Annotated in this window: 48 protein-coding genes (2 of these 48 cut by a window edge); 16 read left to right on the top strand and 32 right to left on the bottom strand. The window is 69.0% G+C overall.

Annotated elements, in window-relative coordinates; all coding sequences use genetic code 11:
- Positions 1 to 482, top strand: partial view of a TonB-dependent siderophore receptor gene (locus JR064_RS00740; protein ID WP_241092783.1) — the final stretch only. 1,723 nt of this gene lie to the left of the window's left edge; only the last 482 of its 2,205 coding nucleotides appear in the window; its start codon lies beyond the left edge, outside the window; its stop codon occupies positions 480 to 482.
- A 492-nt stretch (positions 483 to 974) separates the two neighbouring features.
- Here the strand turns inward: JR064_RS00740 and lpxK are convergent, their stop codons facing one another.
- The 8 genes from lpxK to JR064_RS00780 all read right to left on the bottom strand — a co-directional run bounded on the left by lpxK (position 975) and on the right by JR064_RS00780 (position 12,473).
- The gene (gene lpxK, locus JR064_RS00745; RefSeq protein WP_206228488.1) at positions 975 to 2,009 is read right to left on the bottom strand and encodes a tetraacyldisaccharide 4'-kinase; all 1,035 of its coding nucleotides are present in this window, start codon (positions 2,007 to 2,009) and stop codon (positions 975 to 977) included.
- Positions 2,009 to 3,745 (bottom strand): lipid A export permease/ATP-binding protein MsbA, encoded by a 1,737-nt coding sequence (gene msbA, locus JR064_RS00750; RefSeq protein WP_206228716.1) that lies wholly within the window; start codon positions 3,743 to 3,745, stop codon positions 2,009 to 2,011. The genes lpxK and msbA overlap by 1 nt, the downstream gene beginning before the upstream one ends.
- 8 nt (positions 3,746 to 3,753) lie before the next feature.
- On the bottom strand, positions 3,754 to 4,191 hold the full coding sequence (locus JR064_RS00755) for an ExbD/TolR family protein (RefSeq protein ID WP_185813130.1): 438 nt from the start codon (positions 4,189 to 4,191) through the stop codon (positions 3,754 to 3,756).
- Positions 4,192 to 4,195: 4 nt separating this feature from the next.
- Positions 4,196 to 4,873, bottom strand: a complete 678-nt coding sequence (locus tag JR064_RS00760; RefSeq protein ID WP_179564036.1) for a MotA/TolQ/ExbB proton channel family protein — start codon at positions 4,871 to 4,873, stop codon at positions 4,196 to 4,198.
- The gene (locus JR064_RS00765) at positions 4,767 to 7,337 is read right to left on the bottom strand and encodes a DNA internalization-related competence protein ComEC/Rec2 (RefSeq protein WP_241092784.1); all 2,571 of its coding nucleotides are present in this window, start codon (positions 7,335 to 7,337) and stop codon (positions 4,767 to 4,769) included. Before JR064_RS00765 ends, JR064_RS00760 begins: the two co-directional genes overlap by 107 nt.
- Before the next feature lie 477 nt (positions 7,338 to 7,814).
- A complete protein-coding gene (locus JR064_RS00770; protein WP_206228489.1) occupies positions 7,815 to 9,281 on the bottom strand; it encodes a carotenoid oxygenase family protein in 1,467 nt (488 codons plus the stop codon).
- A 65-nt stretch (positions 9,282 to 9,346) separates the two neighbouring features.
- Entirely contained in the window at positions 9,347 to 10,819 is a 1,473-nt protein-coding gene (locus JR064_RS00775; RefSeq protein WP_338123849.1) for an aldehyde dehydrogenase family protein, read from the bottom strand.
- Positions 10,809 to 12,473, bottom strand: coding sequence for an FUSC family protein (locus tag JR064_RS00780; protein ID WP_206228491.1), 1,665 nt, complete (start codon positions 12,471 to 12,473; stop codon positions 10,809 to 10,811). Before JR064_RS00780 ends, JR064_RS00775 begins: the two co-directional genes overlap by 11 nt.
- Before the next feature lie 230 nt (positions 12,474 to 12,703).
- On the opposite strand from JR064_RS00780, the gene JR064_RS00785 reads away from it, so the two are divergent.
- Complete coding sequence (locus JR064_RS00785; protein ID WP_179564029.1) at positions 12,704 to 13,312, top strand: TetR/AcrR family transcriptional regulator; 609 nt, start codon at positions 12,704 to 12,706, stop codon at positions 13,310 to 13,312.
- Positions 13,313 to 13,448: 136 nt separating this feature from the next.
- Entirely contained in the window at positions 13,449 to 14,513 is a 1,065-nt protein-coding gene (locus JR064_RS00790) for an SDR family oxidoreductase (protein ID WP_206228492.1), read from the top strand.
- Between the two features lie 463 nt (positions 14,514 to 14,976).
- On the opposite strand, the gene lolD is transcribed toward JR064_RS00790, so the two are convergent.
- The 9 genes from lolD to JR064_RS00835 form a co-directional block, all read right to left on the bottom strand.
- Entirely contained in the window at positions 14,977 to 15,687 is a 711-nt protein-coding gene (lolD, locus tag JR064_RS00795) for a lipoprotein-releasing ABC transporter ATP-binding protein LolD (RefSeq protein ID WP_191824595.1), read from the bottom strand.
- Between the two features lie 37 nt (positions 15,688 to 15,724).
- A complete protein-coding gene (locus JR064_RS00800; protein WP_206228493.1) occupies positions 15,725 to 16,969 on the bottom strand; it encodes a lipoprotein-releasing ABC transporter permease subunit in 1,245 nt (414 codons plus the stop codon).
- Between the two features lie 23 nt (positions 16,970 to 16,992).
- A complete protein-coding gene (locus JR064_RS00805) occupies positions 16,993 to 17,448 on the bottom strand; it encodes a hypothetical protein (RefSeq protein ID WP_206228494.1) in 456 nt (151 codons plus the stop codon).
- Positions 17,399 to 17,647, bottom strand: a complete 249-nt coding sequence (locus tag JR064_RS00810; RefSeq protein WP_191824597.1) for an FAD assembly factor SdhE — start codon at positions 17,645 to 17,647, stop codon at positions 17,399 to 17,401. The genes JR064_RS00805 and JR064_RS00810 overlap by 50 nt, the downstream gene beginning before the upstream one ends.
- Positions 17,648 to 17,775: 128 nt before the next feature.
- Positions 17,776 to 18,558, bottom strand: coding sequence for a succinate dehydrogenase iron-sulfur subunit (locus JR064_RS00815; protein WP_179564023.1), 783 nt, complete (start codon positions 18,556 to 18,558; stop codon positions 17,776 to 17,778).
- A 104-nt stretch (positions 18,559 to 18,662) separates the two neighbouring features.
- A complete protein-coding gene (gene sdhA, locus JR064_RS00820; protein ID WP_206228495.1) occupies positions 18,663 to 20,453 on the bottom strand; it encodes a succinate dehydrogenase flavoprotein subunit in 1,791 nt (596 codons plus the stop codon).
- Positions 20,454 to 20,482: 29 nt separating this feature from the next.
- The gene (gene sdhD / locus JR064_RS00825) at positions 20,483 to 20,869 is read right to left on the bottom strand and encodes a succinate dehydrogenase, hydrophobic membrane anchor protein (protein ID WP_179564020.1); all 387 of its coding nucleotides are present in this window, start codon (positions 20,867 to 20,869) and stop codon (positions 20,483 to 20,485) included.
- Positions 20,866 to 21,258, bottom strand: coding sequence for a succinate dehydrogenase, cytochrome b556 subunit (gene sdhC, locus JR064_RS00830; protein WP_179564018.1), 393 nt, complete (start codon positions 21,256 to 21,258; stop codon positions 20,866 to 20,868). The genes sdhD and sdhC overlap by 4 nt, the downstream gene beginning before the upstream one ends.
- 60 nt (positions 21,259 to 21,318) lie before the next feature.
- On the bottom strand, positions 21,319 to 21,489 hold the full coding sequence (locus JR064_RS00835; RefSeq protein WP_179564016.1) for a DUF1674 domain-containing protein: 171 nt from the start codon (positions 21,487 to 21,489) through the stop codon (positions 21,319 to 21,321).
- Positions 21,490 to 21,527: 38 nt separating this feature from the next.
- Here JR064_RS00835 and ygfZ point away from each other — a divergent pair, with 38 nt between their 5' ends.
- Positions 21,528 to 22,400, top strand: a complete 873-nt coding sequence (gene ygfZ / locus JR064_RS00840; protein WP_206228496.1) for a CAF17-like 4Fe-4S cluster assembly/insertion protein YgfZ — start codon at positions 21,528 to 21,530, stop codon at positions 22,398 to 22,400.
- A 99-nt stretch (positions 22,401 to 22,499) separates the two neighbouring features.
- Here ygfZ and JR064_RS00845 read toward each other — a convergent pair whose 3' ends face one another.
- On the bottom strand, positions 22,500 to 23,591 hold the full coding sequence (locus JR064_RS00845) for an ABC transporter ATP-binding protein (protein WP_206228497.1): 1,092 nt from the start codon (positions 23,589 to 23,591) through the stop codon (positions 22,500 to 22,502).
- Between the two features lie 411 nt (positions 23,592 to 24,002).
- Between JR064_RS00845 and zwf the strand changes: the two genes are divergently transcribed.
- The 5 genes from zwf to JR064_RS00870 all read left to right on the top strand — a co-directional run bounded on the left by zwf (position 24,003) and on the right by JR064_RS00870 (position 29,982).
- On the top strand, positions 24,003 to 25,466 hold the full coding sequence (gene zwf / locus JR064_RS00850; protein WP_225209771.1) for a glucose-6-phosphate dehydrogenase: 1,464 nt from the start codon (positions 24,003 to 24,005) through the stop codon (positions 25,464 to 25,466).
- The gene (glk, locus tag JR064_RS00855) at positions 25,463 to 26,470 is read left to right on the top strand and encodes a glucokinase (protein WP_179564008.1); all 1,008 of its coding nucleotides are present in this window, start codon (positions 25,463 to 25,465) and stop codon (positions 26,468 to 26,470) included. The genes zwf and glk overlap by 4 nt, the downstream gene beginning before the upstream one ends.
- Complete coding sequence (locus JR064_RS00860; RefSeq protein WP_179564006.1) at positions 26,467 to 27,186, top strand: 6-phosphogluconolactonase; 720 nt, start codon at positions 26,467 to 26,469, stop codon at positions 27,184 to 27,186. Before glk ends, JR064_RS00860 begins: the two co-directional genes overlap by 4 nt.
- Positions 27,187 to 27,310: 124 nt before the next feature.
- On the top strand, positions 27,311 to 29,227 hold the full coding sequence (gene edd, locus JR064_RS00865; protein WP_206228498.1) for a phosphogluconate dehydratase: 1,917 nt from the start codon (positions 27,311 to 27,313) through the stop codon (positions 29,225 to 29,227).
- 98 nt (positions 29,228 to 29,325) lie between these two features.
- Positions 29,326 to 29,982, top strand: a complete 657-nt coding sequence (locus JR064_RS00870; RefSeq protein ID WP_179564002.1) for a bifunctional 4-hydroxy-2-oxoglutarate aldolase/2-dehydro-3-deoxy-phosphogluconate aldolase — start codon at positions 29,326 to 29,328, stop codon at positions 29,980 to 29,982.
- A 125-nt stretch (positions 29,983 to 30,107) separates the two neighbouring features.
- Here JR064_RS00870 and JR064_RS00875 read toward each other — a convergent pair whose 3' ends face one another.
- From JR064_RS00875 to JR064_RS00920, 10 genes are all read right to left on the bottom strand, one after another.
- The gene (locus JR064_RS00875; protein WP_241092785.1) at positions 30,108 to 33,251 is read right to left on the bottom strand and encodes a discoidin domain-containing protein; all 3,144 of its coding nucleotides are present in this window, start codon (positions 33,249 to 33,251) and stop codon (positions 30,108 to 30,110) included.
- 375 nt (positions 33,252 to 33,626) lie between these two features.
- Positions 33,627 to 34,463: a carbohydrate ABC transporter permease gene (locus tag JR064_RS00880; RefSeq protein ID WP_184411024.1), complete on the bottom strand. Its 837-nt coding sequence runs from the start codon at positions 34,461 to 34,463 to the stop codon at positions 33,627 to 33,629.
- Entirely contained in the window at positions 34,460 to 35,341 is an 882-nt protein-coding gene (locus JR064_RS00885) for a carbohydrate ABC transporter permease (protein WP_179563998.1), read from the bottom strand. The genes JR064_RS00880 and JR064_RS00885 overlap by 4 nt, the downstream gene beginning before the upstream one ends.
- Positions 35,338 to 36,651, bottom strand: coding sequence for a sugar ABC transporter substrate-binding protein (locus tag JR064_RS00890; protein WP_425510264.1), 1,314 nt, complete (start codon positions 36,649 to 36,651; stop codon positions 35,338 to 35,340). Before JR064_RS00890 ends, JR064_RS00885 begins: the two co-directional genes overlap by 4 nt.
- A complete protein-coding gene (locus tag JR064_RS00895; RefSeq protein WP_179563996.1) occupies positions 36,648 to 38,270 on the bottom strand; it encodes a glucoamylase family protein in 1,623 nt (540 codons plus the stop codon). Before JR064_RS00895 ends, JR064_RS00890 begins: the two co-directional genes overlap by 4 nt.
- A gap of 106 nt (positions 38,271 to 38,376) precedes the next feature.
- Complete coding sequence (locus JR064_RS00900) at positions 38,377 to 41,352, bottom strand: TonB-dependent receptor (RefSeq protein WP_206228499.1); 2,976 nt, start codon at positions 41,350 to 41,352, stop codon at positions 38,377 to 38,379.
- A 344-nt stretch (positions 41,353 to 41,696) separates the two neighbouring features.
- Positions 41,697 to 44,678: a TonB-dependent receptor gene (locus JR064_RS00905; RefSeq protein WP_206228500.1), complete on the bottom strand. Its 2,982-nt coding sequence runs from the start codon at positions 44,676 to 44,678 to the stop codon at positions 41,697 to 41,699.
- A gap of 118 nt (positions 44,679 to 44,796) precedes the next feature.
- Positions 44,797 to 45,816, bottom strand: coding sequence for a LacI family DNA-binding transcriptional regulator (locus JR064_RS00910; RefSeq protein WP_206228501.1), 1,020 nt, complete (start codon positions 45,814 to 45,816; stop codon positions 44,797 to 44,799).
- A gap of 246 nt (positions 45,817 to 46,062) precedes the next feature.
- On the bottom strand, positions 46,063 to 46,338 hold the full coding sequence (locus JR064_RS00915) for a BolA family protein (protein ID WP_191824831.1): 276 nt from the start codon (positions 46,336 to 46,338) through the stop codon (positions 46,063 to 46,065).
- Between the two features lie 20 nt (positions 46,339 to 46,358).
- Entirely contained in the window at positions 46,359 to 46,658 is a 300-nt protein-coding gene (locus JR064_RS00920) for a YciI family protein (RefSeq protein WP_191824607.1), read from the bottom strand.
- 370 nt (positions 46,659 to 47,028) lie between these two features.
- On the opposite strand from JR064_RS00920, the gene JR064_RS00925 reads away from it, so the two are divergent.
- From JR064_RS00925 to JR064_RS00935, 3 genes are read left to right on the top strand one after another with little or no spacing between them, the layout of a single operon-like run.
- The gene (locus JR064_RS00925) at positions 47,029 to 47,967 is read left to right on the top strand and encodes a segregation and condensation protein A (RefSeq protein WP_179563987.1); all 939 of its coding nucleotides are present in this window, start codon (positions 47,029 to 47,031) and stop codon (positions 47,965 to 47,967) included.
- A 22-nt stretch (positions 47,968 to 47,989) separates the two neighbouring features.
- Positions 47,990 to 49,015, top strand: coding sequence for an SMC-Scp complex subunit ScpB (scpB, locus tag JR064_RS00930; RefSeq protein ID WP_206228502.1), 1,026 nt, complete (start codon positions 47,990 to 47,992; stop codon positions 49,013 to 49,015).
- Entirely contained in the window at positions 49,008 to 50,570 is a 1,563-nt protein-coding gene (locus JR064_RS00935; RefSeq protein WP_179563983.1) for a pseudouridine synthase, read from the top strand. The genes scpB and JR064_RS00935 overlap by 8 nt, the downstream gene beginning before the upstream one ends.
- 438 nt (positions 50,571 to 51,008) lie before the next feature.
- Here JR064_RS00935 and JR064_RS00940 read toward each other — a convergent pair whose 3' ends face one another.
- Positions 51,009 to 51,605, bottom strand: coding sequence for a hypothetical protein (locus tag JR064_RS00940; protein WP_241092786.1), 597 nt, complete (start codon positions 51,603 to 51,605; stop codon positions 51,009 to 51,011).
- 298 nt (positions 51,606 to 51,903) lie between these two features.
- On the opposite strand from JR064_RS00940, the gene JR064_RS00945 reads away from it, so the two are divergent.
- A complete protein-coding gene (locus JR064_RS00945; RefSeq protein ID WP_206228503.1) occupies positions 51,904 to 52,596 on the top strand; it encodes a hypothetical protein in 693 nt (230 codons plus the stop codon).
- 81 nt (positions 52,597 to 52,677) lie between these two features.
- On the opposite strand, the gene JR064_RS00950 is transcribed toward JR064_RS00945, so the two are convergent.
- From JR064_RS00950 to JR064_RS00960, 3 genes are all read right to left on the bottom strand, one after another.
- Positions 52,678 to 53,115 (bottom strand): hypothetical protein, encoded by a 438-nt coding sequence (locus JR064_RS00950; RefSeq protein ID WP_179563979.1) that lies wholly within the window; start codon positions 53,113 to 53,115, stop codon positions 52,678 to 52,680.
- Positions 53,116 to 53,203: 88 nt separating this feature from the next.
- On the bottom strand, positions 53,204 to 54,034 hold the full coding sequence (locus JR064_RS00955) for an amidohydrolase (RefSeq protein ID WP_206228504.1): 831 nt from the start codon (positions 54,032 to 54,034) through the stop codon (positions 53,204 to 53,206).
- Between the two features lie 107 nt (positions 54,035 to 54,141).
- Positions 54,142 to 55,290 carry a pyridoxal phosphate-dependent aminotransferase gene (locus tag JR064_RS00960; RefSeq protein WP_206228505.1) on the bottom strand — a complete coding sequence of 383 codons (1,149 nt, stop codon included), beginning with the start codon at positions 55,288 to 55,290 and terminating at the stop codon, positions 54,142 to 54,144.
- Positions 55,291 to 55,508: 218 nt separating this feature from the next.
- Here JR064_RS00960 and ccmA point away from each other — a divergent pair, with 218 nt between their 5' ends.
- The 3 genes from ccmA to ccmC form a co-directional block, all read left to right on the top strand.
- Complete coding sequence (gene ccmA, locus JR064_RS00965) at positions 55,509 to 56,156, top strand: heme ABC exporter ATP-binding protein CcmA (protein ID WP_047324868.1); 648 nt, start codon at positions 55,509 to 55,511, stop codon at positions 56,154 to 56,156.
- The gene (ccmB, locus tag JR064_RS00970; protein ID WP_206228506.1) at positions 56,153 to 56,848 is read left to right on the top strand and encodes a heme exporter protein CcmB; all 696 of its coding nucleotides are present in this window, start codon (positions 56,153 to 56,155) and stop codon (positions 56,846 to 56,848) included. The genes ccmA and ccmB overlap by 4 nt, the downstream gene beginning before the upstream one ends.
- Positions 56,849 to 56,963: 115 nt before the next feature.
- Positions 56,964 to 57,340: the 5' portion of a heme ABC transporter permease CcmC gene (gene ccmC, locus JR064_RS00975; RefSeq protein WP_206228507.1), read on the top strand. It continues 373 nt past the right edge of the window; the window shows 377 of its 750 coding nt (coding positions 1–377); the start codon lies at positions 56,964 to 56,966; the stop codon falls past the right edge of the window.

The following is a 57,340-nucleotide window of genomic DNA, read 5'->3' on the forward strand; positions in this document are numbered from 1 at the left end:
TCTACATCGGCAACGTGCAGACCTACAAGGCGGTGGACGCGACCTCCACCGGCTACGAGTTCGACCTCGCCGGCCGGCTCGGCGACCACTGGCAGCTCAACGCCGGCTACACCCAGCTGAGCCTCAAGGACGACGCGGGCCGCAACGTGCGCACCTACGTGCCGCGCCGTACCTTCAAGCTCGCCACCACCTACACGGTTCCGCAATGGGAAGCGCTGAAGCTGGGCGCGACGCTGACCTGGCAGGGCGACATCTACCGCGACCAGCAGGCGCTGGACACCAGCGGCAACGAGATCTTCACCCGCCAGGACAGCTATGCGCTGCTCGGGTTGATGGCGCACTACGACTTCACCCCGCAGTTCAGCGCCACGCTCAACGTCTACAACGTCACCGACCGCAAGTACATCAACAGCCTGTACTGGGCGCAGGGCTATTACGGCGCACCGCGCAATACCTCGCTGTCGCTGAACTACAAGTTCTGAGCGGGCGTGAGCGGCGGACATCGCGATGCGGCGATGTCCGCCTTGCCGAACGGCGCTGGCGAGCGCTGCAAGCCGCTCCTCGGCACGCGACCAAGCGCTGGCGCTTCAGCGGCGGAGGCGTGTTCGAGGTCGGCGGCCATCAAGTCGGCCACGGCCTGGAAACGAACAGCAGGCCTGCCTACAGGCGGAACATGCGGCAGCAGTTGCGCACGGCCGCCACGTCAGCGGCCTGCGCGTGGCAGCGATCGCGAATATGACAAGGAACTAGCTGCGCGCACACCTGCGGACAGTCCGTTACTGCGCGCGATCGGGACAGCACTTGCGTCGCATCGCGACACAGCGAGCTGTGGCCCCTATCGAGGTGTGCTCGCGACCGAACCAGCCGCACCCCCGACAGCCGAGGCCGTCGGGCTGGCCGCATGCAACAGGGTCTCGGCGCCCTGCACCGCCACTCTCGTCTCCGCTGACTGCGCCTGAGCGCAGCCAGCGCCGCTATTCGATGGCGTCGCCGCTGCGCCCGCGCAGCTTGTCCAGCCGGTCGAGCAGGCCGATCCAGAACGCGGCCGGCAACTCCGCCACCAACGGCACGCTGAAGCACCAGTCGTTGACCAGCGCCGCGCACTTGACCGCGTCCTTCTCGGTCATCAGCACCGGTAATTCGCTGCCGAACGACAGGTCGGCGGCGCGGTAGCGGTGATGGTCGGGAAACGCGTGCGGCACCACGCCGATGCCATGCGCGCGCAGCATGTCGAAGAAGCGCTGCGGATGGGCGATGCCGGCGACGGCGTGCACGCGCTGCCCGGCGAAGCTGCGCAAGGCGCGCGCGCGGCCGCCCTGCAGCGGTTGCGCGCTGTCGATGCGCAGGCGCATCGCCCATTCGCCGAAACCGGCCTGGACTTCGCCGACATCGCTGGCCTGGCCCAGGTTGATGACCCGGAAATCGCATTCGCGGCCGCGCGCCACCGGCTCGCGCAGCGGCCCGGCCGGCAACAGGCGGCCGTTGCCGTAGCGGCGGTGGCCGTCGACCACTTCGATCTCGATGTCGCGCTGCAGCCGGTAGTGCTGCAGGCCGTCGTCGCAGACCACGATGTCGCAGCCGGCCTGCAGCAACGCGCGCGCCGCGGCGACGCGGTCGCGGTCCACCCGCACCGGCGCGCCGGTCTTGTGCGCGATCAGCACCGGCTCGTCGCCGCCCAGTTCCGGCGTGGTCCCCGGTTCGATCCAGCGCGCGACCTGGTCCTGGCTGCGGCCGTAGCCGCGGGTGGCCACGCCCGGCGTCCAGCCGGCGTCCCGCAGCTTGCGCACCAGGGCGATGGTCAGCGGGGTCTTGCCGGTGCCGCCGGCGGTGAGGTTACCGACCACGACCACCGGCACCGCGATGCTGTAGCGCTTGCGCCAGCCGCGCCGGTACAGCGCGCGGCGCAGGCCGATCGCCGCCGCGTACAGCGGAGTCAGCAACTGCGCGTACAGCGGCGGGGTGCCCTGGCCATACCAGTAGCCAGGCGTGTGTGGCCCGCGACCGCTCATCAGGGCTGCCTTTCGCGGAACTGCATGCTGTGCAGGTGAGCGTACAGGCCGCCCTGGGCGAGCAGCGCGTGGTGGGTGCCGCGCTCGACGATGCGGCCGTGGTCCATCACCAGCACCTGGTCGGCATGCTCGATGGTGGACAGGCGGTGCGCGATGACCAGCGTGGTGCGCTCGGGCATCAGCCGGTGCAGCGCGTCCTGCACCAGGCGCTCGGATTCGTTGTCCAGCGCGGCGGTGGCTTCGTCCAGGATCAGGATCGGCGCGTCGCGCAGGATCGCGCGGGCGATCGCCAGGCGCTGGCGCTGACCGCCGGACAGCAGCGCGCCGTTCTCGCCGACCGGGGTGCGCAGCTGCAGCGGCAGCCGCTCGATGAACTCCCAGGCATTGGCGGCCTCGGCCGCGGCGCGGATCTGCGCGTCGCTGGCCTGCGTGCCGTAGGCGATGTTGGCGGCGATGGTGTCGTCGAACAGCATCACCCGCTGCCCGACCAGGGCGATCTGCCGGCGCAGGTCGTGCAGGCGGTAGTCGTGCAGCGGCACCCCGTCCAGGGTGATGCTGCCGCCGCTGGGCTCGTAGAAGCGCGGCACCAGCCGCACCAGGCTGGTCTTGCCGCTGCCGGAGCGGCCGACGATGGCGGTGACCGTGCCCGGCCTGGCGGTGAAGCTGATGTCGTCCAGCGCCAGTCCGCTGTCCTGGCGGTAGCGCAGCATCACCTTGTCGAACGCCAGTTCGCCGCGCACGCGCTGCACCGACACGCTGCCGCTGTCGCGTTCCTCCGGCGTGTCCAGGATCGAGAACAGACGTTCGGCCGCGGCCACGCCGCGCGAGATCGAGGTCTGCACGCTGGTCAGCCGGCGCAGCGACGGGATGATCGCCATCATCGAGGTCATCAGCGCGATGAACTGGCCCGGGTTCAGACGCCCGGCCAGCGCCTCGCGGGTGGAGACCCAGACGATCGCCGCCAGCGCCACCGCGGCCAGGAACTGGACCATGCTCGAGGCCAGCGCGCGGGTGGTCTCGACCTTCATGTTCAGGCCCAGCATGCGGTTGGCCAGCACCGCGTAACGCGAGATCTCCAGCGACTGGGTGCCATGCAACTTCACTTCCTGCTGCGCGCTCAGCGATTGCTCGGCACTCTGCGCCATCGAGCCCATGCCGTCCTGGATGCCGCGGCTGATCTTGCGGTAGCGCTTGCCGACGTAGGAGACGATGACCCCGATCAACGGCGCCACCACCAGCAGCGCCAGGGTGACCTTGACGCTCATCTGCAGCATCACCACCAGCATGTAGAAGATGGTCAGGGTGTCGGCGACGATGGTCTTCAACGCGTCGGCGGCGGCCTGGGTGACCTGCTCGGTATCGAAGTTCAGCCGGCTGACCATCACCGGCGTGGCCTCCACGTCGAAGTGCGAGGACGGCAGGTGCAGGTACTTGGCCAGCACCTGCTCGCGCAGGTCGCGTACCACGCTGCGCCCGGTGCGCGCCATACAGTAGTCGCCGACGAAGGTGGCGAAGCTGCGCATCACGAACAGGCCCAGGATCGCCAGCGGCAGCAGCACCGCCATGCGCGGCTCCGGATTGACGAAGCCGCGATTGACCAACGGGTCCATCAGCCGGGTGAAGAAGTAGCCGGCGGTGGCTTCCACCACCATCGCCACCAGCGCGGCGGCCAGCATCACCCAATAGGCGCGGGTATATCCGAGCAGCCGACGGTAGATCGGCCAGACCGGTGCCATTTTGCCGCTCACCGCTTGACTTCCGGCGCGTTGACTTCCGGCGCGGTGGCGATGGCGATGCGGCGGAAGCCGAGCTGGCCCAGCGCGTCCTGCGCGGTGACCACGGCCTGGTAGGGAGTGCGCGCATCGGCGCGCAGCAGCACCGGCTGCTCGCGGTCGTCGCCGGCGACCTGGGCGATGCTGCGCTTGACCGACTCCACGTCGGTGCGCAGCACTTCCTGGTCGTTGATGAAATAGTGCCCGTCGGCGTTGACCAGCACGCTCAGCGCACGCGGCGGCGCCGGGTTGTGCTGGTCGCTGGCGTTGGGCAGTTGCAGCTGCAGCGTGGAACGGGCGTCGAAGGTGGTGGTCACTACGAAGAAGATGATCAGGACAAGGATGACGTCGATCAGGGGCACCAGGTCGATATGCGGCTCGTCCTGGCCGCGGTCGTCGCGGATCCGCACCGGCTCAGCCCTTGGCCGGCGCAGCGGCGCCGCCGCGCGCAGCCGGACGCGGCGCGGCCGGCGTCGCCGCACCCGCACGGCCGTGGCCGTCGAGGACGTCGCTCAGGGCGGTGGCTTCGCGCTCCATCTCGATGATGTAGCCGGCGATGCGGCTCTTGAAATAGCGGTGGAAGACCAGCGCCGGCACCGCGATGATCATGCCGGTGGCGGTGCACACCAGCGCCTTGCCGATCCCGCCGGCGAGCTGGTTCACGTCGCCGACGCCGTGGTCGAGGATGCCCAGGAACATCTGGATCATGCCGACCACGGTGCCGAGCAGGCCGAGCAGCGGCCCGGCCGAGGCCACCGTGCCCAACGCGTTCAGGAACCGCTCCATGCGATGCACGACGTGGCGGCCGGTGTCCTCGATGCGTTCGCGGACGATCTCGCGCGGCCGGCTGCGCACGTCCAGCCCGGCGGCGAGCAGCTCGCCCAGCGGCGAATTGCGCCGCAGCGACTCGATGTGGGTCGGGTCGAGTTTGCCGCGCGTGGCCCAGTTGCGCACTTCCTGGCCCAGCCCCGGCGGCAGCACTTCGCTACGGCGCAGGCTCCAGAACCGCTCCAGGACGATCGCCAGCGCGACCACGCCCAACAGCAGCAACGGCACCATCGGCCAGCCACCGGCCTTGACCAGTTCCCACACGTTGCAACCCTCCGGCACGTTCGGCCGTTCGTTCACTGGCCGATAGGATAGCAGCCGCCCGCGCCCGCTCCGCGGCATCCCACAGCCGCGCCCGCCACGGCCGCCGTTCGCGCAGCTGCAGGCCGGCGTGTCCCAGCCACACGCGCAGCGCGCCGCCGTGCGGGGTGGTGGCGACCTCGGCGCCGGACGCCTGCCAGCGCGCCACCACCGCCGCCCGCGGATGGCCGAAGCGGTTGCCCTCGCCGGCCGAGATCAGCACCAGCCGCGCGCCGGTGGCGGCGACGAAGGCCGCCTGCGAGGAATGCGCACTGCCGTGATGCGGCGCCAGCACCACGTCGGCGCGCAGGTCCTGCGGCGCCTGGCGCAGCAGCCGGCGCTCGATCACATCGCCGATATCGCCGGTCAGCAGCATCGCGCCATGCACGGTTTCCACCCGCAGCACGCAGCTGGACTCGTTGTCGAGATAGGGAAAGCCGGGCGCCGGATGCAGGAAGCGGAAACGCACGCCATCCCACTCCCAGGCGGTGCCGGCCAGGCACGGCCGGTCGACCCGTACCGGCGCGCCGGCCGGCGCCTCGGCCAGGCCGACCGGCAGCGCCGCGCGCACCGCCTCGAAGCCGCCGGCGTGGTCGTTGTCGCCATGGCTGATCACGGCCCGGTCCAGGCGCGCCACGCCGAGCGCGTGCAGCGTCGGCACCACCGCGCGCTCGCCGGCATCGTAGCCGTCCTTGATCGCCGGGCCGGCGTCGTACAGCACCTGATGCCGTACGGTACGCACCAGCACCGACAGGCCCTGGCCGACGTCGATCATCACCAGTTCCACTTCGCCCGCCGCCGGCCGCTCCAGCGGCGGCCAGAACAGCGGCAGCCACAGCAGCGCCGCCAGCGGCTTGCCCGGCACCGCGCGCGGCAACAGCAGCCAGAACGCGCCGAACAGCGCCAGCGGCAGCGCCCAGTCGCGCGCCTCCGGCAGCCACCACAGCGCGAAGCGGCTTTCGCCCAGCGCGGTGAACAGCGGCCAGCTCAGATCGAAGCACGCCGCCGCCGCGCGCCATGCCCACACCCCGGCGCCGGCGTGCACCGCCTCCAACGCGCTGCCGAGCAGCGCCAGCGGCACCACCACCAGGCTCCACCACGGGATCGCCAGCAGGTTGGCGAGCGGCCCGGCCGCCGAGGCCTGGCCGAACAGCATCGTGCTCAACGGCAGCAGGCCCAGCGTGGCCACGCCCTGCGCCGACAGGAATTCGCGCAGTTTGTCGCGCCAGCCGCTGCCCGCGACCGGCATGCACCAGGCCAGCCAGGCCACGCCGAGGAAGCTCAGCCAGAAGCCGGCGGACAGCACCGCCAGCGGGTCGAACGCGAGCATGACGATCGCCGCCAGCGCCAGCGCATCGACCACGCGTACCGGGCGCCGCCACAGCCGCGCCGCCACGACCACCGCGATCATCAACGCGGTGCGCACGGTGGGCAGCGCCATCCCCGACAGCACGGTGTAGCCGCCGGCACCGAGCACCGCCAGCAGCGCGGCGGCCTGGCGGCGCGGCCAATGCCGCCCCAGCCGCGGCCATAGGCGCCACAGGCCGCCGCCGAACAGCGCGAACGCGCCGGCGACCAGGCCGACATGGAAGCCGGAGATGGCGATCAGGTGGGTCAGGCCGGCGGCACGCAGGATGCGCCAGTCGCGATCGTCCAGCATGCGCGTGTCGCCGAGCGCCAGTGCCTGCACATAGCGCGCCGACGCATTCGGCACCGCTGCCGCGATCCGCGCCGCCAGGCGCTCGCGCCAGGCATCGATGCCGTGCCCCGGCGCCAGTTCGACAGCCGCGTGCGGCGCGGTCACATAGCCGCTGGCGCTGCTCCGCTGCGCCAGCGCATACGCCTCGGCATCGAAACCGCCGGGATTGCTGAGCCCGCGCGGCGCGCGCAGGCGCACGCTCAGACGCCAGCGGGCGCCGGCATGCAGCGCCGTGCGCGGCCCAGGCGCGTGCGCACCGAAGTCGTCGTACCAGGCCAGTTGCAACAAACGCCCGCGCAACGGCGCCGGCTGCGCGGGATCGGCGTCCACCCGGAACATGAACCGCGTGCGCCGCACCTCGGCCTGCGGCAGCTCCACCACCTGCCCCTGCAGCGTCGCCACGCGCTTCTCCCAGTCGGCGGGCAGTTGCCGCGCCAGCACCATGCCGGCGATCAGCCCCAACCAGCCGCAGCCCACGGCGAAGGCGCCCAGCCATCGCCAGCGCGGCATGCCGACGCAGACCGCGATGCCGCCGAGCAGCAGCGCCAGCGACAACGGCCACGGCGCCAACCGCGGCAGCCACAAGGCGCCCAGCACGCCGGCGGCGAGGCTGGCGGCGACGGCAATGCCGAACGGGGCGACCGCAATGCCGTGCCACGGCGCAGACGTCGGCGCGGACGCCGGCGCCACGCGCTCATGGCCACTCGCGGATATGCGGCATTGCTGCATACGATCGCCACTCCTTGGCGGGGCACTAACGTGCGGATGGAAATGCGACGGCCCGGTTCGCGACCGGTGGCGACCAGCACGACGGAAACCGCATCGCCAGCGTCGCGCGCCGATCGACCGACCGCTATCGGCCAAGTCCAGGGCAGTGCGTAGGAATTCGCCTCAGCCGCCGCATCGGTCGGTGGCTGGGCCGCATCCCCTGCCCGACCGCAACGCGGCGGGCGAGGCGCACCGACATCGCTGCCGCGGCGAGGCAGGCCGGAACGCTCGACATCCCCGCCAAGTGGCCGCAGTGCCGTCGCTACGCACCCGCATCCGCGCCAGCGTCCCGATCGTCGTTGCGGCGGCACGCAGCAGCGCCAGGCGAGCGCAGCTACGGCGACCGTGCCGGGGGCACGCACGCGATCTCGCCCGGACCCGGCACGCCCGGCGACGCGGCCTGCGTCGACGCCTGCCGCGCGCGGCCCGGCAGTGCGATCAGACCGGCGCTGGCGCCAACGCCCTGGCCGGCGTCCAGTTGCCGTGCAACGACATGCGCATCCGCAACGGCACCTTGATGCGCGCCACCGGGCCATCGGCCATGCGCAGCGAATCGAACACCAGCAACTCGGTATCCTCGCCGTGCAGGTCGTTCAGCAGCGCGAGCACATAGCCGTCGCCTTCCGCCGCGTCGGCCGAACGCGGCACGAAGACCGGCTCCTGGAAGCATTGCGCATCGCCCGGATACCAGGCTTCGCTGGTGCCGGCCACCACATCGACATGCGCCAGCTGGTTGAAGAACTGGAACGGCGGCGCGCCGAGCGAGGCGTCGAACGGCAGCGTCGGATCGAACGCCAGCACGAAGCCATGCCGATACGGCTTGCCGCTGTAGCGTTCGTCGCAGCGCGGGAACTCGCACGGGAATTCGGTCAGCGCCACCGGCTCGATCGCGCCGCCCTGGGCGCTGAGGTCGAACGTCCAGCGCATCAGCTGCGAGCGCAGCGTCTCCGGCGACGGCACCGACCCATCGGCCTGCGGGAAGAAGTAGAAGACGTTGCCCGACGTCACCGGCATGTCCAGATAGAGCTTGTCGCCCTCTTCGTAGGCGTTGAGGGTATGGCCCTGGAAACCGTCCTTGGGGCCGGTGAACCAGCGCACGTCCTCGGCACCGCCGCCGCGCGGCAGCACGCCGAACAACTGCGGCAGATCCGGTTGCCACTGGAAATGCTGCCCGCCCTGGCGCATACGCTGCACATCCACGGTCAGCGGAATGAGCGGGAACACGACATGGTGTTCGGTGACCGCGAAGTCGTGGATCATCGCCGCGTACGGCGCCTCAAACCAGACTTCCTGCTTCAGCTTGCCCTGGGCGTCGAGCTCGAAATAGGCGATGTCCGGCGTGCCGTCGCCCTTGGCCTCATAGGCGAAGCACAGCAGGTCGCCGTTGTCGGGATCGACCTTGGGATGGGCGGTGAAGGTGGCCGAGGTGATCTGCCCGCCAAAGTCCCAGACCCCGCGCGTCTGCAGCGTGTGCGGATCGAGCGCGTAAGGCAGCGCGTCTTCCTTCATCGCCAGCAGCACGCCGCCATGGAACAGCACGGTGGTATTGGCAGTGGTGTTGTTGGCGGCGGCCAGCGCATCGTTGGTGTGCACGTTGCGATAGACGCCGTTGAGCGAACGCCCTTCGCGGCGCTGCGCCAGCAGGCGGTCGGTCTGCACATAGCGGCGGCGCAGGCTGACCCGGCCAGCTTCGAAACGGAACGCGCTGACCAGGCCGTCGCCGTTGAAGAAGATGTCCTTGCCCAGCATCGGCGGGTACTGCGAATCGGGCGAGACCTGGAAGAAGACGCCGTCGATCGCGGCCGGCACCTCACCTTCGATCTGCAAGTCGACCACATCGGCTTCGACGCGGCTGGGCTTGTACAGCCCGGTGAATTCGGGGATTTGCGGAAACAGCATGCTCATGGTGTTGTCCTTTTGCTGGGTAGGGCCTGGCGCGGGGTGAGCCAGCGGGATCGCCGGCGGATGGGTCAGAACGGAGCGGCGTACGCTTGGTGCTGCACGCTGATCCAGTGGTCGGTGGTGAACTCGTCGATGATCCAGTCGCTGTTGAAGCGGCCGATGCCGCTGTTCTTCTCGCCGCCGAACATCGCCGACGGGTCGTCGTTCGGGCTGATGTCGTTGATGTGGGTCATGCCGGCCTCGATCCGCTGCGCGAAGCGCAGACCGCGCGCCGCGTCGCCGGTGAACACCGCGCTGGACAGGCCGAACTCGGTGGCGTTGGCCATGCGCAGCGCGTCCTCCTCGTCGGCGGCGCGGATCAGCGGCGCGATCGGGCAGAACTGTTCGGTCTGCGCCAGCGCCGAGTCGTTGGCGACATCGACGAACACCTGCGGCGGCAGCACCTGCCCGATCGGCGCGCCGCCCAGCACCTGGCGCTGCCCCTCGGCCTGCGCGGCGGCCAGGCGCTGGGTCGCCGCCTGCAGTTGGCGGGCGTTGATCAGCGGGCCGATCACCGTGTCCGCCAGGTTGGGATCGCCCACCTTCAGCCCGCGCGCGCGCTCGACGAAGGCCTCCACGAAACGGTCGTACAGCGGCGCCTGCACGATGATGCGATTGCTGCTCATGCAGATCTGGCCCTGGTGCAGGAAACGGCCGACGATCGCGCCGGTCACCGCCCGCTCCAGGTCGGCATCGTCCAGGACCACGCACGGCGCGTTGCCGCCCAGCTCCAGGCCGACGCGCTTGAGCCGCGGCCCGCTGACGGCGAGCTCGCCGATGCGCCGCCCGACCCGGGTGGAGCCGGTGAAGGAGATGAATTTCGGAATCGGATGCAAGGTGAAGGCATCGCCGATCTCGCCGACCTGGCCGACGACGACGTTGAACAGCCCGGGCGGCAGCCCCGCCTCCTCGTAGATGCGCGCCAGCAGCAGTCCACCGGTCACCGGCGTGTCCTCGGCCGGCTTGAGCACCACGCCATTGCCCAGCGCCAGCGCCGGGGCGACGGAACGGCTGGACAGGTGCAGCGGCCAGTTCCACGGGCTGATCACGCCGACCACGCCGAGCGGGCTGCGGTACACGCGGCTCTCCTTGCCGGCGATGTCCACCGGCAGGATGCGGCCGGCCACGCGGCTGGGCATGGTCGCGGCGGCCAGCGCGTCGGCGCGCAGCGCGCCCCATTCCATCTCGGCCTTCAGACGGGTGCTGCCGGATTCGGCGATCAGCCAATCGACGATCTCGGCATGGCGGCGCTCGATGACCTCGGCGGCGCGCAGGAACACCGCGGCACGTTCGCGCGGCAAGGCGCGGGCCCAGTCGCGTTGCACCGCCGCGGCGGAACGGTAGGCCGCGTCCAGGTCGGCCCGCGACGCATTGGCGATCTCGGTCAGCAGCGACTGGTCGTAGGGATTGCGGTCCTGCAGCAGCGTGCCGGCGCTGCCGGGGCGCCACTGGCCGGCGATGTACTGCCCGGTGAAGTCGTTCGGGTATCGGCTATCGCTCACGGTGGTTGTCCTTGGTGGAGGTGGGCACGCGTTCGGCATGCGCGGCGGTTGCGGCGCGGCCGGTTGTGGAAGGCGGCATCGCGGCTTCGGCGAGCGAACGGCTGGTCAGCCGCCGGCGCGCCCACGCCAGGCACTGCAGCGTGTCGGCGGTCGCTTGCCGCGGATCGCTGCAGGCCAGCAACCGGACCTGCGCAGCGCGCAAGCGGCGGTGCGCACGCAGTGCCGCCGCCGCATCGGGCGCCCGCTCCAGGCGTGAGGTCAGGCGCGCGATGCGCCGCAGCAGCAGGCGGCGCCGTGCCGCCGGCGTGGCCGGCAGGATCAGCCAGTAGGTCGCGACCGCCAGCAGCACGCCGACGACGATCGCCGCCGCCTGGTGCAGCGCCACCGCGGCCGGCACCGGCGGCGAGCCGGGCTGGGCCACGAGCAGGAAGGTCAGGGTCAGATCGATCGCCATCCTGGCCGTGCGCGGTCGCTGCATCAGCCAGGCGCCCAGCAGCAGGAACGGCGCGGTGCACAGCAGCACCAGTAGCAGGCCCTCGGCATGCGGCAGCGCCAGCAGGCGCGCGCCGGCACCGAGGAGCGCGCCGGACAGCGAACCGAGCAGCACCTGCAGCAGCGCCTGGTTGCCCTGGTCGCTGCTGGAAAAAAGCGAGGCGAACAGCGCAGCGGTCATCGCCATCATCGCGCCCATCTGCCAGCCCGTGCCCCACCACAACGCGGCGGCGATGGCCAGCGCGACCACCGGGCGCAAGGCCGCGCGCGACATCGCGGCGACATCGATGTCCCATGCCAGGCCAGATGGAAGCGAGGCCGCGGGTCCGTGCAGCGCCTGTCGCAGTTCGTCGAGCGTCGCGGCCAGCGCCGGCTGTCCGGCCGATGCGGCGTGCGCGGCAAGCAGGACGAGCCGATCGTCGGCCTTGTGCGGCATCGCCGGCAGCTCGGAAACGGTGGCCGCTGGCGGCTGCAGCGTCAGCGCGATCAGCTCCAGCAACGGGCCGGCGATGCGCCGCACCCGCAGCGCGACGCGACGCCCGCTCAGCGAACCGGCCGCGTCGCTCTCGATGTCCCGATCGAGCGCCTGGATCTGCGCGATGGCGGCCACGGCCGGCGCCGGTGCGGCGCCGCGCAGCTGCGCCTCCACCCTGCACAGGCAACGCTGCAGAACCGCCTCCAGGCGCACCGCCACGTGCTCGCCGCGCGCCGCTGCTGCCCCATGCAGCGATACCAGGCTTACACAGACGATCCCGAGCACGGTGCAGACCACGCGGTCCAGTGCCAGCCCCGCGTCGAACGCGCCATCGCCGAGGCCGAACAGCGCCACGATCGCCGCGGTATAGCCGGCCAGCACGAAACCGTAGTTGCGGAAATGGCGAAACAGGCTGCCGACGCCCGCGCACAGCGCCAGCCACACGGCGATCGCCGCAAGCAACAGGGCCGGAACGCCACCGAGCGTGTGCAGGATCAAGGCGCCGACGATGGCCCCAAGCGCCGTTCCGACGAACCGTGCCACACCGCGTTCCAACAACAGCCCGCGGGTGGGCTGGGCGACCAGCCAGACCGTCATCGCCGCCCACCACGGATGCTGGATGCCCAGGCCCGCGGCGATCGCCAGCGCCAGCAACGCCGCAAGCGTCGTGCGCAATGCCCACGCCATCGGGCCATCCATGCCCAGGCCAGGTATCTGTCGCGAAACGAGCATCGGATTGGCCACGGGCCCTTCTTAACTGAACTAATTCGTACAGTTATCCGCCCAGGAAAGGGTCACGTCAACATTTCTTTACGATGTCGTTCAGTTATCGGCTATGTTATCGGCGAAGACTGCACCGGCCGCCAAGCGCGCCACGGCCTTCTTCCCTTCCGGATATCGACGAGACCCGCTGCACGATGCGCAAGAAAACCGAAGTCCGCCGCCTGAGCTTCGCCAATGCCGCCGGCAAGCTGTTCATCGAACGCGGCTTCGGCGCGGTGACCATGGAGGCGATCGCGGCGGAAGCCGGCGCCTCCAAGGTCACGCTGTATGGCTACTTCGCGAGCAAGGACGCCTTGTTCGAAGCGTTCGTGGTGGAAGCCGGCCGCGGCGGTCTCGCCGCGCTCGAGGCGTCGAAACAGGACACCGATCTGCAGCAGAGCCTGCTGCATCTGGGCACGGCCTACCTGGAGCTGGTGATGCGCCCGGATGTCGTCGCGCTCAACCGGCTGATCATCGGCGAAGCCGGACGCCAGCCGCAGCTGAGCCGCATCTTCTACGAGAACGGCCCCAAGCAGACCCTGCTCACGATCTGCGACGTACTGGAAAGCCTGATGGAGCGCGGCCTGCTGCGCCGCGCCGCGCCGCGGCAGACCGGCCTGTACTTCAAGTCGCTGTGCGAAGCGGGGATGCTGGAACGGCAGCTGTGGGGACTGGACCCGCCGCCCGATGCCGAGAGCCGCCAGGCCGCCGTGCTGAGCGCCATCGAGGCGTTCCTGCCTGCGTATCGTCCCGCATCGTCGTAACCGAAGTCCGCACCGCACCGGAGCAGCAAGACCCACGTCTCTTCTCGCGACTGCGACGCGCAGGTACCGACGACTTCGCCGCATGTTCATCGGCCTGCGGCTAGCGTGTGCCTTTTATGGCGAAGGAATTCTGCGCATGCGCAAGGGCACCGCACTGGTGGTCGGGGTCACCGGTATCTCCGGCTACAACCTGGCGAACGTTCTCGTTGCCGAAGGCTGGACCGTCTATGGGCTGGCGCGCCGCCCGGTCGCGCAGGAAGGCGTGATTCCGGTCGCGGCCGATCTGCTCGACCGCGACGCGACCATCGCCGCGCTGCGCGGGTTGCCGATCACCCATGTGTTCTTCTGCACCTGGACGCGGCGCGACACCGAGCAGGAAAACGTCGCCGCCAACGGCGCGATGCTGCGCCACCTGTGCGAGGGCCTGGACAGCGCAGCGCTGCAGCACATGGCGCTGGTCACCGGCACCAAGCACTACCTGGGGTCGTTCGAGCACTACGGCAGCGGCAAGGCGGAGACGCCGTTCCGCGAGAGCGAGCCGCGCCAGCCCGGCGAGAATTTCTACTACACGCTGGAGGACCTGCTGTTCGACGCCGCCGCGCGCCATGGCTTCGGCTGGAGCGTGCACCGCTCGCACACCATGATCGGCCAGGCCAACGGCAGCAATGCGATGAACATGGGCGTGACCCTGGCGGTGTACGCGACGCTGTGCAGGCACAGCGGGCAACCGTTCGTGTTTCCCGGTTCGCGCGCGCAATGGGACAGCCTCACCGACCTCACCGACGCCGGCCTGCTCGGCCGCCAACTGGCCTGGGCCGCGACCAGTCCGTCTGCGCGCAACCAGGCGTTCAACACGGTCAACGGCGACGTGTTCCGCTGGCGCTGGATGTGGGGCGAGATCGCCGCGTTCTTCGGCCTGGAGGCGGCACCGTATCCGGATGCGCCGATGCCGCTGCAGCCGCGCCTGCAGCACACCGCACCGGCGCAGTGGCGCGAGATCGCCGAACGCCATGGGCTGGTACAGGCGGACGTGGACCAGTTGGCGTCGTGGTGGCACACCGATGCCGACCTCGGCCGTGAGATCGAGTGCGTCAACGACATGACCAAGAGCCGCGATCTGGGCTTCCTCGGCTATTACGACAGCCGCGCGTCGTTCCTGGAGCTGTTCGCGCGGCTGCGCGCGCAGCGGGTGATTCCCTGACGGTCGCAGCATCGGCGGGATAGCCGCCGCCGCTGTGAGAGCGGCGGTGCGGGATTGCCGAATTGATGGACGCTTGAGCGGTCTTCATGCGGTTGGTCGCCCCTGTTGCGGGAGCGACTCCACATGCCTCGGCCCATCAGCCCATCGGTTCCGCGACCGGACAGACGCCGACTTCGCTCGTCGCGGCTGAAGCCGCTCCTACAGTGGCTTGCGGGCGACCGGCTGGGTGCACTGTGGGAGGGACTTCAGTCCCGACTGTTTCCGAAGCCGGATAGCAGGATGGCTTCGTTTGTCGCGGCTGAAGCCGCTCCTACAGGAAGCTCGCGGGCGACTCGCCGGGTGCACTGTAGGAGCGGCTTCAGCCGCGACAGATCGCCGAAACCGCCATGCTCCCGGGATGCATGGGTCGTGAGCGACGGGCCGCGGCCATGCCGGCGCGCCTTCCACGCCGGCATGCCTGCCGCTACACGTCGGCAGGCGCCAGTTCGCGCAGCTTGCCCTGGTGCAGTTCCAGCACGCGGTCGAGCTTGCGCGCCAGGCTGCGGTCGTGGGTGACCAGGGCCAGGCTGGTGCCGTGCGCGCGGTTGAGGTCGAGCATCAGCGCGAACACGTTGGCCGCGGTCTTGTCGTCGAGGTTGCCGGTCGGTTCGTCGCCGAGCACGCAGGCCGGGCGGTTGACCAGCGCGCGCGCCACCGCCGCACGCTGGCGCTCGCCGCCGGACAGCTCGCCGGGCTTGTGCTCCAGGCGGTGACCCAGGCCCACCGATTCCAGCAGCGCACGTGCGCGCGCGTCGGCGTCCTTGACCGCGGCGCCGCCCAGCAGCACCGGCATCATCACGTTCTCCAGCGCGGTGAATTCCGGCAGCAGGTGATGGAACTGGTAGACGAAGCCGAGCGAGCGGTTGCGCAGCTGGCCGCGCGCCGCGTCCGACAGCGCCGACATGCGCTGCCCGGCCACATACACCTCGCCGGCAGTGGGGACGTCCAGGCCGCCGAGCAGGTGCAGCAGCGTGCTCTTGCCGGCGCCGGACGCGCCGACGATGGCCACGGTCTCGCCCGGCGCCACCGCCAGGTCCAGCCCGTCGAACACCGGCGTGCGCATCTTGCCCTCGGCGTAGGTCTTGCCCAAGCCCTCGGCGCGGATCGCCGCCTCCGCTCGCTGTGGCTTTTGCATATCCGAATCCCCAATCCCCAATCCCGACTCCCGGCCCTCATTCATAACGCAGCGCCTCCGCCGGTTGCGTGCGCGCGGCGCGCCAGGCCGGATACAGCGTGGCCAGGAAGCTCATCAGCAGCGCGACGATGGTGATCACCACCACGTCGTGCGGCTGCATGTCGGTGGGCAGGCCGGTGATGTAGTACACGTCCTCCGGCAGCAGCTTGATGTTGAACAGCGCCTCGATGCCGGCCAGGATCCGCTCCAGGTTCAAGGTCAGCAGGATGCCGCCGATCACCCCGGCGATGGTGCCGAACACGCCGATCAGCGTGCCCTGCACCATGAACACCTGCATCACCCCGCCCGGGCTCAGCCCCAGCGTGCGCAGGATGGCGATGTCGGCCTGCTTGTCGGTGACCAGCATCACCTGCGAGGACACCAGGTTGAACGCACCCATCGCGATGATCAGCGACAGCAGGATGCCCATCACCGTCTTTTCCATCTTCAGCGACTGGTACAGGTTGGCGTTCTCGCGGGTCCAGTCGCTGACCATGTACGGGCCGTGCAGGTTCAGCGCCAGGTCGCGCGCCACCTCCCAGGCCAGGTCCATGTTGTGCAGCTTCAGGCGCACGCCGGTGACGCCGTCGCCCATGCGCAGCACGCGCTGCATGTCCGGCATGCTGGTCACCGCCAGGCCGCGGTCGATCTCGTTGTAGCCGGCTTCGAAGATGCCGCTGACGGTGAAGCGCTTGTAGCGTGGCACCATGCCCATCGGGCTGGCCTGCGGTTCGCCGAGCATCACCACCACCTTGTCGCCGACGCCCACGCCCAGCCACAGCGCCAGTTCCTGGCCGAGCAGGATGTTGTAGGAGCCGGGGGTGAGGCTGTCGATCGAGCCCTGCTTCATCTTCTGCGCCAGCACCGAGACCTTGGCCTCTTCGCTGGGCAGGATGCCGCGCACGATCGCCGGCTGGTTGCGCTGCCCGGTGAGCAGCGCCTCCTCTTCCACGTACGGCGCGGCGCCGGCCACGCGCGGATCGCGGGTCGCCACGTCCACCGCATGCTGCCAGTCCTCCATCGGCGCGCCTTGCGCGCTGACCGTGGCATGCGCGGCCATCTGCAGCAGGCGGTCGCGGATCTCTTTCTGGAAGCCGCTCATCACCGCCAGCGTGGTGATCAGCACGGTCACGCCCAGGGCGATGCCGAGGATCGAGGCCATCGAGATGAAAGAGATGAAATTGTTGCGGCGCTTGGCGCGCAGATAGCGCAGGCCGATGGCCACGGGTAAGGGTTTGAACATGCGCAGCCACCATCCAGGGAGCGCTATGGTGCCATCTGCGGCGGCGCAGACGAAGCGGCACGGGCCTGAGCGGCCAGACGCAGTTCACGTCGTGCCGGCGGCGGCAGCGTATCCGGCCACCAGGCCAGGCGCCCGACCCGGCCATCCACGTCGCGCCAGCGCACGAAGGCCAGCGGCCCGCGCCAGTCCACCTGCAGCGCCGCCAGCGGCTGGCCGTCGAGGCTTGCCGCGGCGCTGCCCTGCGGCGGGATCAGCAGCGCGCGCGGCGCGCGCCGGGCTTCGCGCCGCAGCAGCAGTGCCGCATACAGCGCGGCCAGCGCCGCCGCCGGCCAGGCGCAACTGCGCGGCATGTCCGAACCCAGGATCGACAGCGGCGCCAGCACGCTCAGCAGCGCCAGCGCCGCCAGCAGCCAGCGCGAGGGACGCCACTCAAGCCGGCATGGCGCGGATGGTGGCGATGAGATCGGCGGCGCGTGCATCGGGACAAGCCTCGTAGCCCATGAACCAGCGCCACAACTTATCGTCCTCGCAGTCGAGCAGGTATAGGAAAACCCCGCGCTCGGCTTCGGATGCCTGCGCCCAGCGCCGGTCCAGGTAGCGCCCGAACAGCTGGTCCAGTTCGCGCATGCCGCGCCGGCAGCGCCAGCGCAGCTTCTTCAGTTCGGTGGCTTCGTCCATCGCATCGCACCCTTGTCTGCTGGCGGGCGCCTTGCCGGCGACCGTCGAAAACGCGCGCGGCACCGAACCCGAAAGCCGGTGCCGCGCAGTCGAACGGGCCCGCCGTCCGTGGTTGGAACGCTAGCCGATCAGGCGCGGCGCGCCATCATCAGCTTCTTGATCTCGGCGATCGCCAGCGCCGGGTTCAGCCCCTTCGGGCAGGTCCGCGCGCAGTTCATGATGGTGTGGCAGCGGTACAGCTTGAACGGATCTTCCAGATCGTCCAGGCGCGCACCGGTGTCCTCGTCGCGCGAGTCGATGATCCAGCGGTAGGCCTGCAGCAGGATCGCCGGGCCCAGGTAGCGCTCGCCGTTCCACCAGTAGCTCGGGCAGCTGGTCGAGCAGCACGCGCACAGGATGCATTCGTACAGGCCGTCGAGCTTCTTGCGGTCTTCCGGCGACTGCAGCCGCTCGCGGTCCGGCGGCGGCGGGGTCTGGGTGCGGATCCACGGCTTGATCGACGCGTACTGCGCGTAGAAGTGGGTCAGGTCCGGCACCAGATCCTTGATCACGCTCATGTGCGGCAGCGGATAGATCGGCACTTCGGCCTTGTCGCAGTCGGCGATCGCCTTGGTGCAGGCCAGCGTGTTGGTGCCGTCGATGTTCATCGCGCACGACCCGCAGATACCCTCGCGGCAGGAACGGCGGAAGGTCAGGGTCGGATCGATCTCGTTCTTGATCTTGATCAGCGCGTCCAGGACCATCGGGCCGCACGCGTCCAGATCCACCTCGTAGGTGTCGGTGCGCGGGTTGCTGTCGTCGTCCGGATTCCAACGGTAGACCTTGAAGGTACGAGCATTCTTCGCGCCGGTGGCGGGAAAGTGCTTGCCCTTGCCGATCTTGGAATTCTTGGGGAGGGTGAACTCTGCCATGGCTTTTAAAATCCGGGATTGGGGATTAGGGATTGGGGATAGGTTGAGAGCAGGAAACGATGTGCTTCGAATCCCGAATCACCAATCCCCAATCCCGGCTTTGGTCAGTAGACGCGCGGTTTCGGCGGCACCACGTCGACGTCCTTGCTGAGCGTGTACATGTGCACCGGGCGGTAGTCGAAGCTGCACTGGCCCTTGTCGTCGACGGTGACCAGGGTGTGCTTCTGCCAGTTGACGTCGTCGCGGTCCGGGAAATCCTCGTGCGCATGCGCGCCGCGGCTTTCCTTGCGTTGCTCGGCCGAGTTGATCGTCGCCACCGCGTTGAGCAGCAGGTTGTTCAGCTCGTAGGTCTCGATCAGGTCCGAATTCCACACCAGCGAGCGGTCGGAGACCTTCACGTCCTCGAACGTGGCGTAGATCTCGGCCATCTTGTCAACGCCTTCCTTGAGCGTCTTGCTGGTGCGGAACACCGCCGCGTCGGACTGCATGGTGCGCTGCATCTTGTCGCGGATCACCGAGGTCGGCGTGCCGCCATTGGAATTGCGCAGCTTGTCGAGCAGGCCCAGCGCCTTGTCGCAGGAATCGCTGGCCAGGGTCTTGTGCGGCGCGCCGGTCTTGATCGTCTCGGCGCAGCGGTTGGCCACCGCACGCCCGAACACCACCAGGTCCAGCAGCGAGTTGGAACCCAGGCGGTTGGCGCCGTGCACCGACACGCAGGCCGCTTCGCCGATCGCGTACAGGCCGGGCACCACCGCATCGGGGTTGTCGCCGTCCTTGCGCACCACTTCGCCGTGGTAGTTGGTCGGGATGCCGCCCATGTTGTAGTGCACGGTCGGGATCACCGGGATCGGCTGCTTGGCCACATCGACGCCGGCGAAGATGTGCGCGCTCTCGGCGATGCCGGGCAGCTTCTCGTTGATCACTTCCGGGCCGAGGTGGGTCAGGTCGAGCAGGATGTGGTCCTTGTGCTCGCCGACGCCGCGGCCTTCGCGGATCTCGATGGTCATCGAACGCGACACCACGTCGCGCGAGGCCAGATCCTTGTAGTGCGGCGCGTAGCGCTCCATGAAGCGCTCGCCGTTGCTGTTGCGCAGGATGCCGCCTTCGCCGCGCACGCCCTCGGTGATCAGGCAGCCGGCACCGTAGATGCCGGTGGGGTGGAACTGCACGAACTCCATGTCCTGCATCGGCAGGCCGGCGCGCATCACCAGGCCGCCGCCGTCGCCGGTGCAGGTATGCGCGGAGGTGGCGCTGAAGTAGGCGCGGCCGTAGCCGCCGGTGGCCAGCACCACGCCATGGGCGCGGAACAGGTGCAGCGAGCCTTCGGCCATGTCCAGCGCGAGCACGCCGCGGCACACGCCTTCCTCGTCGAAGATCAGGTCGAGCGCGAAGTATTCGATCATGAAGCGCGCGTTGTGCGCCAGCGACTGTTGGTACAGCGTGTGCAGCATGGCGTGACCGGTACGGTCGGCGGCGGCGCAGGTGCGCTGCGCGGACGGGCCTTCGCCGTACTTGGTGGTCATGCCGCCGAACGGACGCTGGTAGATCTTGCCGTCCTCGGTGCGGCTGAACGGCACGCCGTAGTGCTCCAGCTCGATGATCGCCGGGATCGCCTCGCGGCACATGTACTCGATCGCGTCCTGGTCGCCCAGCCAGTCCGAGCCCTTGATGGTGTCGTAGAAGTGGTAGCGCCAGTCGTCTTCGCCCATGTTGCCGAGCGCGGCGGAGATGCCGCCCTGCGCGGCCACGGTGTGCGAACGGGTCGGGAAGACCTTGGTCAGGCAGACCGTCTGCAGGCCCTTGGCGGCCAGGCCGAAGGTGGCGCGCAGGCCGGCGCCGCCGGCGCCGACCACGACCATGTCGTACTTGTGTTCGGTGATCTTGTAAGCGGACATCTAGTTTGAATTCCTGTTCCGGGCGCCGATCAGGCGCTGCCCAGCGCGATGCGGGCGACCGCGAATACACCGACGATCGCACCGAGCACGGCGACGAACTTCACCGTGGTCTGCAGCGCCAGGGCCAGCAGCGAGTTGTGCACATAGTCTTCGAGGATCACCTGCAGGCCGATCTGCGCATGCCAGAACATCGCGACCAGGAAGCCGACCAGCAGCACCGCGTTCCACGGCTTGGCCACCGCCTCGGTGGCAGTGACGTAGTCGGCGCCGAGCAGGCTCAGCACGAACACCAGGAACCAGATGGTGAGGCCGACCAGCGCGGTGGCGGTGAGCCGCTGCAGCACGAAGTGCTCGGTGCCGGACTTGGCGGCACCCAGGCCGCGCACGTTCTTCAACGGGGTGCGATATCGGCTCATGCGGCGGCTCCGGTCAGCACGTAGGCCCAGATCAGCGCGACGATCACCAGGCTGCCGATCACCGACAGCCAGCTGTTGCGCACGAAGGCGGGGATGCTGAAGCCGTGGCCGAAGTCCTGCACGATGTGGCGCAGGCCGTTGCACAGGTGGTAGGCGAAGGCCCAGCTCCAAGCGAACAGGAACAGCTGGCCGTACCAGGCGCCGGCCATGCCGCGGAAGCAGTTCCAGGAGGCCGGGCCGAGCATCAGCACCAACAGCGCGGCCGCAATGATCAGGGCACCGACCGACAGGATGATGCCAGTGGCTCGATGCAGGATCGAGGTCACCATCTGGATCTGCCAGCGATAGACCTGCAGGTGGGGGGAAAGAGGACGTTCGCGGGTCGCCATTCGCTGGGCTCGTTGTCTCGGCTGGGCGGCGTGCTTAAGGCCGCGTTGGCTCAAAGCTGCTCAAAAATCGATGCAGCGTCCGTTTTTCTCCCAGTCGCCGTAGCGCGTCGGCTCGAGGCCGCCGCGACCGCCGATTTCCCGCGGCGCAGGCGTCGCTTCCGGAGTGTTCTCCTCGGCGGGTCGCTGCGTTTCGGGATCGGGCTCGGGTGTGGGGGTTGGTTGGCCTATCATGCGGGTCTCACAACAGCGTAATTTTAGTCCTCCCCCTCGTGCCTGACAACCTGAATCTCACTTCCGCCGGTTTTTCCGCGCTCCCAGACCTGCAATACGTGGCGTTGAGCGGCGCGGATGCAGTCGCTTTCGCCCAGGCGCAGTTCGCCAACGACGTGCAGGCGCTGCGCAACGGCCACTGGCAATGGAACGCCTGGCTGAGCGCCAAGGGCCGGGTGATCGCGCTGTTCGCGCTGCTGCGCCGCGCCGACGACGCCTTGCTGGTGCTGCTGCCGGACGGCGGCGCGGCGGACCTGGCCACGGCGCTGAACCGTTTCGTGTTCCGGCGCAAGGTGCGCATCGCCGCGCACGACGATCTGCACGCATACGCGCGCCTGGCGGCGCCCGCGCATGCGCAAGGCGCGGTGCTGGCCGAGCGTGGCGACGGGGCGATCGAACTGGACATGGGCGGCGACGGACTGCCGCGCACGCTGCTGCTGGTGCCGGCCACGCAAGCCACGCAGGACGTGGCTGACCCCAGCTTCGCCGCCGCCTGGCGCCAGGCCGATCTGCGCCTGGGCCTGGCCCGGCTCGATCCCGGCCAGCGCGAGCAATGGACCCCGCAACAGCTGGCGCTGGACCGGCTGCACGCGTTCAGCGTGAAGAAGGGCTGCTATCCGGGCCAGGAGATCGTCGCCCGCACCCATTTCCTGGGCAAGGCCAAGCGCGCGCTGCAATTGCTAGAGGCGGACGGCACGGCCGAGGTCGGCGCGCAGGTGCTGCGCGACGGACAACCGCTGGGCAGCGTGGTCAGCGTCGCCGGCACGCTGGCGCTGGCGGTGCTGCCGCTGGAGGAGGTGGCGCCGACCGGCCTGTCCATCGGCGCGCATCCGGCGCACTGGCAGCCGCTGCGCGACGGCCTGGCACGCTGAGCGAGCCTCGCAGCCCGCTGTCCTGCCCTCCTCGTCAGCGGGCTGCGTCGGCGCGGCGGCGCGCTGACAGAACTCGCCGCCGCCGGCCGGCGCGACGCCTCAGGCCGGCGACAGGCGCTCGCCGCTCTCCGGATCGAAGAAGTGCAGCGCCTCGCCGCGCACCGCCACGCGCAGGGGCTCGCCCAGGCCGGGCAGCGCGCGCGGCGCCACCCGCATCACCAGCGGCTGGCTGCCGTAGCTGAGGTTGACGAAGATCTCGTTGCCGACCGGCTCGATCACCTCGACCGTGGCCTCGAACCCACCCTGCCCGTCCTCGCTGGGCTGCAGGTGCTCGGGGCGCACGCCGATCGCGATCGGCCGGCCCAGCCATTGCGGCGCGACATGCGCGCCTTGCAGCGGGACGCGGCTGCCGTCGGCCAGCTGCAGCTGCTGCAGGCCGCCCTCTTCGAGCAGTTGGCCCTGCAGCACGTTCATCGCCGGGCTGCCGAGGAAGCCGGCCACGAACAGGTTGGCCGGGCGGTCGTACAGCGCCATCGGCGTGTCGATCTGCTGGATCAGCCCGTCCTTGAGCACCACGATGCGCTGGCCCAGGGTCATCGCCTCGACCTGGTCGTGGGTCACGTAGATCATCGTGGTGCCGAGCTTGCGGTGCAACTGCGCGATCTCGGTGCGCACCGAGTGGCGCAGCTTGGCGTCCAGGTTCGACAGCGGCTCGTCGAGCAGGAACACCGCCGGCTCGCGCACCAGCGCGCGGCCCAGCGCCACGCGCTGGCGCTGGCCGCCGGACATCGCGCGCGGCAGCTTGTCCAGCATCGGGGTCAGGCCCAGGGTGTCGGCGGCGGCGGCGACGCGGCGCGCGATGACATCCTTGGTCTCGCCGCGCAGCTTCAGCCCGAACGCCAGGTTCTCGGCCACGGTCATGTGCGGGTACAGCGCGTAGCTCTGGAACACCATCGCGATGTCGCGATCCTTCGGCGCCACGTCGTTGACCACGCGCTCGCCGATGCGCAGCTCGCCGCCGCTGATCTCCTCCAGCCCCGCGATCATGCGCAGCAGGGTGGATTTGCCGCAGCCCGAGGGCCCGACCAGCACCATCAGTTCGCCGTCGGCCACTTCGAAGCTGGCCCCGTGCACGGCGACCTGGCCGTTGTCGTAGACCTTGCGGATGTTGTCCAGTTGTACTTTCGCCATGGTGCGGTATCCGGTTTCCGGCAGAAGGGACGGGCTGCCGCCGGTCCCTCCCGAAGGCAGTGCATACGAATGCGGTTCGCATCGTGCCAGCGACACAGGCAACAATGGGATCGCAATGCGGTATTCTGCCATGTAACCGTTTTCACGGGGCAACATCGACGCCTGGGAGGGCTTGCGATGCGAACCGCCAGCCGCCGCTGTCCGGGCGCGCCGAGCGCCGGCTCTGATGCTTGAGGCATTAGACAGGTATGCTCAGAGGTCTGGCAGTCGTATTCATCTCCCGGATCGTGCGGTCCCGCCTGGCGGTCGTCATCGCTATGCCCCCCGCGCGAGCTGCAGGACGGATACAGGCCGCTTCCGCCGCTTGCTTACCAACGCCACGTCACTACTAGCCCCCAGGTGATCGACGAAATGTCACCCGAAACCGAAAACCGGTCGATGCACGATACGTTCCTGCTGTTTGGCGCCACCGGCGATCTGGCCCAGCGCTACCTGTTCCCGTCGCTGCTGCGCATGCTCGACGACGGCTTCCTGCCGGAAGACTTCCGCATCCGCGCGCTGGCGCTGTCGCCGCACGACACCGCCAAGTTCCACGAGATCCTCAAGCCGCGGCTGCAGGCGGCGATGCCGCAGGTCAGCGAGGCGGTGATCCAGTCGCTGCTGGATCGCACCGACTACCGCTCGGTGGACCTGCGCAATGCCGAGTCGGTGGCCGACGCGGTGCGCGAGCTGGCCTCGCGCAAGTGCGTCAGCTACCTGGCGATCCCGCCGGGGCTGTACATCAGCACCTGCCAGGGCCTGGCCCTGGGCGGGGCGCTGGCCGCGCCGAACCGGCTGATGCTGGAGAAGCCGATCGGCCACGACTCGGCCAGCGCGCGCGAGATCCTGCAGGCGATCGGCGCGCTGATCGACGAGGACCGCGTGTTCCGCCTGGACCACTACCTGGGCAAGGCGGCGGTGCAGAACCTGATCGCGCTGCGCTTCGGCAACACGCTGCTGGAGGCGGTGTGGAACCGCAACTACATCGAGTCGGTGGAGATCCTGGTCGCCGAGAGCGAGGGCGTGGACGGCCGCGACGCCTACTACGCGCGTTCCGGCGCGCTGCGCGACATGGTCCAGAGCCATATCCTGCAGCTGCTGTGCCTGGTGGCGATGGAGCCGCCGGCCTCGCTGGAGGCGGACCGCATCCGCGACGAGAAGGTCAAGGTGCTGCGTGCGCTGCGTCCGCTGCAGGCCGCGCACGCCGCGCGCGACAGCGTGCGCGGGCGCTACACCGCCGGCACCATCAACGGCCAGCAGGCGCAGGCCTATCAGCCGCCGGAAGGCAGCGACGTGGAGACCTTCGTCGGCGTCACCGCCTACATCGACAACTGGCGCTGGGCCGGGGTGCCGTTCCGGCTGTGCACCGGCAAGCGCCTGGCCGAACGCACCACGCGCATCGTGGTCACGCTCAAGCCGGTCACCCACTGGCTGTTCGAGCGCCCCGACGCGAAGCACGTGGCGCCGAACCGGCTGACCTTCCAGCTGCAGCCGCAGGAGAACATCGAACTGGGCCTGATGAGCAGCCTGGCCGGTCCGGAATGGGGTGCGCTGGAACTGCAGCCGCTGGAACTGGAACTGTCGGTGCCGACCGGCCTGCATCGCCGCATCGCCTACGAGCGGCTGATGCTGGACGCGCTCAACGGCAACCACGCGCTGTTCGTGCGCGACGACGAAGTGCGCGCGGCCTGGGCCTGGATCGACAGCGTCAGCGACGCCTGGGCGCAGGCGCAATTGCCGCTGCTGCCCTACCCGGCCGGCAGCTGGGGGCCGCAGGAGGCCGAACGCTACGTCTCCGCCGACGACGCCAGCGCCGTGCAGCGGGACGCGTCATGAGCGCGCCGCTGCGGCCGGTGCTGGTCGCCGACATCGGCGGCACCAACGCGCGCTTCGCGCTCGCCGACCTCGACGCGTCCACGCCGTTGCTCGACGACAGCACCCAGACCTATGCGGTGGTGGAGTTCCCGTCGCTGGGCGACGCGGCGCGCCACTACCTGCAGCAGACCGGCGTGGACGCGCGCAGCGGCGTGTTCGCCGTGGCCGGGCGGGTGGACGGCGACGAGGCGCGGATCACCAACCACCCGTGGGTGATCTCGCGCTCGCGCACCTGCGCCATGCTCGGCTTCGACGAGCTGCACCTGATCAACGACTTCGCCGCGCAGGCGATGGCGATCAGCCTGCTGCAGCCGCAGGACGTGGTCCAGGTCGGCGGCGCGGCGTGGCAGCCGGCGCCGGTCGCCACGCCACGCAACTACGCGGTGATCGGCCCCGGCACCGGCCTGGGCGTCGGCGGCCTGCTGACCCGCGGCGGCCGTTGCATCCCGCTGGAGACCGAGGGCGGCCACGTCAGTTTCCCGCCGGGCACGCCCGAGGAGATCCGCATCCTGGAGCTGCTGTCGCAGCAGTTCGGCCGCGTCTCCAACGAACGCCTGATCTGCGGCCCCGGCCTGGTCAACATCCATCGCGCGCTCAGCGAGATCGCCGGCGACAATCCCGGTCCGCTGCAGCCGGAGGACATCACCGCCCGCGCCGCGCAGGGCGACTACCGCGCGATGCGCACCATCGACGTGTTCTGCGCGGTGTTCGGCGCCATCGCCGGCGACCTGGTGCTGGTACAGGGCGCCTGGGACGGCGTGTTCCTGACCGGCGGCCTGGTGCCGAAGATGCTCGACGCGCTGCAGCACTCCGGCTTCCGCCAGCGCTTCGAGCACAAGGGCCGCTTTTCGTCGATCATGGCGCGGGTACCGTCGCTGGCGGTGATCCACCCCCGTCCCGGCCTGCTCGGCGCCGCCGCCTACGCGGTCGATGCCGAGCGGCAATCCCCAGGAGTCGTTACATGAGCCCCACGTTGTCCGATCGCATCACCCTGATCCGCTACGACGATCCCGACGAATGGATCGACGCGGCGGCGGCAGAGATCGGCGACGCGCTGCGCGCGGACATCGAGCTGCGCGGCAACGCGCGGCTGCTGCTGTCCGGCGGCACCACCCCGGCGCCGGTGTACCAGGCGCTGGCCGAGTTGCCGCTGGACTGGACCAAGCTGGAAGTAGGCCTGGTCGACGAGCGCTGGCTGTCGCCGCAGGACAGCGACAGCAATGCCTACCTGGTCCGGCAGAGTTTCCTGGAACGTGCCGAAGGCGCGCGCTTCGAGCCGCTGGTGCGGGTCGGCAAGCCGCTGCAGGATTGCGTGCACGCCGCCAACCTGCACGCGCAGCATGCGCCGGCCGCGTGCATGGCGGTGCTCGGCATGGGCGGCGACGGCCACACCGCGTCGCTGTTCCCCGGCGCCACCGACCTGAACAAGGCGCTGGCCAATCCCCTGCCCTACGCCGCGCTGGACGCCACCGGTTGCCCCGGCGCGAACACCTGGCCGCTGCGCATCACCCTGACCCCGGCCGGATTGGCGCCGATCGGCCAGCGCATGCTGCTGCTGCGCGGCAAGCAGAAGCTCGACGTGCTCGAGCGCGCGCTGGCCGGCAGCGATCCGCACGAATTCCCGATCCGCGTCGCCTTCGACACGCCTGGTGCGCGCTTGCGCGTGCATTGGTGTGAGTGAGGCCGGGATTGGGGAGTCGGGATTGGGGATTCGGAACAGCCGCGCGCTGCCGCCTTCCCGGTTTGTTCGAGTTCCCCGTTCCGTCATGCGGTCACTCCCCCACACTTCATAGCCACTTCTGCCAATGAGCCTGCATCCGAAAATCCACGCGATCACCGAACGCATCCGCGCACGCAGCGTACCGTCGCGGCGCGCCTACCTGGCCGGCATCGATGCCGCATTGCGCGACGGCCCGTTCCGCAGCCGCCTGAGCTGCGGCAACCTGGCGCACGGCTTCGCCGCCTGCGGCCCGACCGACAAGAGCCGGCTGGAAGGCGGGATCACCCCGAACCTGGGCATCGTCACCGCCTACAACGACATGCTGTCGGCGCACCAGCCGTTCGAGCACTACCCGGAGATCATCCGCAGCACCGCGCGTGCGCTGGGCGCCACCGCGCAGGTCGCCGGCGGCGTGCCGGCGATGTGCGACGGCGTGACCCAGGGCCGTCCCGGCATGGAGCTGTCGCTGTTCTCGCGCGACGTGATCGCGCAGGCCACCGCGATCGGCCTCAGCCACGACATGTTCGACACCACCCTCTACCTGGGCGTGTGCGACAAGATCGTGCCCGGCCTGCTGATCGGTGCGCTGGCGTTCGGCCACCTGCCGGCGGTGTTCGTGCCGGCCGGGCCGATGACCCCGGGCATTCCCAACAAGCAGAAGGCCGAGGTGCGCGAGCGCTACGCCGCCGGCCAGGCCACCCGCGAGGAACTGCTGGCCGCCGAATCGGCGTCCTACCACGCGCCCGGCACCTGCACCTTCTACGGCACCGCCAATTCCAACCAGGTGTTGCTGGAAGCGATGGGCGTGCAGTTGCCCGGCGCCTCGTTCGTCAATCCGGGCACGCCGCTGCGCGACGCGCTGACCCAGCAGGCCACCGAGCGCGCGCTGCGCATCACCGCGCTGGGTAGCGATTTCCGCCCGCTCGGCCGGCTGATCGACGAACGCGCGATCGTCAACGCCGCGGTCGCGCTGATGTCCACCGGCGGCTCCACCAACCACACCATCCACTGGCTGGCGGTGGCGCGCGCGGCCGGCATCGTGCTGACCTGGGACGACCTGGACGAACTGTCGCAGATCGTGCCGCTGCTGACCCGCGTGTATCCCAACGGCGAGGCCGACGTGAACCATTTCGCCGCGGCCGGCGGCGTGGGGTTCGTGTTCCGCGAGCTGATGGACGCGGGGCTGATGCACGACGACCTGGCCACCATCGTGCCCGGCGGCATGCGCGCCTACGGCGACGAGCCGTGCGTGCAGAACGGCGCGCTGGCCTACGTGCCGAGCCCGGCCAAGAGCGCCGACGAAAGCGTGGTGCGCCCGGCCTCCAATCCGTTCGAAGCGCAGGGCGGATTGCGCCTGCTGCGCGGCAATCTCGGCCGCTCGCTGATCAAGCTGTCGGCGGTGAAGCCGGAATTCCGCACCATCGAGGCGCCGGCGGTGGTCATCGATGCGCCGCAGGCCTTGAACAAGCTGCACGCCGCCGGCGTGCTGCCGCACGACTTCGTGGTGGTGCTGCGCTACCAGGGCCCGCGCGCGAACGGCATGCCGGAACTGCATTCGCTGGCGCCGCTGCTGGGCCTGCTGCAGAACCAGGGCCGGCGCGTGGCGCTGGTCACCGACGGGCGCCTGTCCGGCGCCTCGGGCAAGTTCCCGGCGGCGATCCACGTGACGCCGGAAGCGGCGCGCGGCGGCCCGATCGCGCGCGTGCGCGAAGGCGACATCGTGCGCCTGGACGGCGAAGCCGGCACCCTGGAAGTGCTGGTGGATGCCGCCGAATGGGCGGCGCGTGCGCTGGCGCCGAACACCGCGCCGGCTGCGCACGACCTCGGCCGCAACCTGTTCGCGATCAACCGCCGCGTGGTCGGTCCCGCCGACCAGGGCGCGATGTCGATCTCCTGCGGCCCGCCGGCCGCCGACGGCGACGACTGGAACTACGACGCCGAGTACGACCTGGGCCGCAGCAGCGAGGCCGCCGACGCGCCGCACGAGGCGAAGGACGCGTAAGCCTTGCGGCCCGACCGGCGCCACCGGCGCCACGCCATCCCCGCGTCGGCCGCCTGCGGCCGATGCACTCCCGCCATCTTCGCGACTACGAGATTGCCATGACGATTGCCGAACACCAGAACACCGCCGAACAGCTCCTGCGCGCCGCCGGCATCCTGCCGGTGGTGACCGTGCACAGCCTGGACGAGGCGCGCCGCGTCTCCGCCGCGCTGCTCGAAGGCGGCCTGCCCGCGATCGAGCTGACCCTGCGCACGCCGGTGGCGATGGACGCGCTGGCGATGCTCAAGCGCGAACTGCCGGACATCAAGATCGGCGCCGGCACGGTGCTCACCGAAACCCAGCTGCAGCAGGCGATCGACGCCGGCGCCGATTTCATCGTCACCCCGGGCACGCCGCCGGCGCTGGCCGACGCGCTGGCGCGGGCGCCGCTGCCGGTGGTACCGGGCGCGGCCACCCCGACCGAACTGCTGGCGCTGATGGCGCGCGGCTTCCGCGTCTGCAAGCTGTTCCCGGCCACCGCGGTCGGCGGCCTGGCGATGCTCAAGGGCCTGGCCGGTCCGCTGGCGGACCTGAAGCTGTGCCCCACCGGCGGCATCGGCGAAAGCACCGCGGCCGAGTACCTGGCGCAGCCGAACGTGGTCTGCATCGGCGGCTCGTGGATGGTGCCGAAGGACTGGCTGGCCAACGGCGAGTGGGACAAGGTGCGCGAGAGCGCGGCGAAGGCGGCGGCCATTGTCCGCGGGATTCGGGATTAGGGATTCGCTAAAGCCCGGCTCCCCGCGATCGGGAAACGAACAAAAAAAGCGCCGGCATGCCGGCGCTTTTTTTGCTTTTGCTTTTGCTGTTACGACTCCCGAATCCCGACTCCCGAATCCCGGCCTCACCGCACCTCGATCTGCACATCCGCCGGCAAAGAACGGATCCGCAGCTCGCCATTTTCCCACTGCGCCGGCTCGCCATTGACCAGGGTGCGCCCGGGCTCGCCCGGATACGGCCACGGCAGCACCAGGCCGCCGCTGGGCACGCGCAGGCCGCCGCCGATGCCCAGGGTCAGGCGGTTCTTCTGCCGGCGCAGCTGGTAGCTCAATTCGCCCTGCGGGGTGCGCAGGTCCTGGATCGCGATGCCCTTGCCGTCGAACCAGGCCGCCGGCACGCCGGCCGCCAGCACCAGGCTGTCGTCGATGTCGCGCGCGTAGGCGAACATGTCCAGCGTCGAGCGCACGAAGTCCGACGCCACCCAGGCATGCGGCAGGTCGCCGACGAAGAACGGCTTGCGCGGCGTGCGCGAGACCACTTCGGCCCACTGGTTCCACGGCTGCGGCGCGCGGTCCTTGAAGAAGAACTGGGTCGCGTCCCAGGCCCGCTCGCGCCAGCCCAGGCGCACGAACGCGGCGACGTTGCGCCATTCGTACGGGGTGTAATCCTTCCACTCGCGCTTGCCGTCGCGGCGGCTGGCGAACTCGCCCCAATAGCGCTCGAAGGTGTTGCCCAGCAGCTGCGGCGGCAGCCGGCCCTGCTCCCCGCCCGGCGCCAGCGCGATGGTCGTGGAGGTCGGATCGAAATCGCCCAGCTCGGCCGAACCGGGCAGGAAATCGATGTGGTGCTGCTGCGTGGCGGTCTGCAGCGAGGCGTACAGGTCCTGGCGGAATTCGTCGCGCGCGGCGGCGAAGCGTGCCGCATCGTCGACGCGGCCGAGCTCGGCGGCGATCTCCACCGTGTCCTTGTAGCCGCGCAGCGCCCAGAAGTTGTCCCAGTACGAATGCATCGGCTTGGCCGAATAGCCTTCGTGGCTGATCGACACCGGCATCATCCCGTAGAACGCCGGATTGCGCGCCCGGTTCTCCTCGGTGCGCTCGCTGAGCCGCAGCTGTTCCATGTACTCGTACGCGGCCAGCACGTGCGGCCACATCTTTTCCAGGAACGCGCGGTCGCCGCTGTAGCGGTAGTAGTCGGCGACGCCGAAGATCAGTTCGCCATGGCTGTCGTTCTCCGGCACCGGATCGCTGCCGCGGTCGTCCACGCAGCACGGCACCATGCCGTTGGCGAACTGGTACGGCGCGTACCACTCCAGGTACTCGCGCGCCACGTCGGCGCGGCCCAGGCGCAGCAGGCCTTCGGAAATCATCGCGCCGTCGCGGATCCAGCTGCGCGAATACGAGCGTGTGCCCGGCTGCAGGCGTGGCCCGATCCGCGAGATCAGCATGTGCGCCAGCGCGGTGCGCAAGGTGTCGGCCAGCGCCTTGCCCTCGGCCGGGACGCTCAGCTGCACCCGGTCCAGTTTCTCGCGCCACTGCTCGGCCACCAGCTGTTGCGCACGCGCCGCATCGAACCCGGACGGCAGCGCCTGCGCGCCGGTCTGCGGGATCAGCAAGGCCACTTCGCGCACTTCGCCCGGGGCCAGGCGCCCGCGGTACAGCAGCGCGCCCGAGGCCAGGCCGTCGGCGTCGGACGCCTGCTGCGGCAGCGCGGCGCTGTCGGCGGCCAGGCGCTCGATGTCGATGCCGGCGTCGAACGCCGTGGCGTAGGCCGCGTCGGGCTTCTGCACCGCGAACACGCGCGGCTCGCCGTTGACCTGCACCTGGCCGCCGTCGAACGCCAGCAGATGGATCGGGCTGACCCCGCCGACGGTGTTGAGGAACTGGCTGGGCGGGTTCACCTGGAACGGCCGCACCGCCAGCGCCAGGGTGTAGTCGTGCGGCTTCTTGCTCGGGTTGCTGAGCCGGTAGCGCGCCACCAGCTGCGCCTGCTCCGGCGTGCCCTGCACGAAGGCGGTGATGCGCAGGCCGGCGTTGTCGTGGCTCCAGTCCACGCTGGGGATCGGCAGGTAGTCGTCCTGCAGGCTCTGCGCGGTCTTCACGTCGGCCCAGCTCAGGCGCTTGCCGTCCAGCAGCAGGAACGGCTCGATGCTGAAGCCGCCCTTGCCCACTTCGATCGCGCCGTCCTCGCCGACCAGGCCCTGCTCGCGGCCGCCGTCCAGGCCGACGATGGTCCAGTACGGCTGCTCGCCGCTGAAGCCGCGCGGGAACCAGCCGCGGGTGGAATCGGCCGCTACCGACTTGACGAAGTCGTTCGGGGTCGCGGCGAAGGCCAGCGGCTGCAGCGCGATGTCGGCGATGCCGTAGCGGAAGCTGGGGCCGTCCTCCAGGTCGATGCGCACGTAGCGCGCCTCGGTTTCGGGCATCGGCAACCAGTCGGTGCCGCCGTTGCCGGCGGTGACGGTGCGCAGCTCGCGCCAGCTGCGGCCGTCGGCCGAGCCCTGCAGCTTGTAGCGCGAGGCATACACGCCCGGCGCCCATTGCACCTTGGCGCCGCCGAACTCGCGCACCTTGCCCAGGTCGAGCATGATCGTCTGGGTCTTGGCGTTGCCGCTGTACCACACCGTGTCGGGCTTGCCGTCGGCGATGCGCTGCTCCAGCGCCGGCGCGGTGTCGGCGCTGACCTTCACCGTCAGCGGCGAGGTGTCCTGCGGCGGCAGCGGCGTCAGCGTCAGCTGGTCGAAGCACACCGTGCCCTTGCCGCCGACCTGGTTGTAGATGGTGAACTCGACCTGCGCGCTGTGCTTGAGTTCCTTGTCCGGACTCGGTCCCCAGGCCTTGTCGATCTGCCGCTTCTTGAAGCTGACCGTGCTCCACTGCTTGGGGAAGTCGTAGCGCGGCCGGTTGACCCACCACACGTTGTCGCCGCTGGCGTCGACCAGCTTGAACTGCAGGTCGTTGCTCGGCGAATCGCCGCGCAGCTGGAATGCGAGCTGGTAGTTGTCCGGATAATCGATCGGGATCGCGCGGCGGATCCCGGCGTAGCCGGAAACGCCGTTGAAGTCGTAGTCCAGGCAGATCGCCTTGGCGCGGCCGCCGCTGGCGGCCTGCACCAGCCGGGTCGAGGCGGTGACCTGGTTGGAGACGACGATCTGCCAGTTGTCGAGATTGTTGAAGCTGTCCAGCGCTACCGGCGCGGTCGGCACCGCGGCAAAGGCCTGCGCCGCCGCCAGGCCCAGGATGGCCATCGTCCACCGTCTGCTCGTCATCGCCGCTCCCGTCATGAACCTCGTCCCCGTTGTGTCGTTGGCTTTTTGGCAGGAGGGGCTTCAGCCCCGACGCATGACCGGTAAGGCGTCGGGGCTGAAGCCCCTCCTACAGGTGCGCGTCCACCATGACCTGCGAGTCGCACGCCCCGCACCAGTGCATACGCCATGCCGTCCCTGGCGAAGCATACCGGCTTCGGACAACCCGGCCTGACCATCGCGGCCAGGCGTTCGGCGCAACGCGCGCCAGTGGCGCTCCATGATCGGCAGAACCGCTGCCATCCATGGCGTAACACTCGCACTCCAGAACGTCCGGCCCGGCCATCCATGGCCGGGCGTTCGGGAACGCGCGAGCCAGTGGCTCGCAAGCGCGTTCCCTCACCCCTTCACGCTACCCAGCAACAAGCCTTGGATGTAGTAGCGCTGCAGCGCCAGGAACAGCGCCAGCACCGGGATCACCGTCACCACCGCGCCGGCCATCATCATCTCCACGTCCATGATGTGTTCGCGCGACAGCGCCGCCAGCGCCACCGGCAAGGTGTAGTGCTCCTGGTCGGTCAGCACGATCAACGGCCACATGAAGTCGTTCCACGCGGCCATGAAGGTGAAGATGGTCAGCGTCACCAGCACCGGCTTGAGCATCGGCAGCACGATCTGGAAGAAGATGCGCAGCTCGCCGGCGCCGTCGATGCGCGCGGCCTCCAGCAACTCGTCCGGGATCGAGCGCGCGTACTGGCGCACCAGGAAGATGCCGAACACCGTCGCCAGCGCCGGCACCACCACTCCGCCGAAGTTGTTGACCAGGTGCAACTGCTTCATCAGCAGGAACAGCGGCAGCATCGCCACCTGCGCCGGAATCACCAGCGCCGCCAGCAGGATCTGGAAGATCCGCTCCTTGCCGACGAAGCGCAGCTTGGCGAAGGCGTAGCCGGCCATGGTGTTGATCAGCAGCGAGCCGAAGGTGATGGCGCACGACACCAGCAGGCTGTTGGCGAAGTTGCGCGCCATGCCGGTCCGCGAGAACAGCTCGCCGTAGTTGGCCAGGGTCGGGCCGGTCGGCAGCATCGGCGGCGGGAAGCGGCTCGCCTGCCCCGCCGGCATGAACGACACCGACACCATCCACAGCAGCGGCGCCAGGCTGACCAGCGCCAGCACCAGCAGCCCGCCGTTGACCAGCAGCGTGTTCCAGCGCGACGCGCCGATTTCGCGGCTCATACCAGGTCCTTCTTGCGGCCGAAGCGCAGCATCACGGAGGTCACTCCCAGGATGATCAGGAACAGCAGGAACGCCACCGCCGACGCGCGGCCGAGGTTCCACCACTTGAAGCCTTCCTCGAACATGAAGTACAGCACGCTGACCGTGCTTTGCAGCGGGTCGCCGCGGGTCATCACGTAGGGTTCGGCGAACAGCTGGAAATAGCCGGACACGGTGATCACCCCGACCACCAGCAGCACCGGACCCAGCATCGGCAGGGTGATGTGCAGGAACTGCCGCCACTTCGACGCGCCGTCGATGCGCGCGGCTTCGTACAGGTCCTGCGGGATGCCCTGCAGGCCGGCGAGGAAGATCACCATGTTGTAGCCGAAGTTCTTCCACACCGCGAACAGCATGATCGTCGGCATCGCCCAGTGCGGGTCGCCGAGCCAGTCGATCGGGCCGATGCCCAGATGGCTCAGTCCGTAGTTGACCAGGCCGTAGCTGGTGTGGAACAGGTAGCGCCAGATCACCGCCACCGCCACCAGCGTGGTCACCACCGGCGCGAACAGCGCGGTGCGGAACAGCGGCTTGAACCGCGCCACCGGCGCATTGAGCAGCAACGCCGCGCCCAGCGAGGCACCGATCGACAACGGCACGCCGACGATGACGAAGTAGGTGGTGTTCCACAGCGACTTCCAGAACATCTGCGTCTGCAGCAACTCGATGTAGTTGCCGAAGCCGACGAAGCGCAGGTGGTTGCTGTCGGCCAGCGCGTACAGGTCGAAGTCGGTGACGCTCAGCGCCAGCGCCGACAGCACCGGCAGGCCGAAGAACACGCCGATCACGATCAGCGCCGGCCCGGCGAACAGCCAGCCGGCCAGGGAACCGCGCTTCATGGCGCCGCTCCCGCAGCCGCTGCGGCCGCTGCCTGCGGATGCTGCTGCTGGTAGATCCAGCGCCGCTTCTCCAGGATTTCGTCCACGCGCTTGTCCAGGTCCTGCACCGCCTTCTCCTGGCTTTCGCCGCCGCGCACCACGCGCTCGGTGACCAGCCGCATTTCCTGCACGATGCGCTCCCACTCCAGCACCTTCGGCGCCGGCTTGACCCGCTCCAGCTGGTCGCGGAACGCGTGCGCCAGCGGATCGTTGGCCAGCGACGGGTATTCCCAGGTGCTGCGCCGCGGCGGCATGTCGCCGATCAGCGCATGGAACCGCGCCTGGGTCTGCGGCCGCGACAGGAACTCGATCAGCTTCCACGCCGCGTCCTTCTGCTGCGACTTGCGGAAGATCACCAGGCTGGTGCCGCCGGCGATGCCGGCGCCCGGGCCGCTCGGGCCCGGCAGCGGCATGGTGCCCCACTGCCCTTTCAGCGCCGCCGGCTCCAGCTTGCGGAACTCGCGGATATTCCACGGCCCGGAGATGTAGAACGCGTAGAAGCCGTTGAAGAATTCGTCCCACACGTTGGAGATCTGGGTCTCGGACATCTTCGGCGCCCAGCCCTGTTCGAACATGTTGGCGTAGAAGCCCAGCGCCTTGCGGAAACCGGGGCTGCGGAAGTTGCCGTAGTTGTTGTGGTCGCGCAGCAGCGGATCGTCCAGCTGCAGGCCCAGCGACAGCTGTTGCTCGAATTCGTTGATCGGCATCAGGATCGCGTAGCGCTTCGGCCCCACGTGCTTCTTCACCGCCGCCATGGCCTGCTCCCACTCGGCCCAGGTCTGCGGCAGCTTGTCCACGCCGGCCTCTTTCAGCATGTCCTTGCGGTAGAACAGCAGGCGCGTATCCACGTACCACGGCACCCCGTACAGCTGGCCGTCGATGACGCTGGTGTCCCAGATGCCGGCGAAGTAGTCCTTCGGATCGACAATCTTGGACTTGTCCACGTAGGGCTGCAGCGGCTGCAGCGTGTCCAGCGCGGCGAATTCGGGGATCCAGGTGTTGCCGAGCTGGCACACGTCCGGTAACCCGTCGGCGGCGAACGCGGTCAGCAGCTTTTCGTGCGCGGCGGTCCACGGGATGTTCTGGATGTCCACGTGGATGCCGGGATTCTCCTTCTCGAACTCGGGGATCAGCTCGGCCACCACCTCGGCCTCGCGGCCCATCGCCCAGAACCGCACCACCTCGCCCTGCGGCGCGCGCGCGCAACCGCACACGGCCAGCACCAGCATGCCCAGCGTCACGTACCGGCGCATCGTCCGCACGGCGCTCATTGCGGATTCTGCGGCTGGCGCTGCGCAGGATTGGGCTGCGCTTCGGCGGACGCGGCGCGCGACTCGGCGATGCCCAGCGCCCGGGCCGTGGCCGCCTGCTCGTCCTTCTTCGGCAACGGCTGGGTCTCGCCCTCCGGGGTCAGCCAGCCACCGCTGAAGCCGGCGCGCTCCAGGCCGGTCCGCAGGTACTTGTTCTTCTTCATCACGTTCCAGACAAACTCGTTGCGGTAGTTGGCGATCATGGTGACGATCGCGCCCTGGTCGATGCCGATGTAGTCGCCGGCGACCCAGCCGCGGTTGGGCAGCATGCGCCCGGTCTTGAGCGGGATATCGTAGTTGAAGCTGGGATTGAACGAATCCAGGAAGCCGTAGCTGGAATAGATGTAGTCGCCGAATCGCTTGTGCATCTCCTGGGTCGCCGGGATCACCACTTCCGGCGCGAACACGATCGAGGACACCGCCGCGGTCGGCGCGATGGTGCCGTCGTCGAAGGCTTCGAACAATCCGGCGCCGCGGGTGCGGTAGTGGAAGAACTGGCGCTGTTCGCCGCGGTAGTCCTGTGTGGTGTTCTGCGGGCCGTCGCTGGCGGTCAGGCCCCACACGTTCTCGCCGTACTCCTTCCACTTCATCGGATTGTCGATGGCGTACTCGCGCTGCGCGAGCGTGGCGCGGCGGCTGTTGAGGAAGTAGTCGATGCCGTGCTCGCGCATGTACTGGTCCTGGATGTCGCGGAAGTCGATCCAGACGTGGTTGTACTGGTGCGCGAACAACGGCCCGAACGCCAGGTATTCCTGGCCGTAGTACACGCCCCAGTCCTTGTTGTAGGTGCGGGTCCACTCCAGCCACGCATCGGGCTCCACCGGATGGGTCGGCGAGCCGAGCGCCAGCAGGTAGACCATCATGCCTTCGTTGTAGCCCATCCAGTCGTGCTGGATGAAGCCGCGCTCGGGGTACCAGCCCATCGTGATCAGCGGCGTGCGCTGCTGCATCCACTTCCAGTCCACGCGGCGGTACAGCGTGTCGGCGATCTGGCGGATCTCCTTCTCGTCGGCGCTGTCGCCTTCGTAGTAGGACTGCGCGAACAGCACGCCCATCATCAGCAGCGCGGTGTCCACGCTCGACAGCTCCACCCACTGGTCGTAGCGCAGGCCTTTCTGCATGTCCAGGAAGTGGTAGTAGAAGCCCTTGTAGCCGGCGCGGCCGGTGCGCTGCGGACCGACCGGCACGTCGCGCAGGAAGCGCAGCGTGGTCAGGGTGCGTTGCACCGCCTGCTCGCGGCTGATCCAGCCGTTCTCGTAACCGATCGGATAGACGGTGAGCGCAAACCCGATCGAGGCGATGCTGGCGAACGGGCGCGACGGGTAGCGGTCGACCGCCAGGCCGTTCTGCTCGTTGGTGGTGTCCCAGAAGAACTGGAAGGTGCGCCGTTCGATGTCGTCGAACAGCGGCGGCAACTCGGGTTTGACCAGCTTGGGGGGAAGTTCCGCTTCGATCAGGATCACTTTTACCGGCTTCTTGTCCGCTACGGAGGGCTCCTCGGTTTTCTTGCAGGATGCCAGCAGCGCTGCCGCCGCCAGCAGCAGGACCAATGGTGAGCGTGCGACGCTGCCCAGTTTCATGCCTTCGACACCCCTGTGAAATCGTTTACATGCATGTGCGAAATTATCCTACTTCCCGCCTCGCCGCGACCACCCTAAACGTTCCGGGGTGGCCGCGGCAAAGCCTTTACCAATCCAGGCCCAGCGACAGCTTCGCGGTACGGGTCGCGTACTGGTCGTAGCCGGTATAGGTCCCGCTGTCCCAATCGACGCTGTACGAGTCGTAGTTCTTCCAGTTGAAGACGTTCAGCACATCCAGGCGCATCTTCAGCTTGACGTTGGACCCGGTGTCCCACACCTTCTGCGCCGCCAGGTCCAGCTGCTTGATGCCCAGCGTGGTGTCGGGATGGAACTGGCGGATGCGGCACTGCCCGTCCGACGGGCAATAGGTGGTGTAGTAGTACTCCGGCGTGGACAGCGTCAGCTTGCCGGAGAACGTGGTGTCCCAGGGACCGTCGGCGACGCCGCTGATCACCAGGCGGTGCCGCGCCACGCCGCCGGAGGTGAACCAGCCGTAGCCGGAGAGCGTCGGGTAGTCCAGCGCATAGTGCTCGCCGAACTGCCGGTTCTCCTTGGCGTTGCTGTAGGTGTAGGCGAAGTTCACGCTCCACGGCGACTCGGACGTGTACGGCTTCTCCAGGCTCAGCAGCAGCGAGTTGTTGCGCGTCTCCAGACCGTTCATGCCCAGGATCAGCGACCCGTAGCCCGGCACGCCATAGTCCCACGGCGAGCCGGAGATGGTGCCTGCCTCGAAGAAGCTGCCGTCCGGACGCCGGTTGCCCAGCAGGAACACCAGGCCGTCCTTGGACACGATGCGCTGCAGGGTCACCGAACTGTTCCAGCCGTAGCCCAGCATCTGGAACGTGTCGCGGATGCCGAGGCTGAACTGGTCCGAATATGGCACCTTCAGGTTGTTGGCCAGCAGGTCGACCTCGCGGCCGGCCGCCGAGTTGTTCGCCACCAGCCCGTCGAGCGTGGACTGCTGCAGCAGCGAATCGTCCCACTCCAGGCAATTGTTGACGCCGACCGTGCACGGATGCGCGGCGGTGTTGACCGAATAGCCGTAGCTGCCGTAGGTAGCCTTGGTCTGCTCCAGCGCCAGGTAGTCGAACAGATTGCGGTCGTAGGAGCGCCCGGCGCCGCCGAACAGCACGTGCTTCTGGTCGCCGCTCAGGTCGTAGGAGAAGCCCAGGCGCGGCTGCCAGGCATCCTTGAACGCATGCCGGTTGCTGCCGTCGCTGATGTAGTTGGAGATGTCGATCCCGCCCAGCGCCAGCGTCTGCGCATAGGTCTGGCCAGTCGGCGCGTTCGGATCCTGGCTGTAGATGGCCGCCACCACATCCGGATCGGTCACATAGTTCAGGTAGCTCGGCGTCTTTTCGTAGTCCCAGCGCAGGCCCAGGTTCAGGGTCAGCCGGTCGTTGACCTCCCAGTCGTCCTGGAAATAGAGGCCGAACTGCTTGTTCTTGGACGTCAGCGTGCCCTGGCTGGTGCCGGTGAGGCCGGAGGCGAAGCTGATGTAGTACGGCACCGAGGTGCTGTCGTTGATGTCGTAGTAGTACTGCGGGTTGTACGGCTGCTGCTCGAGCGTGGTCAGTTCGACCTGCTTGTACTTCACGCCCATCTTGAGGGTGTGGCCCTCCCAGCCGGAGAAGGTCAGGTCATCCTGGAAGGAGTGGCCCGTCTGTCCCTTGTGCTGGTAGCCGCCCGAGCCGGCGCCGGTGGCCAGGATCACGTTGCCGGTGTTGCCCGCGCCGTCGGTCAGCACATAGCCGTCGCCGAAGTTCTTCGGTTCCAGCGACCAGAACGACTTCTCGTAGGTCAGGTGCGCATCGTTGAGCCAGTCGCCCATGGTCAGCTGCCAGCGCAGGTCCACCCGGGTTTCGTCCACCTGGTTTTCGGTGGCATAGGACTCGGTGTTCTGCGCGCCGACGTTGCCCAGGCCGGTTTCCTCGCGGCGCTTGGCGGTCAATTCGAGCAGGTTGTTGTCGTCGATCGACCAGTCGATCTTGCCGAAGTACAGGTCCTCGTGGAACGGCACGGTGCTGTTGCGCACCGCCGACTGCACCGACGCGGGCAGTTCGGACACGGTGTAGCCCTGGCCCGGATACACGTCCTGCGGCGCGGAGTAGTCCTTGCCTTCGTAGGTCACGAAGAAATGCGCCACGTCCTTGACGATCGGGCCGCCGAACGAGAAGCCGTACTGCTCGTCCTTGGAACGGTCCTTGCTGCCTTGCGCCTTCTCGCTCTCGCGGGCCGCACGCCAATCGGAATTGCTGTAGTCCCAGAAGAAGCTGCCATGGAAATCGTTGCCGCCGGACTTGGTCACCGCCGACACGGCCGCGCTGCTGAGCTGGTCGTACTCGGCCTTGTAGTTGGAGGTGATGACCTTGTATTCGCCGATCGCCAGCTGCGGGAACGGATTGCCGCGGCTGGAGTCCTGACCGGTGATGCCGCCGGCCAACACGTAGTTCTTCTGGCCGACGCCATCGATGAACACATTGATGTTGTTCGCGCTCTGCGCGCCGGACTGCAGCTTGGTCGAGCCGTCGCTGGGGCTGGTCTCGAACACCATGCCGGGCACGGTATCGGCGAAGGCCAGGAAGTTGCGCGAGCTCTGCGGCAAGGCCTCGATCTGGCGCGTGGTGACGTAGGTGGCCACCTCGGAGGTCTTGGTTTCCACCGCCAGCGGTGCGGTGACCTGCACCGTGTCCAGGGTGGTGGCGCCGCCGCCAGCGGCAGTGCCGGCGCCACCGGCAGCGAGATTCAGCGTCGCCGCCTGGCCGACCTGCACGGTGATGGTCTGGCTGCTGGTGCTGTCGCCCGCCTGCACGTCGACCCGGTAGGTGCCCGGCGGCAAGCCCGCGACCGAATAGCTGCCGGACGCCGTGGTCTGGACGCTGCGGCTGAAGCCGGTCGCCAGGTTGGTCGCGGTCACTTTCGCGCTGCCGGCAGCGGCCGAATCGGCCGTCACCTGGCCGCGAATGGTGGCCGCGGTGCTCTGCGCGAGCGCCGGCGCGGCGGCAAGCAGCAAACAGCCGGCCAGGGCGCAGGCAAGTGCGCTGCGTTGCGGCCGGCACGTCGATTGGATGGAAATTTTCATGAAACCCTCCCGGGGTTGTTCATGTTCTGGTTGCAGGGAAGAGCGAATTGGCCGAATGCAAGAAAGAAAAATCCAACAAGTGACGCATCATCAGCAGCGACACGGGCAGCGACGACGTTGCGCGGCCCATGCTTTTCCAACGTTCCCACCGGCACTACCCACCACGCGCGGCAAGGTCGCACTCGGATCGCCGAACGCGGGTTCGCGCTGCGGCGGCACCGTTCCTGCGACAACGCGCTGTTTCGACCTCGTGCGCGCCCCGGCAATCGCTTGCATCCACACTTGCAACATGTCCCTGCAACCGCCGCGGCCCCCGAACGGTGTCGGGAGCCGCGGCCGCTGCATCACCAGTTCAGGCCGAACGACAGCTTGAACGTGCGCATCGGCGACGCCAACACGCCGTTCGCGGTGCCGTACGACGTGTTGAGGTCGTCGTAGGTCCCGGTGTCGGTGTTGTAGTCGGCGTAGTTGGTCCAGTTGAACAGGTTGATGACGTCGGCGCGAACGTTGAACTTGATGCCCGCGCCGGTATCCCATTCCTTGTTCGCCGCCAGGCTGAATTCCTTGTAGCCCAGCGTGGCATCCGGCTTGTACTGGATGATATAGCACTGGTCGTTGCCGGCCAGGCAGTTGGTGCCGTAACGCGGCGTCTGGCTGGCCAGCGACAGCTTGCCCGACAGGGTGATGGCGTACGGCAACTCGTAGATGCCGGTCACCACCAGGCGATTCTTCGGGATGCCGCCGGCCTCGCGCCAGCCGTAGCCGGCCATCGACGCCTGGTCCAGCGCGTAGTGCTCGCCGTACTGGCGGTTTTCCTTAGCGTCGGAGAAGGTGTAGGCCACGGTCAGGCCCCAGCCCGACTCCTTGTCGTACGGCTTGTCCAGCTTCAGCGCCAGCTGGTTGTTGCGCGTTTCCAGGCCGTTGGTGCCCAGCACGATCGCGCTGTAGCCGCTCGGCGAATCGGTCGGCACGCCGGAGGTGGTCCCCGGCAGGAAGAACGAGCCGTCGGCCCGGCGGTTGCCGCGCAGGAACACGAAGCCGTCCTTGCTCACGATCCGGCTCAGGGTCACGTCCGTGTACCAGTCGTTGCCCCACAGATGCACCATGTTGCGCATGCCGAGGCTGAACTGGTCGGAATACGGCACCTTGATGTTGTTGTCGATCAGGTAGATCTCGCGACCGCCGCCGCCGGTGTTGCTCGACGCCAGCCCGTCCAGGCCGGCCTGGGTGGCGTAGCTCTCGTTCCAGGGCACGCACGGGTCGCCCAGGCACGGGGTCGCCACGCCATTGTTGTTGACGCTGTTGAAGTAGTAGCTGTACGACTTGAAGCTGTTGTTGAGCTGCTCCAGCGCCAGGTAGTCGAAGATGTTGCGGTCGTAGGCACGGCCGGCGCCGCCGTAGATCACGTGCGCCTGGTCGCCGAACAGGTCGTAGGAGAAGCCCAGCCGCGGCTGCCAGGCGTCCTTGAACGCCTTGCGGTTGTGGCCGTTGCTGATGTAGTTGGAGATGTCGTAGTTGGCGTTGTCCAGGTTGCTCCAGTTCTGCAGCGCGCTGGCGACGTCGGCCGGGGTCACGAAGTCGAGGAACGAGGGGGTCTTCTCGTAGTCGTAGCGCACGCCCAGGTTGAGCGTCAGGTGCTCGTTGACTTCCCAGTCGTCCTGCAGATAGATGCCGTACTGCTTGTTCTTGGACACCACCGAACCGCCGCTGGTATCGCCCCAGCGCACCCTGTACGGCGTGTCGGTATCGGTCAGGATGTTGTAGTAATACTGCGGATTGGCCGGATTGATCTGGGTCGAATCCAGCTCGATGTCCTTGTACTTGAAGCCCATCTTGACCGTGTGGCTGCCGTGCCAGTCCATGCTGTTCAAGGTCAGGTCGTCCTGCAGGGTCCAGCCTTCCTGCCCCTTGTTCTGATAGCTGCTGCCGGCGCCGGCGGTGAGGATGGTGGTCTCGTTGCCGGCCTGCGGCACGTACGACAGCACGTAGCCGTTGCCGTTGGTCAGCGGATTCTGGGTCCAGTACGCGCTCTCGTAGCTCAGGTTCAAGTCGTTGAGGAACGCGGCGCCGGTGTACTGCCAGCGAAGGTTGGCGCGCTTCTCTTCCTGGCCGTTGCTGCTGCCGTGCTGGTAGGTGGTGGTCTCGCCGATGTCCGACAGCTCGTCTTCCTTGCGGTACTTGCCGCTCAGCTCGAACAGGCTGTTGTCGCCGATGGTCCAGTCGATCTTGCCGAAATACAGGTCTTCCTTGAACGGGGTGCTGTAGGTGGTGACCAGCGGCTGCAGTTCGCTCGGCAGCTGATCGACGCGGTCGGCATAGATGCCGCCCGGGATCACCGTATTGGGCGTGGTGTATTCCTTGGCCTCGTAGGCGATGAAGAAATGCGCGCGATCCTTCAGGATCGGGCCGCTGAACGTCGCCCCGTACTGGGTTTCGGAGAAATCGTCGCGCTTGCCGGCTTCGCGTTCCAGCGGACTCTCGGCGCGCCAGTCGTCGTTGGTGGTGTCCCAGAAGAAGCTGCCGTGGAAATCGTTGCCGCCGGACTTGGTCGAGGCGACGATCGCCGCGCTGCTGACCTGGTCGAACTCGGCCTTGTAGTTGGAGGTGATGACCTTGTACTCGCCGATCGCCGACTGCGGGAACGGATTGCCGCGGCTGGAGTCCTGGCCGCTGACGCCGCCGGTCAGCACGTAGTTCTTCTGGCTGATGCCGTCGATGTAGACGTTGGTGCCGTTGGCCGAGGTCGCGCCGGAGCGCACCGTGGTGTTGCCCTTGGCGTCGCGCTGGAACTGCACGCTCGGCACGCTGTCGGCCAGTTCGAGGAAGTTGCGCGTGGCCTGCGGCAGCTTCTCGATCTGCACGTTGGAGATGTAGGTGGCGTTCTCGGAGGTGCGGGTCTCCACCAGCACCGGCGGCGCGGTGACCTGCACCGCGTCGAGCGTGGTGGCGCCTTCGGCGCCGGCGCTGGCGGCCGGTGCGGCGCCGCCGAGGTTCAGCGTCGCGGTCTGGCCGACCTGCACGGTGACGTTCTGCGAGGTGGTCTGGCCATTGGCGGTCAGGTCGATGCGGTACGAACCCGGCGGCAGGCCGCCGACCGCATAGCTGCCGTTGTTGACCTGCACGGTGCGCGACAGACCGGTCGCCAGGTTGGTCGCGGTGACCTGCGCTTGCGCCGACGGCGCCGACTCCAGCGCGACCTGCCCACGGATCGTGGCGGCGGTGCTCTGCGCGAACGCCGGTGCGGCGCTCAGCAGCAGGCAGCTGGCCAGCGCACAGGTGAGAAGCTTGCGCGCAGGCCTAGCCGCGGTCTGATTACGTTGATGCATGAAAACCCTCCAGGTTGGTTCTTAGTTGTTGTAGCGACTGCGTAAACAAGGAAAAAAGTGCAGCAAGTGAAGCGTTGAAAACAGCATGGCGACAGCGGCGTCGGCGACGTTGCTCCTCCTATTTCTTCGTGACGTTGCGACTGGAATCGCGCACGACGAGCAGCGGCGTCAGCGTCTGCCGCAGCCCCTCGTCGCTTCCCGGTTGATCGATCAACTGCAACAGGCGCCGCATCGCCTGCTCGCCGAGGCCGGCGATACTCACCTGCATGGTGGTGAGAGACGGGTGAACGAAGCGCGCCAGCGGGATGTCGTCGAAGCCGGCCAGCGCGATGTCGTCGGGCACGCGCACGCCGGCCTGGGCGAAGGCGTACAGGCAGCCGAGCGCGGTCATGTCGTTGGCGGCGAACACCGCATCGGGCAGCGTGCCCGACTGCAGCATCGCCTGCCCGGCACGATGGCCCGAGGCTTCGTCGAACTGTCCGGGAAACTCCTGGCCCTGCGCCTGGCCCGGATGCGCGGCGATCGCGTCGCGGAACCCACGCAGGCGTTCGCGCGCATCGAAGTTCAGGTCCGGGCCGCCGACGAAGGCGATGCGGCGATGACCCATCGCCAGCAGGTGCTCGGTCATCGCCATCGCGCCGGCATGGTCGTCGATGCTCAGTACCGGATACTCGGCGCCGGGCAGATAGGTGTTGATCAGCACCGTCGGCAGCGCCTGCGGCAGGTTGTCGGTGAGAAAGCCGGGGCGCTCGGCGTACGGCGACAGCACCAGCAGGCCGTCCACGCGCCCGCGCATCGCGCGCAGCGCGCGGCCCTGCTCTTCCGGATCGCCGTGGTAGCTGGACACCAGCAGATGCTGGCGGCGCGCGCGCGCCGCGCCGTCGATGCCGCGGATCAACTCGGAGAAGAACTCGCCGTACAGGTCCGGCAGCACCACGCCCAGGGTCTGGGTGCGGCGGCTGCTGAGGCTGCGCGCGGCCGCATGCGGGCTGTAGCGCAGCCGCTCGGCCACTTCCAGCACCAGCTTGCGTACCGGCTCGGCGACGTTCTCGTGGCCGTTGAGCGCACGCGACACCGTGGCCACCGATACCCGGGCCTCGCGTGCGACATCTTTGATGGTGACCGCGCTCTTCGCCATCGTGCCGCCCTCCGCGGCCGAGACATTGAGAAACTGGCGCGGACTGTAATCGTTTTCAGGACGAGGCAGAAGCCTTTTGTTATTTTTTCAATAAAAGCGTTTCAATTCAAATACTTGACCCATCGCAAAATCGCCAAAATCATGACGCGCCGCAGCATAATAACGGCCTGGATCCCGCTTTTTTCGGCTGCCGCGGCATGCGCGCGGCACTGCGGACGGTCCGCCGCGAGCGCCCTGCGCGACGGATCAGGCGGCCTCGCGCGGCGCCTCGGCGCGGATCGACAGCGCGTGGATGTCGCTCTCCATCATCGTGCCGAGCGCGGCGTAGACCGCGCGGTGCCGGGCCAGCGGCGCCATGCCGGCGAAGGCGGCACTGACGATGCGCACATTGAAATGACCGCGCCCGTCGCGCGCCCCGGCGTGGCCGGCATGGCGGTGGCTGTCGTCCTCCACTTCCAGCGACTGCGGCGCGAACGCCGCCTGCAACGCGGCGCGGATGCGCGCGACCCGGCTCGCAGCCATCTCGCCCACGGCAGGCCCGCTCACGGCAAGGTCTTCCGGAACGGCCGCACCTCGACCCGCGTGTAGACGCCCGCAGCCACGTACGGATCGGCCTCGGCCCAGGCCCGGGCCTGCGCCAGCGAGTCGAACGCCGCCACCACCAGGCTGCCGCTGAACCCGGCCGGACCCGGATCCTCGGCGTCGATCGCCGGGCACGGACCGGCCAGCAGCAGGCGGCCGGCCTCCTGCAGAGCTTCCAACCGGGCCAGGTGCGCCGGCCGTGCCGCCGCCCGCCGCGGCAGCGCATCGGCGCCGTCGTATCCCTCGATCACGTACCACATCCGCCACCCGCCTTTCGTTTCGCGTATGAACCCCGCACAATTCTAGCGCCACGGCGCTGGACACCGACCCGGCTGGCGCATTACCCTTGGCTCCATTGCACGCGGCCGGATGCAGCGGCCCGTCGGTGATTGGCTCCCCCAGCCCCTTCCGACGACCGATTCGCTGCCTGACACCGCCCGCGCAGACGTCCTCCTCAAGCTGTTCCGTCGCCGCGACTCGTGCGGCGTACGCCTTGTGTCCTGTTGAAGTGTGGATCGCGTTGCGGGGATGACGCGACGTGAACTGCAGTACTGCTGGCAAGGCCCGAGCCGGATCGCCCCTGCCCGGCCCTTCGCTACCGCAACACCTGATGTACCTGACGTCCAACTGATGACCTCCGAACTCGCGCTCGACGCGAACCCGCCAATCCAGCAGACCGCGCCACAGCAGCAGGAAATGCCGCTGGCGGTGGTGCATGGGCAGCCAGTCCTGCAGATCCCGCAGGACCTGTACATCCCGCCGGATGCGCTGGAAGTCATCCTGGATGCGTTCGAAGGCCCGCTGGACCTGCTGCTGTACCTGATCCGCCGGCAGAACCTGGACATCCTGGACATCCCCGTCGCCGAGATCACCCGGCAGTACGTGGACTACATCAACGTGATGCAGGAGCTGCGCTTCGAACTGGCGGCCGAATACCTGGTGATGGCCGCGATCCTGGCCGAGATCAAGTCGCGGATGCTGCTGCCGCGGCCGCCGGCGCAGGAAGGCGAGGAAGCCGATCCGCGCGCCGAACTGGTCCGCCGCTTGCAGGAGTACGAACGTTTCAAGCAGGCCGCCGAGGACATCGACGCGCTGCCGCGGCAGGACCGCGACACCACGCCGGTGCAGGCGCATGTGCCCGACCGCGCCGCGGTGAAGCTGCCGCCGCCGGTGGAGCTGAAGGAAATGCTGCTGGCGCTGTACGACGTGCTCAAGCGCGCCGAGCTGTTCAGCGGCCACGCGATCAAGCGCGAGGCGCTGAGCGTGCGGCAGCGGATGGGCGATGTGCTGAGCCGCCTGGACGACGGCCGGTTCTACCGTTTCGAATCGCTGTTCAGCGCCGAGGAAGGCAAGCTGGGCGTGCTGGTCACCTTCCTGGCCTTGCTGGAACTGGCCAAGGAGCAGTTGCTGGACATCGTCCAGGAGCCGATGGATCAGGTCGTTCGCAACGGCGAACGGCTGCCGCTGGCGCCGATCTACGTCAAGTCGCTGGCGCTGGGCAACACCAACGAACCGCTGCAGTTCAACAGCGAGTTCGACGATACCGACGCCGCCAACGACCCTACCTGAGTTTTCGAAGACCCCCTTACGCATGGATCAAGCGCTGATCAACCGCATCGTCGAGGCCGCCCTGCTCGCCGCCAACCAACCGCTGCCGCTGGCCCAGCTGCACGGCCTGTTCCCCGAGGACGAGCCGGCGCCGCCGGGCAGCATCGAGCGGGCGCTGGAGCAATTGCGCGAGGCCTGCGCCGGGCGCGGCGTGGAACTGGTGGAAGTGGCCTCCGGCTTCCGCTACCAGGTCAACAGCGAGGTGCACCCGTGGGTGGCGCGGCTGTGGACCGAGCGCAAGACCCGCTACACCCGCGCCACGCTGGAGACCCTGGCGCTGATCGCCTACCGCCAGCCGATCACCCGCGGCGAGATCGAGCAGGTGCGCGGCGTGGCGGTCAGTAGCAACATCATCCAGGCGCTGGAAGAGCGCGAGTGGATCCGCGTGGTCGGCCACCGCGACGTGCCCGGCAAGCCGGCGCTGTTCGGCACCACCAAGGGCTTCCTCGACTACTTCGGGCTCAAGCGCCTGGACGAACTGCCGCCGCTGTCGGAACTGAAGGACATCGGCGAACTGGAACCGCAACTGCAGCTGGACCGCGACACCCTGCCGGTCGGCGACATGGCCCAGGCCGGAGCGGCCGATGCCGACACCGATGCCGACGCAGCCACGTCGGCAGCGGATGCCGACGCGGCCGACGCGCCGCCCGCCGAGGCGAGCGACGAAGACAACGGCACCACACCCGATCCGGATACTGCGCCCGAGCCAGACGCAGCAAAGGCCGAAGCCGACAGCGCAGCCGATCCGCACGCTGCGGACGACACCGCCGCAGCGCACAGCGATACCGATACCGAACGCGAGACCGATGCAGACGCCGCCACGGCGACTGCCTCGTCTGCAGACACCGCCCCGACGGGCGAACCCGAAGCCGCGCCGGGCGAGCGCGCGGCGGATGCGAACGAAGCCGAAGACAACGCCGTCGCGACGACGACCGTGGCTGTTGACGATGCCGATTCCGAACCACAGGCCGACGCACCCCGCGCCGGCCGGAGCCAAGTAAATGAGTGACACCTCCCGCAAGCTGTCGTTGAACAAGCTCTCGCTCAAGCGCGATGCCGCCGGCGAGCAGCCGAAACTGGAAGAACGCCTGCACAAGGTCCTGGCGCAGGCCGGCCTGGGGTCGCGCCGCGCGCTGGAGCAGCGCATCGCCGACGGCCTGGTCAAGGTCAACGGCGAGGTCGCGCAGACCGGCATGTCGGTCAAGAGCGGCGACAGGATCGAGCTGGACGGCCGCAGCTTCGTCGCCAGCGCGCTGACCGAGCCGGCGCGCGTGCTGATCTACAACAAGCCCGAAGGCGAAGTGACCACGCGCGAAGACCCCGAAGGCCGCCCGACCATCTTCGAGGCGCTGCCGGCATTGAAGGGCGCGCGCTGGATCGCCATCGGCCGCCTGGACATCAACACCACCGGCCTGCTGCTGCTGACCACCGATGGCGAGATGGCCAACGCGATGATGCATCCGTCCTACGAGATCGAGCGCGAGTACGTGGTGCGCGTGCGCGCCCCGGAAGGCGAGGACAAGGTGCCCGACAGCATGGTCGAGCGCCTCTCGCGCGGCGTGCTGCTGGAAGACGGCGGCGCCAAGTTCGACGAGATCGAACGCATCGGCGGCACCGATTCGCACGACTGGTTCCGCGTCGTGGTCAAGGAAGGCCGCAACCGCGAAGTGCGCCGGCTGTGGGAATCGCAGGGTTGCCAGGTCAGCCGCCTCAAGCGCACCCGCTACGGCAAGGTGGGCCTGCCGCGCGAGCTGCTGCGCGGGCAGTCGCTGGAGCTGGCGCAGGACAAGGTCGAGGCGCTGCGCGCCGAACTGAAGCTGGAAGAAGGCACCCCGTCGGCGCTGACCCTGCAGCCGGTGATCGGCCAGCGCAAGGCGGCCAAGGCCACCGTGCAGGTCGGCCGCGGCGGCAATGCCTACGTCAACGGCCACAACGTCGCCGACGAAGGCCGCGAGCTGCGCCGCTTCGACAACTTCCGCGAGGACCGCGGCCGCGGCCGCGGCGGCAAGAAGCCGCACGGCGGGCTGACCGTCAGCGGCGAGATGGCCGCCCAGCAGGCGCAGAAGCCGTTCAAGCAGCGCACCCCGAAGGGGCCCAAGCCGCTGCCGGACGGCAACCCCGCCGCGTTCCGCACCTGGTACGTGCCCGACGGCGTCAGCACCGGTCCGACCGGCCACCGCAATGCCGGTCCCGCCGCTGCCCGTGGTCCGGGCCAGGGGCAAGGCCAGGGTCGTCCCTATGGCAAGCCGCGCCCCGCCGGCGCCGGTGCCGGCCAGGGCGCAGGCCAGGGCCGCGGCGGCCAGGGACAGGGCCAGCGCAAGGCGCACCCGTACGGGCACCCGGGCAATGCGCCCAGCTTCCCGTCCGACCATGCCAACCCCGGCTTCAGCCCGTACGGCGCGGCACCGCGCTCTGCGCGTCCGGCCGGCCCGCGCGCCGACGGGCAGAAGCGCGGTCCGGGCGGCCCCGGTGGTCGTCCCGGCGGCAACCGCCCCGGCGGCGGGCGTCCGGGCGGCGGCGGTCGCCCCGGTGGCGGCAACCGCGGTCCGCGCGGCGGCGGCTGAGTACCACGCGGCCGGCACCCGCTGCCGGCCCAGCAGCCAAGACCAAGGGCGCCTGCGCATGCGGCGCCCTTTTTGCTGGGCGCAGATGCGGCAGGCGCTGCCGGATCCCGCCCGCCAAGGCGGCCAGCGGGAGATCGAGCAGGCGATGCCGTCGCAGACGCGCGCCGCGGTGCCGCCGGCCAGGGCGTGCCGTCGGTTGCCGAGTCAGTCGCCGGGTCTGCCGGGGCGCCGGCCGGCACTGGGTCGCAGCGCCCGACGGGCGCTCGGGTCGTCTAGCCGCGCGGTGTCGGCTGGCGCCCGAAAAGCCCAATCCGCAGGGCCGCTGTTGCGCATGCGCGCTGCCGCATCAGCGCTCTGGCACGGACACGTGGGTTCCCTTGCTGGCTTTTGCCCCATGCACGCGCAAGCGCGGCGCGACCTGCTGGTGGATGCCACGCCCTAAGGCGAGCCTGCCCGGCATTCCTGGCTGTAGGCCACGGCGTAGGATTTCTCCATGCACCGCGCCAGCCCTTCGACGACGTCCGCATTCGGCGGCCAGCGCATCTTGATCACCTGCCCATCCTGCATCGGCAGCTCGATGACTCCATCCTTCAACGGCGGCAGGTCCGGCGACGGCGGCACCGCGTCCAGCGCCTTCTTCGCCGCTGCCAGGCCCTTCTGGTCGTGGGCGAGGAACGCCATCGTCGCATCGACATACGGATTCCATCCGGCAGGATCCTGCGATGCAGGCTTCTTGGACGCCTGCATCAGCGCCATCGCGGCGGGATAGTCGCCGGCGAACGCGCGCAGCTGTCCCTCATGCCAATAGAGAAGACTGGCGTCGTCGGGATGCGCCTTCCTGTAGTCGCGGATCAGATCGGCAGCGGCCGTTTCGCAGCCGGGACGCGCCGCAATGGCGCGCCAACCGCCGCCGCCATCGCGCACGTCCTGATCGAACTGCTGCTGATCCAGGGCCAGCAGCCTGGGCCTGTCGACCTCGCAGGCTTGCATGCCCTGCCCGGCTGCAGACGCGTCGCGCGCCGACAGCAGCGCCATGAACACAACGGCCAGCCCGATCCTGCTCATCGATCGCCTCTCCTGCCTGCGGCATGCGCATCCGCCCGATGTCGGTCGCGATCTTGCCACGGCAAGCGGCTGGCTACGAACAAGCGTTCGATGCGATAGGTCTTGGTCCGCACAGCCGGGACATGACGCGCATGGCGCCAAGGCCCGCTGCGGCATCCGCGCATGGCCGCACGCCCGAGGCGCCGATGCGCAAAAGCGGCGAAGCCGATATCCTGGGCGTCCTGAGCTGCCCACTTCCGCGGCGGCGCCTCTACCGATCGGAGATTCCATGTCACGGAAGATACTGCTGCCCCTGTTGATCGCCGCCGTGCTGAGCCTGGGCGCGTGCAAGAAGGTGCAGGAAGAAGTCGCCGCCGCGCAGAACCCCTACCCCAAGAGCTCGCCGCTGCACGAGCCGTTCGACCGCATGCTGCGCAAGCTGGTCAACGATCCGCGCTATGTCGCGCTGCTCAAGCAGGGCGACAAGGCGCAGGCACAGCGCGCCGGCTTCGAGCTGGCGCAGAAGGGCATCACCCGGCTGGACCATGCCACGCTGGAACAGCGCCTGGAAATCCTTGCCGCGGTCAGCGAAAAAGTGGACGTGCCCAAGTGCGCGCTGCTGGCCCGCGGCGGCAACCCGAACGACGCGCAGGCGATGAGCGCGGCGATGCTGCAGGGGCTGGAGACGCTGCCGCCGGCGCAGATCGATCAATGGTTCGAGATTTCGCTCAAGGCGACCGATGCGCAGTTGAGCAACACGCCGCCGCAGACCGTGGCGCCGGCCGATGTGCAGGCGGCGATGACCAGCCTGATCGGCGCCCTGCCCGCCGATCAGCAGCAGCGCCTGTTGAAGGTGCTGCCGCAGATGGCGCAGGCCAGCGACGCCGACGTCTGCTGGGCCGCGCGTACGCTGTACGCGCAGGCGCTGGCCGCCAAGGAACCGGTGCGCGGCCAGCTGGCCTGGGTGTTCGCTCAGCAGTGAGCGGACCTGCCGGCGCTGCGGCCTCCTGCGGGAAGCCGAAGCGCCCTGGCGCCGCTGCGATCGCAGACGGCGCCGCGCGGCTCAGCGCCGCTCGATGGTGAAACCGCCGACCGCCACGCCCAGGTCCCAGCCCTTGCCGGTGCCGGCCAGGGCCAGCGAGATATCGCCCTTGGTCATGACCTGCGCGTCGGAAGACTTGGCCGCGCCGGCATGCGCCTCGGCGGTCGCGTAGGTGCCGAACAGGTCGTTGAGCGTGTAGGCGCCGGTGAACCGGCCGCGGCCGTCGACGATCTTCGACTTGCCCACGCTCAGGCCGCCGCCCTTGGCGCTGATCTTGACCGGGATCTTGGAGCCGTTGTCGCAGGTGATGGTGCCGGTGCCGGTGGCGGTCTTGTAGAACACCGACCAGCCGGACAGATTGAAGCGCAGCTGGCAATCGATGTTGCCGGCGGCATGCGCCTGCGGCATGAAGGCGATGCCGGCGAGCAGCGCGGCGGTGGTCAACAGTTTGTTGTACATGGCGACGCTCCGTGGATGGGAAACGCGCCGAGCCTAGCAGCGCGCCATGCAAGACGGCGTCAGCGATCGCGGCACGGCATGGCGCCGTTCAGCGATCGGCGTTGGGCGCCCCGAGGCTGAAGGCGTCGGCGTCGAGCATCGCCGGGAAGCGCGCGCGGTGCGCGGCCAGCGCCGCCGCCGAGATGGTGGTGGTGGCCACCTGCTCGCGCTCGCGGATCTCCAGCTGCGGCTGGCCGAGGAAGTCGATCACCGCGCTGTCGCCGGCATAGTGCAGGCCGTTGCCGTCCTCGCCCACCCGGTTGACCGCGGCCACGAAGCACAGGTTCTCGATCGCGCGCGCGCGCAGCAGGGTGCGCCACGGGTAGGCGCGCGCCGACGGCCAGTTGGCGACGAAGATCTGCAGGTCGAAGTCGAGCTGGCCGGGGCGCTCGACGTCGTAGCGGTTGCGGCAGAACACCGGGAAACGCAGGTCGTAGCAGACCTGCGGATTGATCCGCCAGCCCTTCCAGTCCACGCACAGCCGCTCGCGCCCGGCGGCATAGCGCTGGTGCTCGTTGGCGTAGCGGAACAGGTGGCGCTTGTCGTAGTGCTGCAGTGCGCCGTCGGGCGTGGCCCACAGCAGGCGGTTGAACACCTTTGCGGCGCCGTCCTCGCCGGGCACGCGCAACTGCACGCTGCCGGTCACCGCCGCCCCCAGCCGCGCCGCCTGCTCGCGGATCCAGGCCACGGTCGGCCCGTCCATGCCCTCGGCCTGGTCCAGCGCCTCGTTGGAGAAACCGCTGGTGAAGGTTTCCGGCAGGATCACCAGATCGGTCGCCCCGGCCAGCGGCGCCAGCAGCTCGGCGTAGTGCGCGCGATTGCCGGCCGGATCGTGCCAGCGGGTGTCGCCTTGGATCAGGGAGATGCGGAGATCGTTCATTGCCGGGAATCGGGAAAGGAGAATAGGGAATCGGCACAGGCTAAGCGCAACAGCCGCTTTTCACCATTCCCCATTCCCGTTTCCCCGTTCCCAACGGCTTCGCGCGCCTACAGCGCGCGCAACCGCTCGATCGCCGCATCCAGCGTCGCTTCGTTCTTGGCGAAGCACAGCCGGGCCAGGCGCTGGCCCGGCGGCGGGGTCTGGTAGAACGGCGACAGCGGGATCGCCGCCACCCCCTTCTCGATGGTCAGCCACTTCACGAACTCGGTGTCGGGCAGGTCGCTGATGGCCGAATAGTCGACCAGCTGGAAGTAGCCGCCCGGCACCGGCAATGGCTTGAGCCGGGTGGTCAGCAGCTGTTCGCGGAAGCGGTCGCGCTTGGCCTGGTAGAACGCGCCCAGTTGCTCGTCGTGCTCGGGTTCGTCGCGGATCATCGCGGCGAAGGCGTACTGGGCCGGGCCGAAGCTGGTGAAGGTGTTGTACTGGTGGACCTTACGGAATTCGGCGCTCAGCGCCGGCGGCGCGATCGCGTAGCCGATCTTCCAGCCGGTGCAGTGGTAGGTCTTGCCGAAGCTGGAGACGACGAAGGCGCGCTCGCGCAGTTCCGGCCAGCGCAGCACCGATTCGTGGCGGCGGCCGTCGAACACGATGTGCTCGTAGACCTCGTCGGAGATCAGGAAGATATCGCTGCCGCGCAGCAGGTCGGCCACCGCCTGCAGGTCGTCGGCGCCGAGCATCGCGCCGGACGGGTTGTGCGGGCTGTTGAGGATCAGCAGCCGCGTGCGCGGGGTGATCGCCGCGCGCACCCGCTCCCAGTCCACCGCGAAGCTTTGCGGGTCCAGCGGCACGTGCACCGCGCGCGCGCCGGCCAGGTCGATCGCCGGCTCGTAGCTGTCGTAGGCCGGATCCAGCACGATCACTTCCTCGCCCGGCCGCACCACCGCGTGGATGGCGTTGAACAGTGCCTCGGTGGCACCGCTGGTCACGGTGACCTCGGTGTCGGGATCGACCTGCGCGCCATAGCAGCGCAGCGCCTTGCCGGCGATCGCCTGGCGCAGCACCGGCACCCCGGTCATCGGCGGATACTGGTTGTGGCCGTCGCGCATCGCCTGGGCAAGGGTGTCGATCAACCGCGCTGGCGCGGCGAAGTCGGGAAAGCCCTGGCCCAGGTTGACCGCGCCGTGCTCGGCGGCCAGTTGCGACATCACGGTGAAGATGGTGGTGCCCACCTTGGGCAGCTTGGTCTGCGGGTGCATGCGTCCGGGTACGGGAGCGGGAAAGCGTCGAGTGTACGCAAAGCCGCTTGCCGGCGATGCGTCGCCGCCGCGCAAAACAGCGTTCTTCGCGCGGCCCATTGGGCCGGCGCCGCCGGCGCCGCGGCGGCGCCCGCGCCGGGTGGCCGCATGCCGATACAATGCGCGGCTCCCGCACCCACCGCCTGCCGCCGCGCCCGTCCCGGCGCGGCATTCCGCCGATGACCGATCCGCTGCATTCCCCGCCGCCGCTGCTGGCCGCGCACGGGCTCACCTTCGCCCGCGACGACGCCGCCGTGTTCGGCCCGCTGGACTTCCATCTGGATGCGGGCGAGGCGCTGCTGGTGCAGGGCGACAACGGCGCCGGCAAGACCACCCTGCTGCGGGTGCTGGTCGGGCTGCTGCGCGCGGAGGCCGGACGCATCGAGATCGACGGCCGCCCGGTGCGCCGCGGCGACCGCGCGCGCTACATGGCCTACCTGGGCCACCTGGGCGCGCTGAAGGCGGACCTGAGCACCCTGGAGAACCTGCACTACCTGTGCGGCCTGCAGGGCCGCCGCGCCAAGCAGATGCCGGGCAGCGCGCTGGCCATCGTCGGCCTGGCCGGCTACGAGGACACCCTGGTGCGGCAGCTGTCGGCCGGACAGAAGAAGCGCCTGGCGCTGGCCCGGGTGTGGCTGTCGCCGGCGCCGCTGTGGCTGCTCGACGAACCCTACGCCAACCTCGACCTGGACGGCATCACCCTGGTCAACCGGATGATCGCCGCGCACCTGCGCAGCGGCGGCGCGGCGCTGGTCACCACCCACGGCGCCTACGCCGCGCCGCCGGTGCGCACGCGCATGCTGAGCCTGAGCGGGGTGGCCGCATGAGCCTGGCCGCACCGGTTCCCTCGCTGTGGCAGGCCACCCGCGCGCTGTTGCTGCGCGATCTGCGCCTGCTGTGGCGGCGCCGCGGCGACGCGCTGCAGCCGGCGCTGTTCGCGTTGCTGATCGTGGCCCTGTTCGCGCTGGCGCTGGGCAACCAGCCGCGCCTCCTCGGCGAGGTCGCCGGCGCCGCGCTGTGGCTGGCGGCGCTGCTGGCCGGGCTGTTGGCGCTGGACAGCCTGTTCCGCGGCGACGCCGAGGACGGCTCGCTGGAACAGTGGCTGCTGGCGCCGGTGCCGCTGGCCTGGCTGGTGCTGGTGCGGGTGCTGCTGCACTGGCTGACCACCGCGCTGCCGCTGATCGTGGCCACCCCGCTGCTCGGCGAATTGCTGCACCTGCCGCATGACCGCATGCCGGTGCTGCTGGCATCGTTGGCGCTGGGCACGCCGCTGCTGAGCCTGATCGGCGCAGTCGTGGCGGCGCTGACGGTGAGCATGAAGCGCGCCGGGATCCTGGTCGCGCTGCTGGCGCTGCCGCTGTACGTGCCGGTGCTGGTGTTCGGTGCCGGCAGCGTGGCGGCCGCGGCGCAGGGCCTGGATCCCGGCGGCGGCCTGCTGCTGCTGGCGGCCGGGCTGGTGCTGGGACTGGTGCTGGCGCCGCTGGCGGCGGCGGCGGCGATCCGCATCTCGTTGAGCTGAGCGCATTTGGCGCAGCGCCAGCGCCGCGCGGGCCGTACCATCGTGTTGTCCTGGTCCATCGTCGCACCGCTGTCGCCGCACCGTAGCAAGCCCCCCGCCCGCTAGAATCGACCGCATGTCCTCCGTCGTCCGCTGGTTCCACCAACTCGGTTCGCCCCCCGCCTTCGACCGCTTCGCCGCGCGCTGGACGCCATGGTGCTATCTGGCCGCGCTGCTGCTGGGCGGGCTGGGGATCTGGCAGGCGCTGTTCGTGGTACCGGCCGACCGCCTGCAGAGCGACGCCTTCCGCATTCTCTACATCCACGTGCCCAGCGCGTGGATGAGCCTGTTCGTGTTCGGGCTGATGGCGCTGTACGCGGCGATCGCGCAGGTCTGGCGGATCAAGCTGTGCGAGGTGCTGGCGATGGCCTGCGCGCCGATCGGCGCCGCCTTCACCGTGATCACCCTGCTGACCGGCAGCATCTGGGGCAAGCCGATGTGGGGCGCCTGGTG

The organism is Xanthomonas bonasiae, from assembly GCF_017163705.1.
Lineage (GTDB): Bacteria > Pseudomonadota > Gammaproteobacteria > Xanthomonadales > Xanthomonadaceae > Xanthomonas_A > Xanthomonas_A bonasiae.

Bases quoted from the DNA above. Each gene is read 5' to 3' on its own strand.
- lpxK (WP_206228488.1), bottom strand. From the start codon at position 2,009: ATGAGCGGTCGCGGGCCACACACGCCTGGCTACTGGTATGGCCAGGGC.
- msbA (WP_206228716.1), bottom strand. From the start codon at position 3,745: ATGGCACCGGTCTGGCCGATCTACCGTCGGCTGCTCGGATATACCCGC.
- JR064_RS00765 (WP_241092784.1), bottom strand. From the start codon at position 7,337: ATGCAGCAATGCCGCATATCCGCGAGTGGCCATGAGCGCGTGGCGCCG.
- JR064_RS00770 (WP_206228489.1), bottom strand. From the start codon at position 9,281: ATGAGCATGCTGTTTCCGCAAATCCCCGAATTCACCGGGCTGTACAAG.
- JR064_RS00780 (WP_206228491.1), bottom strand. From the start codon at position 12,473: ATGGCGTGGGCATTGCGCACGACGCTTGCGGCGTTGCTGGCGCTGGCG.
- JR064_RS00785 (WP_179564029.1), top strand. From the start codon at position 12,704: ATGCGCAAGAAAACCGAAGTCCGCCGCCTGAGCTTCGCCAATGCCGCC.
- JR064_RS00790 (WP_206228492.1), top strand. From the start codon at position 13,449: ATGCGCAAGGGCACCGCACTGGTGGTCGGGGTCACCGGTATCTCCGGC.
- lolD (WP_191824595.1), bottom strand. From the start codon at position 15,687: ATGCAAAAGCCACAGCGAGCGGAGGCGGCGATCCGCGCCGAGGGCTTG.
- JR064_RS00800 (WP_206228493.1), bottom strand. From the start codon at position 16,969: ATGTTCAAACCCTTACCCGTGGCCATCGGCCTGCGCTATCTGCGCGCC.
- JR064_RS00805 (WP_206228494.1), bottom strand. From the start codon at position 17,448: ATGCACGCGCCGCCGATCTCATCGCCACCATCCGCGCCATGCCGGCTT.
- JR064_RS00810 (WP_191824597.1), bottom strand. From the start codon at position 17,647: ATGGACGAAGCCACCGAACTGAAGAAGCTGCGCTGGCGCTGCCGGCGC.
- JR064_RS00815 (WP_179564023.1), bottom strand. From the start codon at position 18,558: ATGGCAGAGTTCACCCTCCCCAAGAATTCCAAGATCGGCAAGGGCAAG.
- sdhA (WP_206228495.1), bottom strand. From the start codon at position 20,453: ATGTCCGCTTACAAGATCACCGAACACAAGTACGACATGGTCGTGGTC.
- sdhD (WP_179564020.1), bottom strand. From the start codon at position 20,869: ATGAGCCGATATCGCACCCCGTTGAAGAACGTGCGCGGCCTGGGTGCC.
- sdhC (WP_179564018.1), bottom strand. From the start codon at position 21,258: ATGGCGACCCGCGAACGTCCTCTTTCCCCCCACCTGCAGGTCTATCGC.
- JR064_RS00835 (WP_179564016.1), bottom strand. From the start codon at position 21,489: ATGATAGGCCAACCAACCCCCACACCCGAGCCCGATCCCGAAACGCAG.
- JR064_RS00845 (WP_206228497.1), bottom strand. From the start codon at position 23,591: ATGGCGAAAGTACAACTGGACAACATCCGCAAGGTCTACGACAACGGC.
- zwf (WP_225209771.1), top strand. From the start codon at position 24,003: ATGTCACCCGAAACCGAAAACCGGTCGATGCACGATACGTTCCTGCTG.
- glk (WP_179564008.1), top strand. From the start codon at position 25,463: ATGAGCGCGCCGCTGCGGCCGGTGCTGGTCGCCGACATCGGCGGCACC.
- JR064_RS00860 (WP_179564006.1), top strand. From the start codon at position 26,467: ATGAGCCCCACGTTGTCCGATCGCATCACCCTGATCCGCTACGACGAT.
- edd (WP_206228498.1), top strand. From the start codon at position 27,311: ATGAGCCTGCATCCGAAAATCCACGCGATCACCGAACGCATCCGCGCA.
- JR064_RS00870 (WP_179564002.1), top strand. From the start codon at position 29,326: ATGACGATTGCCGAACACCAGAACACCGCCGAACAGCTCCTGCGCGCC.
- JR064_RS00875 (WP_241092785.1), bottom strand. From the start codon at position 33,251: ATGACGAGCAGACGGTGGACGATGGCCATCCTGGGCCTGGCGGCGGCG.
- JR064_RS00880 (WP_184411024.1), bottom strand. From the start codon at position 34,463: ATGAGCCGCGAAATCGGCGCGTCGCGCTGGAACACGCTGCTGGTCAAC.
- JR064_RS00885 (WP_179563998.1), bottom strand. From the start codon at position 35,341: ATGAAGCGCGGTTCCCTGGCCGGCTGGCTGTTCGCCGGGCCGGCGCTG.
- JR064_RS00890 (WP_425510264.1), bottom strand. From the start codon at position 36,651: ATGAGCGCCGTGCGGACGATGCGCCGGTACGTGACGCTGGGCATGCTG.
- JR064_RS00895 (WP_179563996.1), bottom strand. From the start codon at position 38,270: ATGAAACTGGGCAGCGTCGCACGCTCACCATTGGTCCTGCTGCTGGCG.
- JR064_RS00900 (WP_206228499.1), bottom strand. From the start codon at position 41,352: ATGAAAATTTCCATCCAATCGACGTGCCGGCCGCAACGCAGCGCACTT.
- JR064_RS00905 (WP_206228500.1), bottom strand. From the start codon at position 44,678: ATGCATCAACGTAATCAGACCGCGGCTAGGCCTGCGCGCAAGCTTCTC.
- JR064_RS00910 (WP_206228501.1), bottom strand. From the start codon at position 45,816: ATGGCGAAGAGCGCGGTCACCATCAAAGATGTCGCACGCGAGGCCCGG.
- JR064_RS00915 (WP_191824831.1), bottom strand. From the start codon at position 46,338: ATGGCTGCGAGCCGGGTCGCGCGCATCCGCGCCGCGTTGCAGGCGGCG.
- JR064_RS00920 (WP_191824607.1), bottom strand. From the start codon at position 46,658: ATGTGGTACGTGATCGAGGGATACGACGGCGCCGATGCGCTGCCGCGG.
- JR064_RS00925 (WP_179563987.1), top strand. From the start codon at position 47,029: ATGACCTCCGAACTCGCGCTCGACGCGAACCCGCCAATCCAGCAGACC.
- scpB (WP_206228502.1), top strand. From the start codon at position 47,990: ATGGATCAAGCGCTGATCAACCGCATCGTCGAGGCCGCCCTGCTCGCC.
- JR064_RS00935 (WP_179563983.1), top strand. From the start codon at position 49,008: ATGAGTGACACCTCCCGCAAGCTGTCGTTGAACAAGCTCTCGCTCAAG.
- JR064_RS00940 (WP_241092786.1), bottom strand. From the start codon at position 51,605: ATGGCGCTGCTGTCGGCGCGCGACGCGTCTGCAGCCGGGCAGGGCATG.
- JR064_RS00945 (WP_206228503.1), top strand. From the start codon at position 51,904: ATGTCACGGAAGATACTGCTGCCCCTGTTGATCGCCGCCGTGCTGAGC.
- JR064_RS00950 (WP_179563979.1), bottom strand. From the start codon at position 53,115: ATGTACAACAAACTGTTGACCACCGCCGCGCTGCTCGCCGGCATCGCC.
- JR064_RS00955 (WP_206228504.1), bottom strand. From the start codon at position 54,034: ATGAACGATCTCCGCATCTCCCTGATCCAAGGCGACACCCGCTGGCAC.
- JR064_RS00960 (WP_206228505.1), bottom strand. From the start codon at position 55,290: ATGCACCCGCAGACCAAGCTGCCCAAGGTGGGCACCACCATCTTCACC.
- ccmA (WP_047324868.1), top strand. From the start codon at position 55,509: ATGACCGATCCGCTGCATTCCCCGCCGCCGCTGCTGGCCGCGCACGGG.
- ccmB (WP_206228506.1), top strand. From the start codon at position 56,153: ATGAGCCTGGCCGCACCGGTTCCCTCGCTGTGGCAGGCCACCCGCGCG.